Source organism: Flavobacterium sp., from assembly GCF_041392085.1.
Classification (GTDB): Bacteria; Bacteroidota; Bacteroidia; order Flavobacteriales; family Flavobacteriaceae; genus Flavobacterium.
This window is the reverse complement of record NZ_JAWKMW010000013.1, coordinates 57,672-103,132: the sequence shown is the minus strand read 5'-3', so window position 1 is coordinate 103,132 and position 45,461 is coordinate 57,672. Positions and strand designations below refer to the sequence as shown.

Here is a 45,461-nt window from a genome sequence, read left to right as displayed (position 1 = left end):
CTCTGGAAATTTGCAATCGTTGTTCTTGTAATTTATTTTGGGTTTCAATTTTTACGAGAGCTTCTTTGAGTTCGACTTCTTTTTTAAGTTGTCTATTTTTTGTTTTTTGTTGGTTATACAAAAGAAAACCCACAATAATAGCTGTAAAAACAGAACCAATTGACAGATAAAGCTGTGTGTTTTTTTGCTTGATTTGTAATTCTCTTTGAGTTACTTTAACTTTCTCCTGAGCTAAGTCTTTTTCTTTTTTTTCTGTTTCGTAAAGCGTTTCTAATTCAAAAATTGCTTTTGTTTTTTCATTTTCAAAAAGTATATCTTTTAGTTGATTGTACTTTTCATAAAACAAAAATGCCTTGGCAAATTCTCCCAATCCTGCGTTTGCTTTTGCTAAATTTTTAAGTTGATTCAATTTCAGTTTTTCAGCATCTATTTTATTGATATAAGATGATGATTCGTTTGATACAGAAATACTTTCTTTGAACTTATTTTGCTTGTTTAAACAAGTTGCTAAAGCATTTAGAACATTAGCTGTTTCATAATTATTGCCATATTTTTTGTGAAGAAAAATTGCTTTAGAATAATTCCTTTCTGCCTCTACATATCTTTTTAAACTATCTTGTGCAATTGCCACATTAGTAATAGAATAAGGAACATATCGATCATATTTCAACTTTTCATATCCTTTGGCTGATTTTTCAGAATAAACAATTGATTCTGAATAACGGTGAAGATCGTTTAACACAGAACCAATATTTCCGTTGGTCACTACAATTCCAAATTCATCTTGAAGTTGAAGATAAATTTCATTTGCTTTTTTATAATAGTAAAGTGCTTTTTCAAATGATTTTTGTTGTTTATAAACGATTCCTATATTGCCAAAAACCATTGCTTTTTTGGAAGAATGATTTTCATTTTCATACAGACGTAAAGCCATGAAATAATATTGTAATGATTCTTTAAATTTTCCAGATTGATCGTAGGCAACGCCAAGATTATTATAGGAATCAGCAATTAAAATTTGATTTTTTAGCTTTTGTCTTTTTTTTAATGCCAAGTAATGAAAAGTGATGGAAGAATCAACTTGCCCTTTATACTCATAAGCGTTTGCCGTTGTGTTATATACTTCGGATAGCAAAGAATCGTTTTTAATTAATTTGCTTTCTTTTAAAGCTTTTTTGGCATAAAACAAAGCGGAATCTAAGTTTGTAGTACTAAAAAAGTCAGAACGACTAAGAAGTTGTTTGATGTTTTTTTCATTTACATTTAAGGATGTGGTACTTTTGATATTATCTTTCTTTTTTATTGACTGAGCAATAAAAAAATGATGTGTAAGAAGAGTAAAGAATACAAGAAAAAATTTCATATAAAGTTATTTTCACATCATAAAATTTTAAAAATTGTAATTAAAAAAAGCACGAAATTCGTGCTTTTTAAATTTTGATTAAGGTGTAGTAACTCCTTGTTTGTCCCTAAAACTTATTTTTCCAACTGGTCCGCTACTATCAGTAGTTACTTCGTAACTATTTAATTCACTAGCATAATCTCTATTCTCATCAAAATTTCCATCTGGTGAGAGAAATAACATAAACAAATAAAGTATAATATCCATAATATAATATTTTTAATTATCACAAATATATTAATATTCTATTAAATTCAAAATTATTTACCATAAAACAACAATTAAATTGAGCAATAAAACTAGAAATATCATAAAATAAAGTAGTAGCACGATTCGTAATGTTTTGATTGTTTTCATCTTTTTGAATGTTGGGATAGGACAAAATTCGGGTAATGAGTCTTGCCAAACAATACGACAAATGCCGTATAAAAAAACTTCCCAACCAAAAATTCATTTTGATTGGGAAGTACAACATAACTTAACATCTCATTATTTTAAATCAAAAGCTTTGATAGATTTTCCATCTGATTGATAATATAAAAACCCTCCTATTTCATCTACTTCATATTCTGGTTTTTTATCTTCAATAATAATTTCTTTTTCCACTTTCCCACTGTCTTTACTCACTTTTACTAAAGCAATTCCACCGTCAACTTTGGTTAAGATAAACTGGTAGTTTTGTGTTGCGGAGGTTGCTTTAAATCGTTTCCCCATTTCGGCAAAAGAGGCGGAAGCTGCTTCAGCAAAACCTCTTGAATTTTCCATCAACGATTCACCACGACTTGTGTAACTCCCTAAGCTATTTCTATGCTGCTGTGCTTCTGCGGCAGTAGCGGCAGACATTGCCACTGAGGCTACTCCCATTACTCCGGCAAAAATTGCTCCGGCAGCACTTTTTCCGGGAGCTTTATAAAATTCATGGAACTTCTGAGTTCCGTCAAAACCAAGCATCATCATGTTTTGTTCTGAAGAAAGTAAAATCCCTTCTTTTCTTGTCATCACTTTAAATGGCGATTCTTTTCCTTCAAATTTATAAGAAGCCAACGTAGAAATATCGCCTGAATTTTCATCAATGGCTAGTAATTCTTCTCCTGTACTAATCAAATAACGTTGATGCTCTTTGTCATACGTACTGGCAACAGATCTTGCTTTTTTATATTTAATCGGCTTGCTCCAAATAGACTCTCCGGATTTCAAATTAATAATATCTGCATCTGTATCTGTAATGTAAATCATCCCTTTTGGAGTTAATGCCATTGTATGAATATTTTCACCTGTTTTTAATGGTTTTTTAAACAATGGATTACCATCAAACGATACCTTGTTAATCCCTCCTTCAAAGAGTCCAAACAAAATTCCGTCTTCAACTATGTAAAAATGTTGAATATAGCCTTTTGTTTTAGGTGCTTTTTCCCATAAATCTGAACCATCTGCCGAATTTAGGAATGCTATTTTGGATTCTGATGCCGCTGATGCCAGTTTTACTAAACCACTTTTACCAGAATTATCTACATCACTCACAACAGCCAACCCTTGTGGTAAAATTTCAAATCGTGATACTTTTCCTTTAATTTTTCTTTCTTTCTCCCAAAGATTAGTACCTGAACTACTCACTTTATGAATACGGGTATCGCCGTTTTGTCTTTCTTCAAAAGTATAAATCTCTTTTCCTGTTGCATCGGCAGTAATCCATGTAATATCGTCAACATCTTTGTTTGTCCATAAAACCTTTCCATTTGACACATCAACACGCATCAAACTTTTTGTTGTTGGAATTAACAAACCATCGCCTACAATTACAGGTCTTCCTGAAAATTGAGGAATAGAAGATGCAACTGCCACTTTTTTAGGATCATTTAGCTCAACTAACCCTTCTTCTTTTCCGGTAGCCAGGTCGTATATTCCTGCTGCCATTGCTCCACCTTTTCGCATTCCCAAGACTACTAATTTATTTTGAGGCAACATTACATCACATCGATTGGTTACTTTCCAACCATTTTCTTCTGTTCCAAACATTTTTTTTCCAGAAATAAAATCAATAACTGATTTCTTTGAAGTCATAAAACCTCCCTGACTCACAACTAAGTAAGGTGACATCGGGACAAATTCCAGCTCTTCCGGCTTCACTTTTCCGTAATCGGTAAAATTGAAATGCGGTGCACTTGCGTTTGGTTTGATTCCTACCAATCCGTCTCCATTGGCAACCACCAACACACCGGCATCCGTGAGCTTCATTAAATTAATTTTTCCTCCTAAATTATAGGTATGATTTGCTTCTGTTTTCTGAGCAGATAAAACATTGACATTTAGAGCAAGTATTGCAATGCTTAGTACCTTAAGAGCAATTATTGCAAAATTTTTCATAATAAATACGATTAAAAGTTATATAGCTCAAAGTTCAATTAAACTTTGAACTGACGCAATAAGGCATTTGCCGTAAAAAAACTTCCCAACCGAAGCAGATTTCGATTGGGAAGTATAAAAAAACCACTAAAATTTTAGTCTAGTTCTACATTAAAAGAACCCTCTGTAATTTCTTTTGTACTACCATCAGCCGGATTTTTAGCTGTAAAACTAAAAGTTCCCTTAATGTGTGTGTCTGTCACTTCTGAAACTCTAATTTCACCTACTTTATCTCCACCATCAAAAGGAGCACTCCATGTTTTAACATCAGGAGCCGTCGGGTTTGACAAGTCAACTTCAGTTTCAACATAACTCACATTTGCATGTCCTAAGCCAAATTCACCACCACCAATATCGTAAGTTCCAACTCCATCAAATGTGGTAATATTAAATGAAAAAGCTTGACTTGAAGTTCCGCCAGTATTTCCTTGGATATGCATCATGGTACCTACTTGATATGCAAAAGTTACCATATCCAAAGTAGTTACAGAAGCACCATTCACTTTTGCAGTAATTGTTCCAGCTGCAGCACTTCCTCCACCTCCACCATCATCATCACTACTACATGATGTTACGAATAGAGAAGATGTTACTAAAAAGCACGCACAGATAAATTTAATTGTTTTCATAATTGTTAAAAATTTAAATTGGTTATTGTATGATGCAAAGTTGTGCCAAAAACCAAAGGTCATCAATAAGGCAAATGCCGTATTTTAAAAATTAAATAACAAAAATGAATGAATTGTTAACTATGTCAACTGTAAAAAAGGGTATTTTTCCTGAAGCTGCTCAATACGTTCGTGCAATTTTTGAACAAATAACTGGTGTTGCTCCGTATTCGGATTAAACGGACGATGTAATAATCCCTTTTGAATGCTTTCTATTTCTGACATGATGGAAAAAACATGGTAGGAAATATGCGATTCCACAAAATGCTTCCAAATATAATCTATTGCCGTTTGATTAGGATGAAGCATGTCTTCAGCATAAAAACGATAGTCACGAAGGTCGTCCATCATAATTTCATAGCTTGGGAAATAGTTGGAAGTTGGAAGATGGGAGATGGAAGAATGTAATGCAGAAAATAGATGCGACTTGCTCTGTTGATTTTCTACAAAACCATCTTTTATATGACGTACCGGTGAAACGGTAAAAATAAATTTTACATTTGGATTGAATTCGATTAATCTGGCTTGAAGGTTTGTTAAGGATGATTCTATTTCTTCAACCGATAATAATTCTTTGGTAAAATTACTTTGCGGTATCTTATGACAATTAGCCACTCTTTTTTGCGTATGCAAAAAACGATAGGTCCAAGCTGTTCCTAATGTAATAATGAGGTGTGTACAGGTTTGAAGTTGTCCGTTCAAATAGGTCAAAATACCATTTAAATTGACGAGCATATCGTCTTTGTCGGTATTATTCAATTCCGAATGCACTTCAAAACAATGCCATAACTCATTATCAAAAAACAAATCGGCTTCGGTAAACAACCTTAATTCGATGGCTCTAAGCAAGATGTTTTCAATAGCATCCGGTTGAAAAAGTATCCCAAACGGGTTGTTGTAATGCTGGAATTTGTACTGCTCGAATTTCGCACTGATATTTTCTGAAAAACAGGAACCAATCGTCACCACCTTCGAATAATAATCGATGGGATGATTGCTTTTTGGAATGGTGATTGGGGTGCGGAAGTTCATATCTCAAGAATCTAAAATCGAAACAATATCAAATTTGGTTTAACAATTTAGTTTCTTATAAAAGTTGATCGATACACTACAATACCTTCAGGTTCATTAACCGTCTGTTTCAATATCAACTCATCATTAGTTAAACTTTCAACAACATAAATGTATTCATAAATCATTGGATCAAAGGGTGGACTTGATACAGTTAATATATCTCCATTCAAATCCCAGATTGATGTTTGCGTATCGCTTAATGCACATTCAGCATTGTATCCGTTGAAGGTAAGTTCTGCATTTTCAAAAAACTCTTGAAAATCTTTACTCGTTTCACAATCGTGGTTATAATTTTGAAATTCTCCACCATTTGAAGATCCACCTTTAATGTACCATTTTCCCAAAATAGTTGGTTCAGAAATTGTTGATCCTTCGTCGTCATTCGTATCACAAGAAAGTGTTAATCCTATAAAAACTAAAAAAAATATAATTTTTTTCATCTCTTAAATTCGTAATTTTTTATTTAATAAATTCAACCGCTTTCTCCAACGCCTCTTTAATCCCCTCCACATTTTTACCACCGGCAGTAGCAAAAAACGATTGTCCGCCGCCGCCGCCTTGGATATATTTTCCTAATTCACGAACCACTTGTCCGGCATTTAAATTATGTGAAGCAACCAGTTCTTTTGAAATATAACACGTTAACATTGGTTTATTTTCATCGGCTGTAGCTAACACTAAAAACAAATTATCCCCTAAGTTACCTAATTCATACGCCAAATCTTTTGCTCCTTCGGGATTCAAATCGACTTGTTTGGCTAAGAATTTTATGCCATTAATTTCTTGTAATTCTGATGCTAATTCGCCTTTTAAATTCTTAGCTTTCTCACGTAATAATTGCTCAATTTGTTTTTTCAATTTGGCATTATCATCTTGCAACGAAACCACTGATTTTAAAATATCTTGTGGATTTTTTAAGGTTTCTTTTAGGTCCGCTAGGGTATTTTCTTGATTTTTATAAAAGTCTTTCACTGCATCTCCGGTAATTGCTTCAATTCTTCGAATTCCGGCCGCTACGGCACCTTCTGAAATAATTTTGAAATGCCAAATGTCTGCTGTGTTTTTCACATGAATGCCACCACATAATTCTTTGCTGTCGCCAAATTCAATCATTCGAACCGTATCACCATATTTTTCGCCAAACAAAGCCATGGCTCCTTGTGCCATCGCCAGCTGAATCGGAATATTTCTATGTTCAACCAGTTGTAATTGCTCTTCAATTCTGGCATTTACAAATGCTTCTACTTGCTTAATTTCGTCATCCGAAACTTTCGAAAAATGCGAAAAGTCAAAACGCAAATAATTCGGATTGACCAATGAACCTTTTTGCTCCACATGTGTTCCTAAAATAGTTCTTAAAGCCAAATGCATCAAATGTGTCGCCGTATGATTTTTAGAAGTTGACGTTCTTAAATCGGTATTCACTTTCGCTACAAAATTAGCTTCTACAGCTTCGGGAAGTTGTTTCGCAAAGTGCAAAATCAAGTTGTTTTCTTTTTTGGTGTCGAAGATTTCAATGGATTCATTGGCTGAAAACAATGTTCCCTTATCACCAACTTGTCCACCGCCTTCCGGATAAAAAGGCGTATTATCTAAAACAATTTGATATAAAATACCGTCTTTCTTAGAATCTACTTTACGAATGCGAGTGATTTTCACTTCGTTTTCCGTTTGGTCATAACCGACGAATGTTTCTACATTTCCATCGATTAAGATTTTCCAATCATCGGTGGTTACTTCCGAAGCGGCACGCGAACGGGCTTTTTGTTTTTGTAATTCCGTTTCAAAATCGGCTTCGTTAAATGTAAATCCTTTTTCTTTTAAAATCAATGCCGTCAAATCTTTTGGAAAACCAAACGTATCATACAATTCGAATACTTTTGCTCCTGAAACTTCATTCCCTTTGGTTTCCGAAACCACATTTTCCAACAACTGTAAGCCTTGTTCCAACGTTCTCAAGAACGATGCTTCTTCTTCGCGAATCACATTCGTAACCAACTGTTGTTGCGACTTAATTTCAGGAAAAAACTCGCCCATTTGATTTGCTAAAACAGCCACCAATTCATAAATAAAAGGTTCTTTGGTATTCAAAAATGTAAATCCGTAACGAATCGCTCTTCTTAAAATTCTGCGAATTACATAACCCGCTCCGGTATTGGAAGGCAATTGACCATCGGCAATCGCAAAGGCTACTGCACGAACGTGGTCAACAATTACACGAATAGCAATATTGATTTTATTTTGAGATTCTTCGTTATCACTCAGAATGACATCATTAGTTGTATATTTTAACCCTGTAATTTGTTCCACTTTTTCAATCAATGGCGTAAAAACATCGGTATCATAATTGGATGTTTTTCCTTGCAACGCCATACACAAACGTTCAAAACCCATTCCGGTATCTACGTGTTGAGCAGGTAATTTTTCAAGCGAACCATCGGCTTTACGGTTGAATTCCATGAATACGTTGTTCCAAATTTCAACGACTTGTGGATGGTCTGCATTCACTAAGCTATATCCTGAAACTTTTGCACGTTCTTCGTCGGAACGCAAATCGATATGAATTTCAGAACAAGGTCCGCAGGGTCCTTGGTCACCCATTTCCCAGAAGTTATCTTTTTTATTTCCTTTTATAATCCTGTCTTCGCTAACAAATTGCTTCCATAAATCCCAAGCCTCTTGGTCAAACGGCACATTCTCCGTAGGATTTCCTTCAAACACAGAAACATACAAACGGTCTTTCTCCAGTTTTAAAACTTCCGTTAAAAATTCCCACGCCCAAGCAATGGCCTCTTTTTTAAAATAATCGCCAAACGACCAGTTTCCGAGCATTTCAAACATCGTGTGATGATAGGTATCAAAACCTACATCTTCCAAATCATTATGTTTTCCGGAAACGCGTAAACACTTTTGTGTATCAGCAATTCGCTTACTTTTGGGTTCGGCATTTCCTAAAAAATATTCTTTAAACTGAGCCATACCTGAGTTGTTGAACATCAGGGTTGGATCATCTTTCAAAACAATAGGTGCAGAAGGAACAATTAAATGTCCTTTACTTTCAAAGAATTGGAGAAACTGTTTGCGGATATCTTGTGATTTCATTTGTTCAATTTGTTCAATTTACTTCTCAAAACGTTAGAAATTTGAAATGATTGAAATGCCTTTCGATGAAAAATTAAATTAGCATTAGAATGAAACATTTCTTAAATTTGTTCGACTAATCGGTTTTGAAAGCACAAAAATAGTATAATTTAAGAAATGTCGAAGAAAGTAAAGTATTATTACGATACCGAAAGTTTAGCCTACAAAAAAATCAAACCTAAAAAGGGGAGAAAGTTTGGCTATGTTGCTTTGTTTTTACTTTCATCTGCACTTTTTGGTTTTTTGTGTTTTGTCATTTTATTAAATACGCCTTACTTCGAAACACCGAAAGACCGATTACAAGCCCGTGAAATTGAAAACATGAAACTGCGTTATGAAATTTTGAACAAAAAAATGGATCAATTGAATGACGTTTTGGCAAGCATAGAAGAACGTGACAACAATTTGTATCGTATTTATTTCAATTCCTCTCCTATTCCATCTGAACAAAGAAAAGCAGGATTTGGCGGTGTCAACCGATACAAAGAATTGGAAGGATATGATAATTCGGAGTTAGTAATTAACACAACGAAACGGGTGGATATGATTTCGAAACAATTGGCTATTCAATCCAAATCATTAGATGAAATATTAGTACTAGCAAAAGGTAAAGAAAAGCTTTTGGCGGCTATCCCAGCAATTCAACCGGTTAAAAATGAAGATTTAAAACGAATGGCTTCCGGTTTTGGTTATCGAAATGACCCGTTTACCAAAATTAGAAAGTTTCATTACGGAATGGATTTTACCGCAAAAACAGGAACACCGGTATATGCATCGGGAGATGGAGTTGTGCATCGGGCAGACAATTCGATGTCGGGTTTTGGAAACTTAATTATCCTCAAACACGGTTTTGGTTATGAAACCTACTATGCTCACCTAAGTAAATACAAAGTTAGAGCCGGACAAAAAGTTAAAAGAGGTGATATTATTGGCTATGTTGGAAGTACCGGAAGAAGTGAAGCTCCTCATTTACATTATGAAGTACACAAAGACGGTGAGCCCATTAACCCCATTAATTTTTATTATGGCAGTATTTCTGCCGAAGAATATATTGCCATTTCAAAAGTGGCTAACCAAGAAAACCAAGCACTTGACTAATGCAATTAAATTTACCTGATAAACGATATTACAGCATTGGCGAATTGGCCAAAGCATTTGATGTTAATGCTTCTTTAATCCGATTTTGGGACAAAGAGTTTGATGTTCTGAAACCCAAAAAGAATGCCAAAGGCAACCGAATGTTTACACCCGAAGACGTAAAGAACCTTCAATTGATTTATCATTTGGTAAAAGAACGTGGCTTTACCTTGGAAGGTGCGAAAACGCACTTAAAAGAAGGTCAGAAAAAAACCCTAGACAAATTTGAAATCATCAACAAATTAGAAGGAATCAAAGCCCAATTGACGCAAATTAAAGAAGGCTTGTAGAGAAAATCAGAATTTAGAATTTAAAAGAATAAATAATCAGTTACTCAGTAACTCAGAACCTCAGCAACTTAGAACCTTAAAAAACAAATAAAATGAAAAAATGGTTATTACCTATCGGAATTATTGTATTACTTATTGTAATTGCGGCTTCTTCTTACAATGGATTAGTTAGTGTGCAAGCAGATGCAAAAACAGCATGGTCTAACGTAGAAAGCAGCTACCAAAGAAGAAATGATTTAATCGGAAATTTAGTAAAAACTGTTCAAGGTGCAGCAGATTTCGAAAAAGGAACATTAACTGCCGTTATTGAAGCAAGAGCAAAAGCAACTTCTATTACTATTGACCCAACCAATATTACACCTGAACAAATGGCTCAATTTCAACAAACACAAGATGGCTTGGCCGGAGCTTTAAAAAGTTTATTGGTTACTGTTGAGCGTTATCCTGATTTAAAAGCCAATCAAAATTTCTTAGAATTGCAAGCACAATTGGAAGGCACAGAAAACCGAATTAATGTTGTAAGAGATCGTTATAACGAAACGGTTAATATTTACGATAAAAAAATTAAATCGTTCCCTAATGTATTGTTTGCCGGAATCATGGGATTTACAGAAATGGAGCGATTCAAAGCTGCTGCTGGTGCTGAAAATGCCCCTGATGTAAACTTTGATTTTAAATAAAAATGTCTAAAGTTGAAGATTTTTTAACATACGAAGAAGAACAGGAAATTGTTAAAGCAATTGCTTTGGCAGAGTTAAATACTTCCGGCGAAATTCGTGTACACATTGAAAATCATACCGATTTAAAACCGCTTGAAAGAGCAAAAGAGGTTTTTAATCAATTAAAGATGAACGAAACAGAGCAACGGAATGGTGTTTTATTCTACGTTGGCGTGTCCGATCATACGTTTGCTATTATTGGCGACAAAGGCATCAATGATAAAGTTGAAAATGATTTTTGGGATTGTACCAAAGATGTTGTCATTGCATCGTTTAAAAACAAACAATACAAAGAAGGTTTAATTAAAGGTGTTTTAAGAGCCGGTGAACGATTAAAGAAATATTTCCCATTGCTTAGTAATGATGAGAACGAACTCCCCAACGAAATTTCTAAAGGATAATGACTAAATTAAACAACCTGATTAAAATATTTCTTTTCACCATGAGCTTGTTGTACTTAATTTCAACAAATGCTCAAAGTTATAAAATTCCAGATAGACCCTCTTTTATTCCACCAATTGTTGATAGTACCAAAACATTAACTGATGCGGAATATAAATTTTTGTATAATAAGTTAAAAACCTATTACGACTCTACCTCTACCGAGCTGTTTGTTATGATAATCGGAAGCACAAAAGGCGAACAAATTGCACGTTATGCCACCGATTTAGGTCACAAATGGGAAATTGGACAAAAAGGAAAAGACAATGGAATTGTATTTTTAATTGCTAAAGATGACCGTAAAATGACCATTCAAGCGGGTTACGGTACTGAACATTTATTAACAGATGCATTATCCAAAAGAGTAATCGAGAAAATCGTTAAGCCCGAATTTAAAAGCGGAAATTATTACGGTGGCATCGACAAAGGTACTACTGCCATCATTCAAATCATGAATGGCGAATTTAAAAATGATAATACATCTAAAAATCCGGGTGGTTTTCCTTTCATTTTCATCATCATTTTCCTCATCATTTTGTTCATCATTTTATCGAACAAAAAAAATAAAGGTGGTGGCAACTCCGGTCGTTTCTCCGGTCCTGATTTAATGGATGTTATTATCCTTAGCCGAATGGGTCGAGGCGGTGGCAACTTCGGTGGCGGATTTGGTGGTGGTTCTTCCGGCGGTTTTGGCGGTTTTGGCGGTGGCGGTGGTTTTGGCGGCGGCGGTGCCAGCGGAAGTTGGTAAGTAAAATCAATAACAAACAAAAAGCGACTTCAACAGAAGTCGCTTTTTGTTTAGTCTAAGAAAAACATTCCGCCCTCTTTTTCCTTCTTACCGCCAAATTTATCCAATTTATAGGTCAGCGAAAACATGACATATTGCTGTAAAACAATGTTTTCCGTATCTGTAATGGCTGTAGGCGTTATTGTTCTTCTTACCCCTACATTTTGATTTAACACATCATACACTTTGACTTTGGCGAGTAGTCTGTCTTTATAAAAATTATAGCCTAAACTCGTATTCCATAAATAAAAATCTTTCTGAAAACCATCGGCAATATTGGAATTGTAAGTATAACCAAAATCATTTCCAAATACTACTTTTTTAGGCCAATAACTGGTAAACTCCATTTTAAAACGGTGTACAAAATTGTTTGCGTTTTCAATAACATAGTTCTTAAATTCAGTAGAATTAAACGTATAGTTATAGGATGGAGCAATCGTAATCAAATCTTCAATAGACCAATTCACACTTACTCTAGGTTCAATTCTCCAACCTCTTGCCTCATACAATTCCGCATTTGTAAGACCTTGATTAAGGTTATAACCTCCATCAATACCTAAACTCAAACGCAAACTTCTTTTCTCTTTTTTAAACGTTTTACTCCAAGACGCTCCTAAATAACTATTAAACCCTTTATCCACATTCTCATACGTAGTTTGGGCACGAAAACTTTCATCATAAACAGTGGAAGAAACAATTTGGTCTTTATACAGACTCAAACTACTGTAAAAGAAAAATCCACTTCTTGACTGCCAATCATAATTATTGAAATTCATATACATATTGTGTTGTTGAATCGGATTCAGAGTACCGTTTCCAACGATAGTGTTCAATGGATTCGACAAATTAACAACTGGGAGAATTTGATTGGCCAAAGGCAATTCCATTCTAAAGCTATAATTCATATAAATGGATTTACCATTACTGATAGTATAATTTAAGTTAGCCGAAGCTTTTGGAAAAATATACTGCTTATTGAGTCGCGTGTTGGTGGCTAAATAATCTGATTCGTTTTTAAACGTTACAAACTCCGGTCCGGCATTAAAACGAGCTCGAATTTTCTTTTTAGTAATATTTAAACCGGCAGAAGGATAAATTTTTAATACACTCGAATTGATTTCGTTAGACAAAGGTGCGTTAAAATCATTATAACTGCCCGAAACTTCATCAAAATCAAAGGTTGAGTCTTTGTCTTCAGAAGCATAATACGTCACTTCAGAAGCTATGCTCAACTTCAAGGAATCGGTAATAGGCTCACCGTATCTAACTTCTGCTTCAACCTTGTTAAAGTCTTTATTTGTAAATACATTCTGATTCCGAATATCATCCGGTTCACCGGTTAAATAGTAAAAAGTAGACGAATTTAAATTTGAAAAATTTGTTGACTTTTTGTGCTCATTCGTTAAAGAAGCAGAAAACCCGCGTTCTTTCTTTTTAAATGATTTGTAGTAATAAATACTGTTTTCAAAAGCGGAATCGTCAACATCAGAAAACGAAGTAGAATTACTCTCGTTAGAAAGTTCATTCCCTTGATTTTGCGTTTGCTGATTTCTGACCATTCGATCTTTATTAAATGCTTTTACAAATTTTGGTTCTATGTAAATAGTTGCTGTAGAATCTACTTTTATCTCAAAATCAAAGCTTAGATTATGTGAATTTCCAATCTTATTAGAAGTTGCATTAGACTCGGTAAAGGTGGTTTCAGTAGGCAATAAATTTGTTCTGGAAGTACGGTTTACATTTTCTGTTTCCGCATTGGTAAAAAAATAATTACTGCTTACATCTACTTTTTTAAACCATTTATCTGCAAAATTAACACCTATCAGATTAGATGTTGTTAAACCACTACTCCCACCAAAATTCATTCCGTTGATTCCAAATGAGCCATCGTCTCCCACATAGATAGAGGTGTTTCTTCCTCCACCCATATTATCAAAAATCTCATTCATCGAAAATCCTACCGAATTAATATTATTGGCCGAAGCCAACACACTTAATTTTTGTTCGCCTTTAAACCAATTGAGTAAAAGACTCGATTCGTACCGTTCATCTGTGCCGTAACCACCCATGATTTTCCCAAAGAAACCTTTGTTTTTATCTTCTTGAATGGTTAAATTAATTGTTTTTTCTTCCGAAGAAGCTGCTTCACCCGAAAGTTCTTCTGCTTTTGTTTTAGTGTCGACCACTTGAATTTTTTCGATGATTTCTGCCGGTAGATTCTGCGTAGCAATTTTACCGTCTTTACCAAAAAATGGTTTACCGTTTACCAAAATTTGATTAACCTCTTTCCCGTTCACCGTAATTTTTCCTTCCGGTGAAATTTCCACACCCGGTAATTGGCTCAGAAGTTTTTCTACATTCGCGTCTTGCCCTACTTTAAACGAAGCAGCATCAAACTCTAACGTATCATTTTTGATGCGAATGGGCGGTGCTTCACCTTTCAAGACAACTTCGTCCAAAGCGGCACCACTTTCAATTAATGCAAGGTTGCCCAATTCTATATTAGACTGTAAATTATTAATTGTTTTCTTAAAATTCTGATAGCCTAAAAACGATACTTTTAAATCAACTGCTTCCTCTTTTTTTCTCGTTCTGATTTCAAAATTTCCGTTTTTTTCTGAAATGGTATAATCAATAACCGATGAATCTTTTTGGGAAGTTAAAAAAACAGTAGCTGATTCAAGTGGAGTTTTTGTGTTTTCATCAATAATTTTGCCTTTCACTGTGACAAATTGCTGGCTGTTAGCACAAAAAACAACTAATAATAAAACTGCAGATAGAAACTGTTTGAGCATAGAAAAAATTTAAATTAACTGTGAAAAAATAATAACAGCGAATTAACACTTTTAGTATGGAAAGTTAAAATTTCTTACAAAATATTTAACATTTAAAAGACCTTTTTAAACCACAAACAAATGAAAAACCCTCTGATTATAGAGGGTTAAAAAAATATTCATTTTATTTTTATTTCTCCCGAATGTAAATATCCATCGGCACACCCGAAAAATCCCAATTTTCACGTATTTTATTTTCCAAGAAACGTTTGTAAGGCTCTTTAACATACTGTGGCAAATTGGCAAAAAACACAAATTGAGGTGTGGGTGTGGGCAACTGCATACAATATTTAATTTTCACATATTTTCCTTTCAAAGCCGGCGGTGGATAGGCTTCAATCAATTTCAACATGTGTTCGTTGAATTTGGATGTGGCAATACGTTGCTTTCTGTTTTCGTAAACTTTTACCGTTTCTTCCAATGCTTTTAGTAAACGTTGTTTAGTTAATGCTGAAACAAACAAAATTTTTACATCTGTAAAGGGCTCTATTTCCTTTCTGATTTTAGCTTCATAATCACGTGTGGACATGGTGTCCTTTTCAACCAAATCCCATTTATTGACCAAAATAATAATTCCTTTTCGGTTTTTGGCCGCTAACCAGAAAATGCTTTGGTCTTGTCCTTCAAATCCTCGAGTAGCATCAATCATCAAAATACAAACATCAGCATGCTCAATGGCCCGAACGGAACGCATTACAGAATAGAATTCCAAATCTTCTTTTACTTTGGCTTTTCGTCTAATTCCGGCCGTATCAACCAGATTAAATTCAAACCCGAAACGATTGTATTTCGTATCAATTGAATCACGTGTTGTTCCGGCTATATCCGTTACAATGTAACGATCCTCGCCAATCAAAGCATTAATAAAACTTGACTTTCCGGCATTAGGACGACCCACAACGGCAAAACGAGGCAGTTCTAACTCTTCCTGCGTAGGTTCCGGTTTATCCGGAAAAACCTCAATTAATTCGTCCAATAACTCTCCTGTTCCACTCCCGGATGTACTGGAAATAGTAATATAATCGCCTAAGCCAAGGTTGTAGAATTCGTAAGCATCTTTTTCACGCATCGCATTATCTACTTTATTTACCACCACAAGAACCGGTTTCGTAATTTTACGCAATAATTTGGCTACTTCATCATCCATAGGTGTGATGCCTTCTTCTACATCAACCACAAACATGATTACGTCGGCTTCATCAATAGCTAACTCTACTTGTTTACGAATTTCCGCTTCAAAAATATCATCGGATCCTTTAATGTATCCTCCCGTGTCTATCACCGAAAATTCTTTTCCATTCCATTCACTCTTGCCATAATTACGGTCACGAGTTACGCCACTTACCGAATCAACAATGGCTTCTCTTCGCTTAATTAAGCGATTAAAAAGTGTTGATTTCCCAACATTTGGTCTTCCCACAATGGCTACAATAGTACTCATACAATAATTTTCAAAATATTTTGCAAAGGTAATCTTTTTTGTTTGAAGTTTTAAGGGTAGAATTTAGAAGGTAGAATTTAGAGGCCACGCTTCGGAATTTCTAAATTCTGATTTCTAAATTCTAAATTAAATAAGGCTTGTAAAAATAAACCGCTCTGTTTTACGTTTACCAATTTAATTTTGTAAATTAGTAGTTGAATTTATTCTCATTTTTTATGAATTTAGATGACCAATTACCGTTACGGTATCGATTTGACAAGGTAGTGACCAAGTCGTATGAATCGATTTTGGCCAGTTGCGAAAAATTAAAAGAAACCGTTGAACCGGATTATAAGATTAAGATTTCCGGTCATCATATTTGGTTGCATATCGGGTTATTGCAGCGGGAAAAACATTCCCCTCATTTGCATTTAGAAATTGAGAAAATGGAAGATGGTAATACATCTGTACGCGGATTATTTGGTCCTGACCCGGTTTTATGGACGCTTTTTATGTTTCTACACTTTGTGGTGGGCGGTATTTTTGTGATTTTTACGGTGATTGCCTTTTCCAAATGGTCGCTGAACCAGCCGTTTAAATTTGATTTAGTGGTCATGTTTGCCATGGTAAACGCATGGTTTTTACTTTATTTTATTGCTCGTTTAAATCGGAAAAAAGGGTTGAAACAAGCAAGGGAATTGGAAATCTTGATGGAGAAAATTTTGGAGTGATTTTTTTTAACCACGAAGAACACTAGGAACACAAGGTCGCTTCATTCTATTTTAATTGCTCACGGATTTAACGGATTGAATCGATTTTCGCGGATTTATTATAAGATTCCTCCTTCATCGGAAGGACAAGATTACGAAGAAAAATCTACAAACTCCAATCTACAAACTCCAAACTATCAACTCCCAACTAAAAACTACTTCTGATTATACCCCAATCTTCTCAGCTGAAACGCATTACTACGCCAGTCTTTACTGACTTTCACAAAAAGTTCAATATGGATTTGTTTGCCAAAAAACTTCTCTAACTCTTCGCGGGCTTGCATCCCTACTTTTTTTAAGGCTGCTCCTTTATGACCGATGATGATTCCTTTTTGGGTATCGCGTTCCACCATAATTAAAGAACGAATGCGAATAATGTTATCGTCTTCGATGAATTCTTCGGTTTCCACTTCCACCGCGTAGGGAATTTCTTTTTCGTAATTCAATAAAATTTTTTCACGAACGATTTCATTGACAAAAAAACGTTCCGGTTTGTCTGTTAAAGCATCTTTTGGATAATAAGGGGGACATTCCGGCAGCAAGGCAATGATGCGGTCAAAAACTTCCTTTACGTTAAAATTCTCTAAGGCAGAAATAGCAAAAATCTCTGCATTAGGGACTTTTTCCTTCCATAATGCTACTTGCTCTTCTAACTGCTCCTGATTAGATTTATCAATTTTGTTCAATAAAAGTAAAACCGGAATATCACTATGAATTATACGTTTAAAAAAAGCTTCGTCTTTTAACTCTTTTTCGCCTATTTCAACCATATACAGCAACACATCTGCATCCTCAAAAGCTGATTTAACAAACTGCATCATCGATTCCTGCATCTCATACGCCGGCTTGATGATTCCGGGAGTGTCCGAAAAAACCACTTGAAAGTCTTCACTGTTCACAATACCCAAGATGCGGTGACGCGTTGTTTGGGCTTTCGACGTAATAATCGACAACCGTTCTCCCACCATTGCATTCATCAATGTAGATTTTCCTACATTGGGGTTACCGATGATGTTCACGAAACCTGCTTTGTGTGCCATGTGTTTATTTTTGGCAAAGGTAGCTATTTTTATGGGACAACTTACTTTTAGATGAAAGTCAAAAAAAAATGATTAAACCGTTAGAAAGTTTAATCATTTTTTTCAAGTCATCTTATTTTCCATTATACAGAAATGGAGCCCAAAACTGAGGATGTTTATATCTTTCCCCAAAATCTCCATTGATGAATGATCGTTTTATTTGATTTAAGGTAGTTGAAGCTTGTGCATTTTCTTGCACAATTTTCTTAAATAGGTTTTGCATCGTTAAAGCTGTACCGGCATCATCCACCGGCCATAGGGAAAGTAAGGTGGCGTTGGAACCCGCTACCAAAAAGGAGGAATTTAATCCGTTTATTCCTTCACCACCATAAAGTTTACCTACACCGGTATCGCAAGCACTAAGCACTACTAAATCTGCGTTCAAGTTTAATTTTGCAATTTCAGGTGCTAATAAAAAAGTGTCTTCATTGCCATCGCCGGCATTGGGTTGCGAAAACATGACTCCGCTAAATTCCGGAATAACATCACCGGTAAAACCGTGGGTTGAAATCAATAGATTTTTGTATTGTTTGAGTTCGCCCGTTGCGTTCAGTTTTTTAAAATTACTTTCGCTCATGTTTAAACCTGTCAATACTTTGATATCGTTTGATAGTGTCCCAACAAACTGTACTTCCCGTAAAGTTCCGGCTAAATAATTGGCTCCACCAAAACCAATTGCCTCAAGTTCTGGTTTAAAATTGTAAATCCCTTTGTTGATTTTTTGACTAACTGCATCAGCAACTTTGTAAAAATCTTCAATACCACGAACAGTAGGTTTCACATTTCCTGAAGGTTGGTACAAGGCACCACCAAAAGCAATGACCGATTTTCTATTTTCAGCATATTTTCTGTTAGCAATGATTTTCCAAATAGTTGTATTTGGAATGTATTTTACATCGTGTGTACTAACAAAATATTGATTTTTAGGTGATAAAAAAGCTTCGAAAGGCAAATAGTTTAATTCATCTGCAGCACTAATAATTACTTTTGGATGACTTATTAAAATATCTTGAATAGGCTGTAGGGTTAAATTATACCAAAAATGCAGAAAGTCGTTTTGCACATTTTGAAGTTGCGGATTAGCTTCTTTTAAAAGTTGTCTGGTCCATTCAATTAACATTACGAAATCTTCTTTTTTATAAGCGGCTTGTTTGGTAGCATAGCGAACTAATTCACCATCTTTGTAATCTACTTGTAAATCAATCAAATAAGGATTGATATTAGATGGAATTTTTTTAGCTTTATTGGTATATGTTTTTTTCAAGCGAAGCAATTCATCTATAGGATAACTGTATCTGATTTCGGCTTTATCTTTTGTAATCACACTCATAATGATTTCTCCAGGTTGACCAATCGAATAAGTAATCAATACTTCATCATTTTGCAAGAGTTGTTGTGCATCACTTATAGTAGCTAAAGGAATATTTTTATTCAATTGCTCTTTTAAATAGCCACTTCGACTTTGTTCTTGAGTGGAAAATAGTTTGGCAACATCTTTAGTGTATTGACAACTCATGATCATACCTGCATATACACCTTCAATAGTATTCATATATTCTAACTTTTGTTTGGATGTAAGATTTTCTTTTACTTTATCAGCTAAGACAATACTTTTTTCAAATTGAGTAATCGCATTTTTATAATCTTTTTGGTTGTAATAGAGAAATCCTAAATTATTATATAAGTTTTGAGCTCCTGCAAAATCGTTTTCTTTTAAACTGTATGCAACCGTTTCTTCTGTTAATTTTTTAGCTTCATCATGTAAGCCTTGTTTTGCTTTTATCACCACTAAATTTCCACTAACCTCATTGATTAAACTTTTATCATTGATTGCTTTAGCCAAATTATAAGCTTTTGTTAAATAGGTTCCTGCTTTAGCTCTTTCAGCTTGTGGACCATCAAAAACATGATATACACCTATAGAATTGAACGCTTCTGCCTTAAAATAATCATTATTAATTTTGGTTGCTGTTTGTTCTAATTGGTAGGCCGTTTGTAATTTTTCCTCTTGTTTGTTTTCCATTTTAGCTAGCACTTGAATTTTATGCAATTGCATATTCGCTAAAGCTAATGTCGGATAAGGCAATTTGAGTTTTTCACTTAATCCATCATTAATAGTAACCAATGCTCCTGGTTTATTAAAGGAATTATTTTTGATTACTGATAAAAAGTATAAAGCGTATGCTCTTTTACTAATCAGTGAAGAATTGTTTTTACTAATTTCTAAAAAATACTCAAATTGATTAATACCTTCGCTGGTATTGCCACCATAATAAAACATTACTGCTTTGAGCAAAGGCAACATTTTTTGGAACAAAGGATTGGCATTTCTTTGGCTGGAATAATAAGCAAACAGAGTATCTAAATTGGCACATTTTTTACCTTGCAAAAGAATACCATTCACACAATTGTCTAATTCTACCGCTTTGTTGATGTTTAGAGTTTTATTTTGATAATAAGAAAGCCATTTGTTTTTTAAGGGAGACAAATCTTTTTTAGTAAACGACTCGATTTTTACCATATCATCAATGGTTTCTTGAGCATTTTGAGACGTTGTCAATTGCATGGCCCATTCTAAATTTTGAAGTGCTTTTTCGGTATTTCCTCCCAAAAAACTGATGTATGATTCTGTAAAATAAGGAAATGGCATCAAGGGCTGAATATTTAAAGCTTGTGAAGAAGCCAACTGTGCAGCATTTAAGTCACCCTTCAGAATTTGATAATATGAATGAAGATAATATCCTGCAAATTCATCTGAAAAGTTAATCATTAAGCCTTCGCTTCCTTCTTTCATTTTAGAAAGATCATTTGTTTTATAACCTTCAATATAGTGATTGTAATAATCATTAAAACTTTTGGGTTGTGCAAAAGAGAAAACGCTAACCAATACAAAAAGTAATGCCAAAAGATTTTTCATACTCTTACAATGCTGTTTTTAATACATTATCTTCGTAGTACCCTTTTTCGGTAATGGTTCCGTTTTTATCAATTTTAAATCCTAAACCTTCTCTGTAGTTTTTATGCCAACTGCCTACGTATTTTGAGCCATCATCATAAAAATAGACTCCAAACTCTTTTCTCAAACCTTGAATACATTGCCCCATGTACTGTGATCCTGTTTTCCAAACATGAATAATAGGGAAAGATTTTTTTGAAAATAAAAAGTAACCTATCGCATACGAATCATTGTCATACTTTTCCATATTGAATCCATTAAATCCATTCGGGTTTTGTCCGTATCCAAAATCAACCACATCGGCTTTGTATCCTTTTAAATCCTCTTTATCATTGTCAAACTGCTTTTGCCACTCCACTTTTCCATTAGCCATTTTAAAGGCCGGTCCGTCTTTTTTATCTTTTCTGTAGGTATATAATTCGATTGTACCTTTTTCTTTATCCATTTCAATTAATGTGCCGTCTTTTTCATGGTCTTTGTTGTAGTTCACAAAGGTTGTTTTGCCGTCTGCATGCAGTACCATATTTGGCCCAACAATCAATCCATCCATTCTGAATCCGTGTGAAACAGCACCATCGCTATTGGTAAAGGTTTCAAACGTAATCAAGCCTTTTTTAACTTCTTTTTTTCCGGCTTGATTACCAAAATTTTGTTGAGAAAAACTCATTGTAACGGTTAATAACAATAGAATTTGAGCTGCTTTTTTCATTTTTTAAAATTTTAAGATTTTTGTAAAATTAAAATGTAAGGGAGCACAAAAAAATACGGCACTTGCCGTATTTTTGATAGTTAAGCAGTTTAACACTATATTTTGTGTTAGCTGTTAAAAGCGTTATTTCTTAATTATTTTACTTCGTTGTACTACCTCTCCGTAGTTATCAATTAGTGTGATGAAATAAATACCTGTTGGATGGTTAGAAAGGTCTAATGCCTTTACATTGCTCTTCTTAGCTACCATTTGTCCTATTCCGTTAGTTACTTGCAAATTGGTTTGCTGAGAAAAATTGATTATGTCATTAGTTGGGTTTGGATAAATTATTATTTTATCATTTACGGAGTTACTGTTTGGAATACCTAGTGCACCCTCATTAAATTTCATTACAGTAGGTTTATACAACTGCGTTAAATCAACAAAGGCAACAAAAGGTATGTCGTTACTATTTAACGCTAAAGAGGTTTTGTCTGCATATCCGGCAGAAAACCCACTCATGCCAACATTAACCCAATTTGTTCCATCAAACTTCATAACCGTAGCTTTTTGTGAATTTGCCAAATCTCTGTAAGCCACATAAGGTTCGTTACTACTATTGAATGCTAGTGAAGTATGAAATACTTGTCCGGCAGAAAATCCGGTTGTTCCAACAGCAACCCAATTTGTTCCATCAAACTTCATAACCGTAGCTTTTTGTGAATTACCGGCATCTCGGTAGGCTACATAAGGTTCGTCATTGCCATTGAACGCTAATGAGAGATAATCTGCACCTGCAGCTGAAAAACCAGCTGTTCCAACAGTTACCCAATTTGTACCGTCATACTTCATAACGGAAGCTTTGTTGGCGTAGCTTCCCGCTCTAAATGCAATGTAGGGTTCGTTATTACTATTAAACGCAAGAGAAATGCTTCTTGCAAATTCAATACCTGCCGGACCTACAGTTGTCCAGTTGATGCCGTCAAACTTCATAACAGTAGCTTTATTCACAATATTTACCGCATTATATTCCGTAAAGGCGATATGTGGCTCATTATTACTATTGAATGCAATAGCGGTTGTTTCTTGCTGTACAACACCTCCTCCTCCCGAAATCCCTGGCGTGCCCACAACCACCCAATTGGTCCCGTCATACTTCATAACGGTAGCTTGATCTCCATTTGCAGCATCCCGATAAACAACATAAGGTTCATCACTGCTGTTTAAAGCAAGAGAAATGTGTCCGGCAAATCCTTCCGAAAACCCTGCTGCACCAACCGTTGTCCAATTAATACCATCAAATTTCATTACGGTCGCTTTGTTTATATTTGCCCCATCCTTAAAAGCTATATAAGGATCGTCATTGGAACTGAATACTAATGAAGGATGATCTACTCCTGCTGTTGTGAATCCTGCCGTCCCCACAATTTGCCATTGTGCATTTACGGTAAAAACTGTTAGTAAATTTATTGCTAAAAAAAGTAAAGTATTCTTCATTTTTAAAATTTTAAGATTTTTGTAAAAGTAAGTTGGTGAGGTTTTCAAAAAAATAAGGCAAGTGTCGTATTTTTATGTTTCAACAATTCATTTAGTTCAAACAATAAATTTTATACTCTTTACTTTTTTCTTCGCCCATGTAGTTTTCTTTTACTTTAATGACGGAATTGTTGTTTGAATTAGTTGAAATTGAAAATTCATCCATTTGAAGGTAACCCACATGATTACGAATAGCTCGTGCGATGATTTGGTATTGGAGACGATTACCATAATGATCTGTTTTTAAAATCGCATACACCGATTCTGTCCCTTCTGCTTGCGGACCGCGAAGCATGACCAGAAATACTTTTGATTCTTGGCATTCAAAAACTTTTCCAACCGAAAAAACAGTGGTGTTGGGTGTCAGAAATAATTTTCTCGACAATTTTAAGTTGGTTATATCTCGCCCTCTTGCGTTTTTATAATCATAGGTAAAGGTTTTGGGTAAGGGTTCAAAATTGGCTTCAAATTCAACAAAATCTGGTTTTTGAGAAGCATACTTTTTGTCTAAATCTCCTTTGATTTTATTTTGTCTTATTTCTTTTAAAGTAGCGATTCTTGCTTTAATTAAATCTGCTTTTTCTTTATCTGTTGTTGTAATGGTTACTTTTTTAGTTGCTTTGGAAAGTTTATCGGTAATTACTAAATCAATATCGGTATTGTTTTGTTCAAACTTCACGTGATAATTCACCATTTCACCCCAGTAATAATCTAGGTTATTGTGTGTTGGTGCTTTTTTAAACGAACCTAAAGTTAATTTGTTGATATCAAACAATGCCACCTTATCAATTCCTTTATCATATTTAGCGGCATAAGTAATTCCATCTGCATAATTAGAAACAACTACATCAAAAGTAGTGGTTGTTTGTGCTAAAAATTGAGTGGTTTTTAAATCAAAATATTTCATTTTATTGCCGTCTTCAAACAATAATAAACTTCGGGAAGTTAAGTTTTCTTTAAACTCATAAGGCTGTTTAAATTCTCGCCATTTTTTAGTTTTCCAATTATAAAATTGAACAAAACTGTGTGATGGTTTTTTTAAGTTCAAACGTCCTTTGCCGTCTTTTTGATAAATGGTAAACGCATAAACAAGCTCATCGCCTATGATATCTTGAATTTTTCCGTGTTGGGAAGGCAACTCTTTCCCTGTATAAAATTTATTGGATGCTTCGTCCCAAATAAAATAATGCTCCGGTTTAAGGTCTTCGTTGTCCCAACCAACTAAAATCACATTGTCCTCTTTATAATCAAAAACATGGGGTTCAAAACTACTATTTGTTGTATAACCGGCTAAAATAATTTCCTTGACTTGTTCACCGGTTTGCAAATCATATACTAATCCATAATAACTTGACTGATAATACCAGACTAAACCATGTGTTTCTGATTTATTTAAATAAATTTTATAATTTCTTGGGTAACTGGAATTAGTAAAATAGCCATTTTGTGCAAAAACAGCACTTGAAAAAAGCAAAAGGAGAAGTGAAATGATTCGCATGGTTTAATTTTTTTGATTTTCCAAAACAAGAAATTTTAATCACTTTAAAAAATAAGGCAAGTGCCGTATTTTACAACAGACTGCTTCGTTGAAAAAAATAGCGAAGAAGAATGAATGGCAAAATAATTACTATGGAACTCCAATTGTTATCCGGTGTAAAAAAGTTCGAAAAACTTGGCACAACCATCATCATCATAATGGCTCCCAAAATGATGGAAATGTGTAAAATAACAGCTCTTGCACTAAAAGGATGGATGGTGGATTTTTCAATTAAATCCGGATTGTTGTAGTAAAGCCAAATCAGTTCTCCGCCAAAAAAAAGTAAATTAAGATTGAAAAACAGATTCTTAAAAAAGATAACTTCAAAGTTTAGAGCTACTAAATTGTAGTTTTGATGAGGAGCAATAAAACCAAAAAACAATACGATAAAAAACCAATATATACCCAGCAGAAATAGTTTTGAACCCAAACCTATGACAAAACCACTTCGTTTTTTATAGTAAAACGTCACTGCTGTGTAGATGACTTCATTCCACCAAAAAAGATATAAAATATAAAAGATAGTGACTTGATTATTATAAATCGCTAACAATGTGAGTAGCGAAGTTGCAGTAATATCCAGGTTATTAAAATGCTTAAATAGGTGGAGCTTCATGTATTAATTTTTATTTTTTAGAACTTGAATACAAATATTTCTTTAAAATTGGCTACAAAAAATAAGGCAAGTGTCGTATTTTGGCAAAATGCCAAAATAATAAACAAACGATCGCTCTATTAATTTTTTAATTTTGTGTTTATGAAAATGGAAAAATTATTATCTGCAGAGCAGAAAAAGGAGTTACTACATACTCTGCAGCTGCGTTTTGAAAAAAACACGAGTCGCCATCACAACATAAATTGGAATGCTGTTCTAACAAAACTAGAAGCAAATCCTGAAAAATTATGGTCTCTTAATGCAATGGAAAATACCGGTGGGGAACCCGATGTTGTAGGTGTAGATAATAAAACCGGTGAATTTATTTTTGTGGATTGTTCAGTGGAAAGTCCGAATGGCAGAAGAAGTGTTTGTTATGATCGCGAAGGACTTGATTCGAGAAAAGAACATAAACCCGAGAACAATGCTATTGACATGGCTACCGGAATGGGAATTGAACTTCTGTCGGAAGAACACTACCGCGAACTACAGCAATATGGAAAATTTGACACCAAAACATCGAGTTGGATTAAAACACCAAATGAAATTAGAAAATTGGGTGGTGCTTTATTTGCCGATTTTAGGTACAATCATGTTTTTGTGTACCACAACGGAGCTCAATCGTATTATGCCGTAAGAGGTTTCAGAGGAATGTTGAAAGTGTAGGTAAAAAAACCAACCGGAGTTCGGCCCCGAATGGTGAACTCCGGATGGAGGCAAGGTTGGAGTGCCTTGCACTTTTATTTTTTTGGTAAGTTCCAAATATCCGGTTCTTCCAAATCGTTCGCTTTAAGTATTTCTTTATGACTCATCGTAATTGATTTTTTCTTAGTTTGTTTTTTTTCATCATTTACGTTAGTATTTTTATTTTCCCTGTTTTTAAATTTATCTCGCATAACTCAGTAATTTAAAGTGAAACGTCTGTTGATGTAGTACAAAGGTGCAACCATTACTTGTTTTCGGTGTTACATCATTTTTCAAAAAAATTACATTTTAACCACTACCTGTAACTACCAAAAAGAGATAAACAAAAAAAGTGCCGAAAATTCGGCACTCTACATTTTTATATCCTTCAAAGTATTATTCTGCAGCAACTAATTTGCTGGCACTGCGGTATAAAAACTCATGATAAACATGTCTACGGGCAAAACGAGCAGGAGATTCGGCATTTACCATTTTAATGTAAGTAACCTTCGGCACGCCAAAATATTCAAATTTATTTCCGTCTAAAAAATGAATATTTAACACCCCATCTTCATAATAAAATTCTAAAATTCCGGAAGTAGTGGTCGTTTTTAAATACTCTTCTTTTACTTTTTCTTGCGTTTCCGGTGCAATGCTTACCAAAAAATGATAGGCTTCAATAATGGCTTTGCTTCGCTCTTCTGCAACTAAACGTTCCGCCGCATCGGCAATCGTATCAGGGTGATCTTCTTTCATGCTGTTGCGGTAAACCGTTTTTAATTCTTTTAGCGTTGCCATTTTGGTCACATTCAATAGTTTTCGGTATTCCGCAATTTTTTTTGAGTTCATAAGTGCTTTTTATAAACGTGTGCACACGTTCTAATTTTCGGCAAAAGTAGTCTATTTTTTTATCAATACAACTTCCGTCTTGTTTTAATAAAAAATTAACTTATCCTATCGCTTTATGAATTAATAACTTATAGGTTTAAAATCCCTTTATTAGTCGGCTTTTTAATTTTACTATTGAGCCAATTGATTAGTTTACCGGCGGTTAAAAAAGTACTACTCGTTTTGTTTTTCAAAGTTTTGCTAAACCAAAAAATAAAAACAATTGCCGTTTACAATCAAAATAAAAATGTATTTTTATAAATCTGTTTGGCTTTATAAAGAAGTAATTATTAGTTTATTTTTTACTTTCTTTCATTGAATCGATTCGGGTATGAAAATTTAAAAAACAAGCGTATAAAACCATGAAACATTTTTTTCTTTTTCTATTTCTTTTTGGAGTGAGTGTAAGCCACGCACAACAAAAAATACGGCAAGGGAATTTTAAAAACTTAAAAGGGATTACTGCGTATACGGTAACTTTTGATTACTCCGGTTTACAGGTGCACGGTTTTGATTCAGAAGAAGATTACCTCGAAGAAAAAATGGAAAAAAGAGCCCATAAAGAGGGAGAAGCAGAAAAATTCAAATTGGATTGGTATGCCGATCGTTCCACTAAATACGAACCCCAATTTATCGAATACCTTAACAAGCGATTTGAGAATGGAGAAATCACCTTTGGGAAAGACATTCAGGCAAAACATACCCTGCATGTAAAAACCACTTGGATTTATCCGGGATACAATGTAGTAGCCGGCACTGAACCCGCAAAAATCAGTGCGATCCTCACCATCATGGAAACGGATAATCCATCACAAATTTTGCTACAGGTTGAATTTAATAAATCAATTGGCTTAGAGGTGGGTACTTTTGATTTTGATCAAGGCGACCGGATAGCCAAAGCCTATGAAAAACTAGCCAAAAATATGGCCATGCAATTAAAACGTGTACTGTAAAGGAATAAAAAAGCATCAAAAATAACTTCCTATGAAAAAAATAACGCTCCTTTTTATTTTAACTCTTCCGCTTTTTGCTATCGCTCAAAAAAGTAAAAGCGAACGTTTCGACAGTTTATTTACCGCTCTTCACCAAAAAAAAGCGTTTAACGGAAATGTTTTAATCGCAGAACAAGGGAATGTGCTCTTCGAAAAAAGCTATGGTCTGGCCAACGAAATCACTCAACAAAAGCTGAATACTCAAACTGTTTTTGAATTAGCCTCGGTTTCCAAACAATTTACAGCCATGGGCATTGTGTTATTGGCCAAACAAGGAAAATTGAACTACGACGATAAAATGTCAAAATTTATTCCGGAATTGAGTTTTTATGGCGATATTACCATACGCCAATTACTACACCATACATCAGGATTACCTGATTACATGGAATTATTTGAAAAAAATTGGGACAAGACTAAATTTGCCGTAAATCAAGATATTGTTAATCTGATGGCAATGCACAAACCGGCAGTACTTTTTCAACCCAATGAAAAATACGAATACAGCAATACAGGCTATGCACTATTGGGACTAATTATTGAAAAAGCATCCAAAAAATCCTTTCCCAACTATTTAAAAGACAACATTTTTACTCCTTTAAAAATGAAAAACACCTTGGTGTACAGAAGTCGTTTTGCTCCTCAAAAAATAGATAATTATGCCTTGGGATATGTGACAGACAGTTTGGGAAGAAAAGTGTTGACGGATAGTTTCGGCAAAACCTTTTATACGTATTACCTTGATGGAATTGTGGGTGATGGAATGGTGAATTCTACTTTGGGTGACTTACTCTTATGGGACAGAGCCTTGTATACAGACCAATTAGTTACGGCTGCAGATAAAGAACTTCTTTTCAACTCCATTAAAACTACCAACGAAGCAGAAACCAATTATGGTTTTGGTTGGGCTGTTACCCAACATGAAAAGTATGGCAAAATTGTAAATCATTCCGGAGGATGGGCGGGTTATATTACATTTATCGAAAGACATTTGGATCAGGATAAAACGATAATTCTTTTGCAAAATAATAAAACCGTCTTAACAGTTATACCTGTGCGTGATGTGCGAAAAATTCTTTACAATGAAAAAATCGAAAACAATACCTTGAAAGTAATAACGTTGCAATCCGAAGACTTAGACGCTTATTTGGGTGTGTATGCCAGTGAAGGTTTTCCTTTAAAACTGTCTATCTTTAAAAACGAAAACACCTTAATGACACAAGCCACCGGCCAATCAGCAATTCCTATGACGGCTCATGAAAACGATACATTTACGTTTGAACCCGCCAACATCAAACTTAAATTCAATAAAAAAGAGAAGTCCGTTCTTTTACAACAAGGAAAAATGGAAGTAGTTTTTCAACGCGAGGAGTAAGTAAAGTTGTAATCGCCTCTTTATGATTCACTTTATAAGATTGAAGACGTCCTTTTCATCGGTAACTTGTTGCATTTTTTAAAAGAGTTGTATTCAAATAGCCTATAATAAGGCGTCAAACATAGTGTAAATAGATTATTTCAAACCGCACGATAAAATTACATCCGGATTTTTTGACTACTTTGGAAATTGATACAAAATTCCTAAACCTTTTGCCGTCTATTTTAATACCTAAACCTATGGCATATTGCAATAGAATCCTTATTTTTCGGCATATTTCGCTATACATTCCAAAATAGTTTAATTCACTTGCCATTCTACTTTAGACGGAATTGGGATTTTGAATTTTGTTACATTTGTCGTAACTTCCTACTGTTTAATTAACTACATTGAGCACAAATTTTTCTACTATGAAAAAACACCTACTTGTTTTTTTTATTCCTTTTTTCCTATTTGCTCAAAAAAATAGCAAACAAGTTGATTTACTGGTAATGCAATCTGATTCTTGTTTCAAGGAAATGAATTATAAATGTGCTTTAGAAAAAGTTGAAAAAGCGGAAAAAATAGTTCCTAACAATATAAATCAACGCCACTTGCTTGCCACTAAAAAAGCAGCTTGTTACACCAAACTAAGACAATTTGATTTGGCAATACAAACGCTTGAACAAATCAAACTAACGAATCCGCAAGACAAAGCTGCACTGGAAAACTATTTACGAGCCTTGAATATCAGAGCAAACATTCATTATTCTAATTACGAAGACGAGTTTGCCATTAAAAAATACTTACAAATTGATTCTATTTGTTCTACATACAACCATATCAGTGAAACACAAATCAAAGCATTGCAAAATATTGGTCTAATGTTTTTGAGAGGCTATGAAGACGGGAAAAAACCCAAACACCTGAGAGCAAGAGACTTTTTTACTGCCGCTTATGAGAAAGCCGACAAGGCTAACTTTATGGTAGAAAAGCACATGGCCGGTTTGAACTTAGGGTCAACGTTTTTAAGCGATTCAATCCCATCCGTTTCAAAAGCTCTGACATTCTATAAAGAGGCTGAAGTATATTTTGAAAAAAACCAACTCATAGATGATCTTAACCAAGTGTATTGGGCTTATGCCTCCTTGTATACCCAAACCAAAGCCTATGATAAAGCAGCATTTTATCATCAAAAAAAAATAAACAATATGCTTAAGAGTGGTAATCAGCACGCCATTGGCACATCGTATTGGAGTTTTGCCGGTTTTTTTATGGACCGCCAACTTTATCGTGATGCCATTGAAAATTACCAAAAAGCAATTGAAAGCCTAAACAAAGTAAAAGACAAAGATTATGGTATTTTGGCTTCCTGTTATTATTATTGTGCGGAAGCTCATGCCAAACTCAACGAAGACAAAAAAGCCTATCACTACCTAATAGACTATTTGGTTTATAAAGACAGTGTAGACATTAAGCAAAACCAAATTGCATTTAATGACTTGGAAACCAAATACCAAACCCAAAAAAAGGAACAAGAAATTGCACTGCTCACGGCTCAAAACCAAATAGCCGAAAAACAAAAATACATTTATATCGCCCTTGCCGGTCTTTTGCTTTTAGCGGGTTTATCCCTGTTTTTCGGGTACCGTAACAAAATTAAAACAGCACAAAAACTCAATGAATTAAACGAACTGAAATCGCGTTTTTTTGCCAATATCTCCCACGAATTCAGAACACCGTTAACCCTGATTAAAAGTCCGGTTCAACAGTTACAAAATACGCTTTCAGACGAAAATCAAAAGAAACAACTCCGTTTGATTGACAATAATGCCAATCGAATGTTGGAATTGGTAGACCAATTATTGGAATTATCTAAAATTGACAGCGGTCAACTGAAAATCATTTTGAAAAAAGGCAATCTGCACCATTTCTTTCAAGCGATATTGGAACCTTTTTCATTTAAAGCAAAAGAAGACCATCAACGCTTAACTTTTTCAACCGAAAACTTAGATTTTGAAACGTATTTTGACCGGGATATTGTCACCAAAATCACCTCTAATCTAGTAGATAATGCCTTGAAATACAACGAGGCAGGAAAACCAATTGAATTTATTGCTACACAGCAAAATCAACATTTACTACTAAAGGTGAGTAATTATAACAACCAACTCAGCGAAACCGATTATCAAAAACTATTTGACCGTTTTTACCAAAAAAACAATGCTGTTTCAGGTTTCGGCATTGGTTTGGCGTTAGTGAAAGACTTGGTCGAATTGTATGAAGGAACGATTACAACCGATTTTAACCAAGGGAAAATTAGTTTTACCGTTGAGCTTCCACTCCAAAAAGAACTCACTCATGCCTTGGTTATTACTGAGGATGCTGAGATTAAAAAGGAAACTTTAACTGAGATTAGTAGTGCTGTCGAATTACCCTTGCTTTTGGTAGTTGATGATAACGCTTCGATTCGCGAAGTGTATCAAGATCTATTTAAAGACCATTTTCAAATTCTGGAAGCTTCTACCGGAAAAGAAGCTTTACTGTTGGCACAAAAAGAAATTCCGGATTGTATTATTTCGGATGTGATGATGCCGGAAATGGATGGTTTTACGTTTACTAACCAAATCAAAACAAATGAACTTACCTCCTTTATTCCGGTTATTTTGGTCACGGCAAAATCATCGGATGATGCTCATTTAAACGCCTTACAAAACACAGCCGATGCCTTTTTGACCAAACCCTTCAATCATGACGTGTTAAAAGCAACGGTGTGGCAACAAATTCAGGAACGCAAAAAATTGCAAGAACGCTACAGTCAGGAATTAGTTTTAAAACCAACGGAAATTATTATCAATACGGTCGATGAAAAATTTATTGCCAAACTGGAGAAAGTTTTAGATGGTGCTATTTCTAATTCAGAATTTAATGCCGAAACATTTGCAAACCAAATGCACATGAGCCGTATGCAATTGCACCGAAAATTAAAATCCCTCTTTGGGGTTTCGGCAACCGAATTTATTCGGAATGAACGTTTGAAAATGGCTGCCGATTTGCTGCAAAACAACCAACTCAGCATCTCTGAAATTGCCTATCATGTGGGGTTTAATGACCTGGGGTATTTTTCTAAATGCTTCAAAGAAATGTATCATGTTTCGCCTTCTGACTATCAAAAAAAGTAACCTGTCGTTTTTTTAAACCCTTGTAAAGCCTCTATTTTAGGGGCTTTTTTTGTGATGTTACATAATTCCAAGTAATGGTTACAATACTCCTATGCCCTTTTTTTACTTGGTTCTAATTTTGTTTATCCAAAACAATCAACTATGCCTGCAAAAAAGAAATTTCACTATGAAACCTATTTGGAGCATCCTCCATCACAAAAAATTTTACTCAACATCAATCACTTAGAAAAGGGCGACTATGAATTAAATATTATACACAAAAACAAAATCATTAAAAAAACAACCTTTAATAAAAAATAAACATGAAACAATTCATTCAACACAGCATCTGCCTCTTGATTCTACTTTGTGTTACTTCCTCTTTTGCCTTGCAAGGGGATGGGATGATGATAACCAAAATCATTGTGGTTAAATTCCCCACCGAAAAAAACGGAAAAAAAATAGACAAAGACGGTTTTCCTGATTTGTATTTTAAGTTCTACCAAGACAACAAGGTTATCGGAAAAAGCGAAGTGAAAGACAATTGCAAGAAAAACAATCCGTATACCTTTTCCGGAAAAGACATGCCGTTTCGGATAGAACAAAATGAATCCTACTATTTGGAACTCTTAGACCATGATAAAGACGGAGCCGTTCGAAATAACAAAGACGAAGTAATTTCTGTACGCATACCCATCAGTTGGCAAATCGTACTCCAAAACGGGAAAAAATCGGGTTATTTACTTAAAGATGAAAACAACGGAGTGGAATTTACCATCCTGGTGGAACACCTTGACGGAGTGGCGGCTGCCGGAGAAAAAGCCTATATTAAATTCATTAAACCTATCGACCAAGAATTGGTTCCTCCTAAAAAGAAAGTGTTAGAAGGATGCGGTCCCGTTGCTGCGGCAATGCTCATGGGGTATTGGCATACCGAACAGGGTTATAAAATCATGCATCCAAGCGATAACTTTAACGGGACTAAGCACCCTTGGAAGACCATTGAGGATTTTAGAGATAAAGCCGATACTAAGGCTTGGGGTGACCAAGAACAAAGTGCCACCCGCAAAATGAAAATGGAAGACGCTTTAGCACACTTTGTTAAAAAAGCAAACGAAGCTTCTCCGGGTAAACCGAAACTGAAAGTGGATATGCTGTGGAGCATCAGAAGATGGGAAGAACGAAAAGACAAAATCAAATCGGAACTCAGACAAGGTAGTCCTTTGATTTTATTGATCAAAAAAATGCCGCCCTGTTTAAAAGGAAAATGGGTGAATGCCACCAAAGTTTTTGGTGACCATTATATCATTGTGAATGGATTTGACGACCGTAAAAAGGTGTATTATGTGATGCCGGGATGGGAAGAAGCAAATAAATCAACAACATCCGGCCCTGAAGCTCATTCCATGGAAAACCTATCGCATTGTGTGTGCAGTTACAGTGAAATCAAAGAAAGTGACCCTAGTTTAATTTGGATAAAACGATAAAATAAACGCATATGAAAAATTTTAAAATACTACTTGTTTTGACATTGGTGCTAAACGCTATACCAAATCATGCACAGTTTATAGAAAAACTGGGTAAAAAAGCGAAAGCTTCTGCCGAACGAACGCTCGAACGAAAAGTGGAAGAAAAAACCGAACAACAAACCGAAAAAGCGGTTGACAGTATTTTTGACGCTCCAAAAAAAGTGAAGAACCAACGGAAAAAGAATAAAAAGGAGAAAGAATCTGAAGCAGAAACTGTTTCTTCCTCTCAGGAATCAACAGAAGGCATGCCTATTCAAACGGCCAGTGCGTTCTTTCCTAATGGGCAAACTCTTTTTACGGAGGATTTTTCTGCCGATGCTCTCGGTGACTTTCCTGCCAATTGGGAAACCAATTCCGGTGGTGAAATCATCCGTATCAACGGTACGAAAGCTTTACAACTGAATCCGAATGGCAACTATGTAGCCAAACACGGAAAACTTCCGGAAAATTATGCCTTAGAATTTGATTTAATCACTGAAAACTTAGACTATAAAGGGCTTGCGGGTTCAAACTTTGGCTTGGTTTTTTCCGGAGAATCAACGCTAAATAAGCCTAAAAATGGGGGTAAATTTGGTTTTTCGTTATGGAAAGGCTCCAACGTTTGTAACCAAATCAACGTACAAAACTGGGGAAAAAACAATGGGAAAATAGACAATACGATTCCTTTTAATCTTCAAGAAAAGTTAAACGGAAAAATACATTTTACCATCGTGGTCAACAAAAACAGATTACGTGTATTTATCGACGATGAAAAAGCGATAGACTTACCCTCCTTTTTGAGCAACTCCTTTGGCAATTACATCCAATTCTATCTCAAAGGAACAGACCCCAAACAAAACCACCTTGTGGCACTTTCCAATATTGTCATTACTGAGGAAGGCGAAGACATTCGTTCAAAAATCGTAAAAGGCGGATTCAGTACCAACCAAATTCTATTTGATTCCGGTTCCGATCAATTGAAAACAGCATCCTTTGAAATGCTGCAGAAAATTGGAAAAGTATTGCAAGACGATGCGTCGCTTCGCATCATGATTATTGGTCATACCGATAGTGATGGAGATGAAGTGAAAAACATGACTTTATCTAAAGCACGTGCCTTTGCGGTGATGAACTATTTTATTGATGAAATGGGCATCGATAAAAAACGATTACAATCGCAAGGAAGAGGTGAAAACGAACCGATTGCTTCCAATGCCACTGCAGATGGAAAAGCACAAAACCGACGTGTCGAATTCAAACCCTTGTAAACATGAAAACCTCTGTTAAAATCATCATCGGATTGGCCACCGCCACCGCAGCCGGAATGGCGTTTGGGGTAATTCCAAATCCTTTTCCGGACCAACACGAAGCAGCAGCTATCCATCGGGTTCATGAAATGAAAGTACGTTGGAATCACGATGGAAAAGTAGAAACACTGCCTATTATTGAGCAAGGCATTCCTTTTGATGATGCGAAATACTTTTCATTGCAACCCACGATTACTCCCAATCCGATTGAAACAGACGGGGTTTTTCAATTTGACTATGAAATCGAACAGTATTTTTCCATCGATGGAAAATCCGGCAACCTGCGGTATAAAGTGAACAGCAACGATAATTCCATGTATATCCACGGTACGGATATTACCGAAAATCCACTCTTTCGCCCCTTACAATCGAATCCTCATTTACGGAAATACCAATTTGAATTTCTCATTCGAAATGCCCGAAACGATTGGATGTGTTTCATGACCCATGCCGAAGAAGGAAAATTATGCATCAAAATGCCTTCCGGATTTAGTTTTTCCGGTGTAGTGGCAGACCATCACTTGAAAAACTTAGAAGTATTAAACTCCGCCAAAGCCAATGCCCCCGAAGGAATTAACAATGCTCCATTGGAAGCCTACAAAGGTCAGTTTACGGACGACAACGGTCAAAAAAAAGACATTACTTTTTGGATGGCAAAAGAAGAAGCCCAAATTGCAACGGGTGTGCCGCTCATGGGGTTTGGCGTAGGCATCTTTAAAAATGTACCGGAACAAAGACAACAATTTTTGGCCGTTACGGAAACCCAAGCAGGCGTGATGAAATTATTGCATCTCGAAAAAATAGATACCTGGGGAATCAACACCAAAAATTACCGTTCCCTTGTGTTTGATTATCATTTACCGAGTGGGAAAGCCAAAGTGGATGAAATCATGACGTGGTATCAAGACAAACAAAATGAAATTTTGGCACTGCGAGCCCAACGTAAAAACTGTCCAAAATACCAAGCCGGTAGAGCCTGTCGGGCAGAAATCGACCAACGCATTAAACAACTCAAAGAGGAAATCGCTAGCCAAGCAACCGAGTTGGGCAAACGCTATATGGCTCCGGTTTATACTAACTAATCAACCTCCTTCATTATGAAAAAAATACTTTTATTCCTGCTTTTATCCCCTTTTGCCACCCTTTCGCAAGTTGGTGTAAACACCACGAACCCCAATGCCATGCTGGAGATCACTTCTACCGACAACGGTATATTGATTCCGCGTGTTGAGTTACTTTCTGCCACCGACATCACTACCGTAGTAAACCCGCAAGGGGGAGCCTTGGTTACCTCTACTTTGGTCTATAACACCACCCCGGCAGGGGTTAGTCCGGATGATGTAGTGGCCGGTTATTATTATTGGAATGGTACACGTTGGGTAGCGGTAGGTTCTGACGGTCGTGATTGGAGTATTACGGGAAACAACGGAACCAATCCTGCCAACCATTTTATTGGTACGTTGAGTAATGTTGATTTTCGTGTACGTACCAACAATGCCGAACGGTTTAACTTTTCCAGTAACGGTAGGCTCCGTGCTTACGACAACGGTTTAGTTACACAGCCCACTTTTTCTTGGATGGGCGACGAAGACACGGGCATTTGGCGTCCGGCAGCAAACGTATTGGATTTAACTACCGCCGGTGCATCACGGGTACGTATTTTTGACACCGGTAACGTAGGGCTAAGTACCACGGCTGCACCGGCCAGGCTCACGGTTCAAGGTATTCGGAATGCTCCTGCTTTTCCCGGCACAGCGAGTAACGGTATATTGCGTTTAGGAGTAAGTGGCACCGAAGGTTTAGACATTGGTAAAGCCTTTGCGGCGGATAGTTATGCGGCTTGGATTCAATCCGGCTTTAGTGGTTCGGCTGATCCGTTGAGCTTGCAACCGCTAGGCGGTAATGTGGGTATACGCACCACCAACCCTACGCAACCCTTGCATGTCAATGGTACGGTACGCATTGTAGACGGTACGCAAGCCAATGGACGAGTACTTACCTCAGATGCCACGGGAATTGCCAGTTGGCAACCCATTTCCATCAACAATGTAGTGGGGGTATTGCCAACCAGTGGCATCAATATTCCCTCATCAACGGCAAATTTTTTACAAACAGGCTCCTACATTGTCTTACCACCAGGCAGGTGGGCGGTGAACGTTACGATGTTGATGCGAAGAACGGGTGGAACGGGTGTCTTTACCCCCAATAACTCGTCGTATTGGCTCAGAACTTCTTTTTCTACTTCTGCCTTTGCTAACCCGCTTATCACGGGTGATATTGTGGGGAGTTACTACGTGAGTGGCAATTACCCGGGTTCTTCGCTGTATTCGTTAGTGCAAGGAACGGTAGTCATCAACAACACCACCGCCGGAAACCGAACCTATTACTATATTGCCGGTGCGGTAGAGGTGATTAATTCGACCAACACACTTGAGAATTTTGGCGGGAATTGGTGGCAAGAAAATACTATAATTGCTTATCGGATTAATTAACTTAATCCCTCGAAGGGTTTGTAACCTTTTTCGAGGTATTGCATCCTTTTTTGCCTCCTCTTAGAAAAGAGCAACTTTTTTTCAACCCTCAAAAGGTTTAAGTCCTTTTGAGGGTTGCATATTTGTGTTCAATGATGGTCAAGAACAACAAAAAATCGCCTTGTTAAGCGTATAGTAAAAATAACACTTTTCCATTCTGACGTCAATAAATTTACATTTAAAACACTGATTTTCTGTTGTTTAATTCTATTTTTTTTAAGTAGGAAAAACACTATTCGATGTTAAAAACTAGCCTCGATTGTGAATAAGTTTGACTTTGATTTACCAATTTGATTTGTAAAATTTGTATTATTAATACGTTAAGTAAAATAATTTAATTTAAAACTAAACCCTTATGGAAATGCTCACTAATCCATTACGTAAAAAGAATTATTATGATCAAAGAAGATGTAAACACCGGACCGTCGGAGACTAGTGCTTCCTCCAATGTCCGACAGAAAAAAAAAGCGACTAAAATGAAAAAGAAAGTGAAATACAAAAGCCGCAAAATCAATAAGGACATGTGGTTAGACAATGTTGATGTCATGGAATTATTAAATATTAGTGCAAGTACTTTGGCTCGGCGACGAAAATCAGGACAAATCCCCTATGTTGAATTAGGTGGAAAAAATTATTATCCTCGCGAGTTTTTTGAAAAAAGTATGGTCGCTAAAATGAAAAATAAGCATTTGATTGAAAAAAAATAGGGCCCCACACCTACTGAATCTGCTCTTTTTCAACTTGAGTAAACCTCTTTTGTTAGGAATGTCTTCCTGACCCTACTCGTTATCTTCTAATTTTACTATAGCAATTGTTTTTCGATGCTCCTCGCGTTCGAAGTATATTTTATTTCGTTCCTAATTGGCTTTAAAATCGCCTTCTTTTAGGGTTTTCTTCCATATTAATGGCACATTTGTTCGGAAAACACCCCCCTTTTCCGAAGTCGGTTCGAACAAATACCGAACAAATATCGAACAAAACCCCTGTAAAAATGAAGAAATCCGTCATTTCGCTTCAACGGTAGACAAATGCTGTCAAAAGTCGTCATTGAACATCATTTGACGTCAAATCCAGTCAAATGTCGTCAAATCCCATCAAAACTCTTCAACCATTGTCAAAGGATAGCAACAATATTCACACCTTGTCAAAGGGATATATTTCTTTTCAATTTGGTCAATTTACCCTCATTCAAATGCAAGTAGGTACAAAGTCCGTCAACGGTTTTCAAAAGCTATTAATTTCAGTCAAACCATTATAAATCAAGTCACTACGTCAGCTTTTTGTCGAACGAATGTTTTCCTTTTCTATCTTTGAACCGTTGAATGAGCAGTGCACGGCAAAGCAACAAAGTCAATTATTAATTAACCCTAAAAAAATTTAATTATGGGTACTTACAACAAGGGCATATTGGGTGCCTTTTACGGAAAGGTTGGAACTGTAGTCGGTTCAACCTGGCGTGGAAAAGACGTGATGCGTAGTTTACCTCGTCGATCAAATCGAGCAGCGTCGTTGCTCCAACAACAACAGCGTGACAAGTTCACGTTAGTCACTAATTTCCTTTTACCGATTTCGACCATACCGGGGCGGTACTTTGGAACAAAAGGCGGGTTAAAGACCCAGCGGAACCAGGCGATGTCTTACTTGATGAAGCAAGCCGCCTTACACAACGGCACAGAAGCCTATTGGGATTTTCCGAAGATTCTGTTGACCCGTGGCGATTTATTGGGTTTAGCTACCCTTACGGCTACACCGGACACCAACCAAGCGGTAACGGTGAACTGGGTGAACAATAGCGGACAAGGCAATGCCGATGCTACGGATACCGTTTTGGCGGTTGCGTATGAGGAAACCTCCGGATTGATTTGGTCAGCTGAGCTAATTGCCACCCGTGACACGGAAACGGTGACCTTACCACTTCCCACCTACTGGAGTGGTTTGGCGGTACATGTTTGGATTGCAGTGGTTGCCGCAGACGGCAAGAAATATGCCACCAGCCAGTACCTCAACACCGTAACGTTGGATTAATGGGTTGGGGTACGAACCCTTTCTCCTCAAATCACTGTGTATGGTACCTACATAGATAAAAACAATATTCTAGATTGGTTGTTTTTTTTCCCTTGCTATGGCAGGGGATTTTTTTTTGGTTGTCTGTTTTCGATTGGGATTTTTACTTTTTTCCCTTGATGAAAAAAAGTAACAAAAAAGATCAAGCCTCAACAGCCCTGTCTTGAAAACTACCTCGTCAGTCGTTCCGCAACCCAAGTCGCTCGTTGTGCCTCCTCGTCTATGAGGGTTGCTGCCTCTCCTTCCTTCGTTGTTTTCTACGTCAGTTCTCTTAGGGCGGATGAAATTAGCGGTTATTTTGTTTTCAGTTGTCTATTGGGGGTTGTTGGTTGAGAGGTGATGGATTTGTTTATTTTTATTATGTTTGGGGACTTATTGGTAAATTAACGAAATACTTGTTGTATGACAGAGGCACAAATTTTGGTTTGTAAAACGTGTTTGAATCGGAAAAAGGGGGATTTTGCACCCAATGACATTTGTAATATTAGAGGGCATATGTTGGAGCCTGATACTTCTTGCAAGTATTATGACAAAGACACTACGGTAGTGTTGGATGTTAGTGAGCAAAAGTTGTTATTGAGACCCAATGCTCAACGGGCAAAGCTGGCGATGATTATGCTAGGGGTTATCTTGTTATTGGACGTAGTCTCGGGGTTTTCGTCGTATTTGCAATTGGAATTATTGAATGATTTTAAAGATGGTTTTTACGTTCCGGAAGACGATATTGCTGCCAACGATACCCGTGAGCAGTTGATTGGTGTGGTGTATTTGATTGCTATTGTTGTGAGTGCGGTGTTTTTTATTCAGTGGTTTCGCCGGGCATATTATAATTTACAGGTACGTACAGGGTCTTGTGTGCATACTAACGGATGGGCTGCAGGGGGTTGGTTTGTGCCGATTATTTCTTTGTTTCGTCCTTTTCAAATTATGAAGGAAATGGATAACAAAACAAGTCAGATGATTGCCAAACTTTCCGGGAAGGAAGTTACTACCAACGGTGTTTTGATTGGTTTTTGGTGGACGTTGTGGATTATTAGCAATTACATTGGCAATTATGTTCTTAAAATGGCCTTTAAAGAGGAAACACTAGACAACTACATCACCTCTACCAGCATAGAAATGCTTAATTCTTTTTTAGGCGTGCCGTTGGCTGTATTGGCTTATTTGGTGGTACACAATTATGCTGAAAAAGAGGCTGAATTGGTTGAGCTTGAAGCTAGATAAATTGGTTGTTGGTTGTCTGTTTTCGGTTGTCTGTTTTCGGTTGGCGGTTGGCGGAAGTTTGGAAGGCAGTTGGAGACAATTAGGACTTAGGGCTGATCTTTGGGGTTCTTTTTAAAGAAGGAAAACTAAGGACTGTGGACTATGGACTATGGACTATTCACTAAGGACTATCCACTAAGGACTATCCACTAAGGACTAATTTCCCCTCCTCTATTTTCTTTTCTCGACTTTTTTTCTATCTTAGCGATTCCAAAAACAAAAACCTGCCGGGTGGTGGGTGAACTCCTTTGAATTTTTTTTTAGAGAATACGGGAATCCGTAAAAAAGTTAAAATGCTTTGTCGTTATTTTGATTTTTAGCCCTATAAAAATGAATTAACTGTTCATTTTTGTCAGATATTATAACTATTTTTGGAAAACTAACTGTTTTTACATAATGGATAAAAAGTCACTATCCGAACGAGATATATGTTCCAAGTTTATATCGCCTGCTCTCAAAAATGCAGGATGGGATTTGATTACACAAGTGTTGGAAGAAGTTTCCTTTACGGATGGAAAGATTTATGTTCGAGGAAAAATGACCGCTCGTGGTGAACGCAAACGAGCTGACTATCTTTTGTACTACCAAGATAATCCGATTGCGATTATCGAAGCGAAAGACAATAAACACAGTGTACGAGCAGGTATTCAACAGGCATTGAATTATGCCCGAATATTAGATATTCCCAATGTGTTTAGTAGCAATGGCGATGGTTTTGTGTATCATGACCGAACTGCCACAGATGAAGATATTGAACAAGAATTATCTTTAGAAGATTTTCCAAGTCCTACCCAATTATGGGAAAAATACAAACAATACAAAGGCATTGTTACGCCACAAGGAGAAAAAATTTCTACTCAAAAATACTTTTCTGATGGTTCCGGTCGGAAACCGAGATATTACCAACAAATTGCCATTAACCGAACGGTAGAAGCTATTGCGAACGGTCAAAATCGGATATTATTGGTGATGGCTACCGGAACCGGTAAAACCTATACTGCTTTTCAAATTATTTACCGACTTTGGAAAAGCGGCACAAAAAAAAGAATCTTATTTCTTGCTGACCGAAATGCGTTGATTGACCAAACAAAAAGAGGCGACTTTAAGCATTTTAAGGATAAAATGACGGTCGTAAAAAACCGTATGATTGATAAAAGCTATGAAATTTATTTGGCTTTGTATCAAGGATTGTCCGGTGCTGATGAAGAAGCTAATGCCTATAAACAATTTTCTCCTGACTTTTTTGATTTAATTATCATTGATGAGTGTCATCGTGGAAGTGCGAAAGAGGACAGTGCATGGCGTGAAATATTAACCTATTTTGGCAATGCGACACACATTGGTTTGACCGCTACACCAAAAGAAACCAAAGAAACCAGCAATACCGAATATTTTGGAGAACCTATTTACACCTATTCGCTCAAACAAGGAATTGATGATGGATTCTTAGCTCCCTATAAAGTGATTCGGGTTGCTTTGAATGTGGATGCAGAAGGTTATCGACCTGAACACGGAAAAACCGATAAAGAAGGAAATGAAATTGAAGACCGCATCTACAATCGTAAAGATTTTGATAGAAACTTGGTGATTGACGAACGTACCGATGTAGTGGCAAAAAAATTAACTGAATATTTAACAGGATTTGACCGTTTTGCAAAAACCATCATTTTTTGTGTCGATATTGATCATGCCGAACGCATGCGAAATGCTATTGCCCGACACAATGCTGATTTGGTCAGCGAAAATTATAAATACGTCATGCAAATTACGGGCGATAATGACGAAGGTAAGCGGGAGTTAGATAATTTCATTAACCCTGAAGAGAAATATCCTGTTATTGCTACTACTTCTGAATTGATGACTACCGGTGTGGATGCACAAACATGTAAGGTGATAGTGTTAGATGCAAACATTAACTCCATGACCAAATTCAAGCAAATTGTTGGTAGAGGAACTCGAATTAATGAGGAATTTGGTAAACTTTATTTTACCATTCTTGATTTTAGAAATGCCACCGATAATTTTGCCGACCCTGATTTTGATGGTGAACCACTTCGCGTAAAACCGTTAACCGAAGACATTAATCTCAGTGCTGTTTTAGCGGAAGAGGAAATGGATGAAACACCACTTTTGGATGACCTCAGTGGAGAAGAAATTGTTATTGCTCCACCAAAAGTAAGAACGGTACATGAACCGATTGAGCCTTACGTTAAACGACCCAAACAATACATTAATGGAGTTGATGTTTCTGTCTTAGTCAGCCGAGAATTGTATTTTGATAACCAAGGCAAACCCATCACCATCAGTTTAAAAGATTATACCAAAAACATTATTCAGCAAACGTTTGCTTCTTTGGATGATTTCTTATTGAAGTGGAATGAAGCCGATAAAAAAGAAGCCCTCATCAAAGAATTGCAAGAGCAAGGCGTGATGGTGGAAGCTTTGTATGAGGCGGTGGATAAACAAGTAGATTTGTTTGACTTGATTTGCCATGTGGCGTATGACCAACCTCCTCTTTCAAGAAAGGAACGAGCCAACAACGTAAAAAAACGTAACTACTTTACCAAATATGGTGACCAAGCTCGAAAAGTATTGGAAACCTTGTTAGATAAGTATGCCGACGAGGGCGTTGAAAACATTGAAAGTATTGAAGTATTACGGGTAAAACCTTTTGACGAATATGGCTCTCCTATTGAGATTATAAGTCATTTTGGAAACAAACAAAGCTATTTAGAAGCAGTTAAAGAATTAGAAAACGAATTATATAGAAAAGTTTAAAATGAATGATTATTTAGAAGATTTATATCAAGCCTTCCAAAATGTTAACCAAAGATATTATTTTGCTGAAGTATTCAGAGATTTAAATAATTATCATCATAACCAAGAAGCAGTTATTCAATCAACAGAAAACTCATTTTCTGCTGAAATGTTCAGACATTGGAGAAATATTATGGATTTAGAATCAAAAACAGAACAGTATACAGAATTATCACTTGATTTTGACATTAGAAAAGATTGGTTTGATGAAAATATAATTACTAATCAAAATCAATCATTTAGACCTGATTTAACATTGCATAATTCTCAAGTTAATTGGGATCCAAGATTTCAAAAAGTTTATGTTGAAGTAAAAACAAATTCTAATCCATATGTTAAAGATGATATTCAAAAATTAGCTAACGCCATTTACAGATTAAGTTTTGAAAAAGGAGTTTTTGTTAGCGTAAACTCAAATTATGAGAAATTAATTAATTTATTAAAACCTATTTTAATTTCAGAAAATAGAAGACTTTATAGATTAAATGTTCATATAGAATGGGATAGAATTTATCTTTTCCATTCAATACTGAATGAAAATAATAAAATAATTTCAACCCCCATTTCATTTCAACAAATAATAAATTTATAATGTCCAACATCTCCTCCATCCTAAAATCCATACAAACCATCATGTGGCAAGACACCGGCTTGAACGGTGATGCCCAACGCATTGAACAACTCGGTTGGATGCTGTTTTTAAAAATATTTTCTGATAAAGACAAAGAACTTGAATTGTTAGACGACAACTATGTTTCTCCGATTCCCGATCAATTTCATTGGGTGAAAACCAAAGGCAATTGGGCTGGCGATGACGAAGGCATGACCGGTGATGAATTATTAGAGTTTGTAGACCGCCAATTGTTTCCTGCGTTGCGAAACATTGATGTGAGTACCGGAAACCGCCGTGCTTTGATTGTACGTGAGGTTTTTGAAGGGAACAACAACTACATGAAAAGCGGTATCAACATTCGTAAGGTGTTGAACAAATTGAATGAAATTGACTTTAACATTGCCAAAGACCGTCATGCTTTTGGGGAATTGTACGAAACCATTTTAAAAGGTTTGCAAAGTGCAGGTAAAAGTGGGGAGTTTTACACGCCTCGTGCCATTACCAGTTTTATTACTGAAATGATTAATCCACAATTGGGCGAAAAAATACTAGACCCAGCTTGTGGAACAGGTGGTTATTTAACTTGTGCTATTGAGCATTTAAAAGAACAGGCCAACAGCGTTGAAGACCGCAAAAGCATTGCTGAAAACGTAATGGGTTGGGAATACAAACCGCTACCGTATTTGTTAGCTACGACCAACTTGATTTTGCATGATATGGAAGTGCCTAACATTCGTTTTGG

Annotated in this window: 38 protein-coding genes (1 of these 38 only partly in view); 21 read left to right on the top strand and 17 right to left on the bottom strand. The window is 35.9% G+C overall.

Going from position 1 to position 45,461, the window contains the following annotated elements:
- The 7 genes from R2782_RS11850 to alaS form a co-directional block, all read right to left on the bottom strand.
- Positions 1–1,363 (bottom strand): tetratricopeptide repeat protein (locus R2782_RS11850; RefSeq protein WP_371268472.1); only part of this gene is annotated, 1,363 nt, incomplete at its 3' end.
- 78 nt (positions 1,364–1,441) lie between these two features.
- Positions 1,442–1,609 carry a hypothetical protein gene (locus R2782_RS11845; protein WP_371268471.1) on the bottom strand — a complete coding sequence of 56 codons (168 nt, stop codon included), beginning with the start codon at positions 1,607–1,609 and terminating at the stop codon, positions 1,442–1,444.
- A gap of 282 nt (positions 1,610–1,891) precedes the next feature.
- Complete coding sequence (locus tag R2782_RS11840; protein ID WP_371268470.1) at positions 1,892–3,766, bottom strand: hypothetical protein; 1,875 nt, start codon at positions 3,764–3,766, stop codon at positions 1,892–1,894.
- Between the two features lie 134 nt (positions 3,767–3,900).
- Positions 3,901–4,434, bottom strand: coding sequence for a DUF6252 family protein (locus tag R2782_RS11835; protein WP_371268469.1), 534 nt, complete (start codon positions 4,432–4,434; stop codon positions 3,901–3,903).
- Positions 4,435–4,554: 120 nt separating this feature from the next.
- On the bottom strand, positions 4,555–5,505 hold the full coding sequence (locus R2782_RS11830) for a GSCFA domain-containing protein (RefSeq protein WP_371268468.1): 951 nt from the start codon (positions 5,503–5,505) through the stop codon (positions 4,555–4,557).
- Positions 5,506–5,552: 47 nt separating this feature from the next.
- Positions 5,553–5,987, bottom strand: coding sequence for a lipocalin family protein (locus R2782_RS11825; RefSeq protein WP_371268467.1), 435 nt, complete (start codon positions 5,985–5,987; stop codon positions 5,553–5,555).
- Between the two features lie 19 nt (positions 5,988–6,006).
- Entirely contained in the window at positions 6,007–8,649 is a 2,643-nt protein-coding gene (gene alaS, locus R2782_RS11820) for an alanine--tRNA ligase (protein ID WP_371268466.1), read from the bottom strand.
- Positions 8,650–8,805: 156 nt separating this feature from the next.
- Here alaS and R2782_RS11815 point away from each other — a divergent pair, with 156 nt between their 5' ends.
- From R2782_RS11815 to R2782_RS11795, 5 genes are all read left to right on the top strand, one after another.
- Positions 8,806–9,786 (top strand): M23 family metallopeptidase, encoded by a 981-nt coding sequence (locus R2782_RS11815; protein WP_371268465.1) that lies wholly within the window; start codon positions 8,806–8,808, stop codon positions 9,784–9,786.
- Positions 9,786–10,115: a MerR family transcriptional regulator gene (locus R2782_RS11810; protein WP_371268464.1), complete on the top strand. Its 330-nt coding sequence runs from the start codon at positions 9,786–9,788 to the stop codon at positions 10,113–10,115. The genes R2782_RS11815 and R2782_RS11810 overlap by 1 nt, the downstream gene beginning before the upstream one ends.
- 92 nt (positions 10,116–10,207) lie before the next feature.
- Positions 10,208–10,795 carry a LemA family protein gene (locus R2782_RS11805; protein WP_371268463.1) on the top strand — a complete coding sequence of 196 codons (588 nt, stop codon included), beginning with the start codon at positions 10,208–10,210 and terminating at the stop codon, positions 10,793–10,795.
- A gap of 2 nt (positions 10,796–10,797) precedes the next feature.
- On the top strand, positions 10,798–11,235 hold the full coding sequence (locus tag R2782_RS11800) for a TPM domain-containing protein (RefSeq protein WP_371268462.1): 438 nt from the start codon (positions 10,798–10,800) through the stop codon (positions 11,233–11,235).
- Entirely contained in the window at positions 11,235–12,023 is a 789-nt protein-coding gene (locus R2782_RS11795) for a YgcG family protein (RefSeq protein ID WP_371268461.1), read from the top strand. Before R2782_RS11800 ends, R2782_RS11795 begins: the two co-directional genes overlap by 1 nt.
- A gap of 50 nt (positions 12,024–12,073) precedes the next feature.
- On the opposite strand, the gene R2782_RS11790 is transcribed toward R2782_RS11795, so the two are convergent.
- Positions 12,074–14,857: an outer membrane beta-barrel protein gene (locus tag R2782_RS11790; RefSeq protein ID WP_371268460.1), complete on the bottom strand. Its 2,784-nt coding sequence runs from the start codon at positions 14,855–14,857 to the stop codon at positions 12,074–12,076.
- Positions 14,858–15,026: 169 nt separating this feature from the next.
- On the bottom strand, positions 15,027–16,337 hold the full coding sequence (der, locus tag R2782_RS11785; RefSeq protein WP_371268459.1) for a ribosome biogenesis GTPase Der: 1,311 nt from the start codon (positions 16,335–16,337) through the stop codon (positions 15,027–15,029).
- A 215-nt stretch (positions 16,338–16,552) separates the two neighbouring features.
- Here der and R2782_RS11780 point away from each other — a divergent pair, with 215 nt between their 5' ends.
- Positions 16,553–17,047 carry a hypothetical protein gene (locus R2782_RS11780; protein WP_371268457.1) on the top strand — a complete coding sequence of 165 codons (495 nt, stop codon included), beginning with the start codon at positions 16,553–16,555 and terminating at the stop codon, positions 17,045–17,047.
- Between the two features lie 194 nt (positions 17,048–17,241).
- Here R2782_RS11780 and era read toward each other — a convergent pair whose 3' ends face one another.
- The 6 genes from era to R2782_RS11750 all read right to left on the bottom strand — a co-directional run bounded on the left by era (position 17,242) and on the right by R2782_RS11750 (position 25,498).
- Positions 17,242–18,126: a GTPase Era gene (gene era / locus R2782_RS11775; protein ID WP_371268456.1), complete on the bottom strand. Its 885-nt coding sequence runs from the start codon at positions 18,124–18,126 to the stop codon at positions 17,242–17,244.
- A 112-nt stretch (positions 18,127–18,238) separates the two neighbouring features.
- Entirely contained in the window at positions 18,239–21,082 is a 2,844-nt protein-coding gene (locus R2782_RS11770) for a CHAT domain-containing protein (protein WP_371268455.1), read from the bottom strand.
- Positions 21,083–21,086: 4 nt separating this feature from the next.
- Positions 21,087–21,830, bottom strand: coding sequence for a hypothetical protein (locus R2782_RS11765; RefSeq protein WP_371268454.1), 744 nt, complete (start codon positions 21,828–21,830; stop codon positions 21,087–21,089).
- 123 nt (positions 21,831–21,953) lie between these two features.
- Entirely contained in the window at positions 21,954–23,306 is a 1,353-nt protein-coding gene (locus R2782_RS11760) for a T9SS type A sorting domain-containing protein (RefSeq protein WP_371268453.1), read from the bottom strand.
- Between the two features lie 91 nt (positions 23,307–23,397).
- On the bottom strand, positions 23,398–24,843 hold the full coding sequence (locus R2782_RS11755; protein ID WP_371268452.1) for a hypothetical protein: 1,446 nt from the start codon (positions 24,841–24,843) through the stop codon (positions 23,398–23,400).
- A 70-nt stretch (positions 24,844–24,913) separates the two neighbouring features.
- The gene (locus R2782_RS11750; RefSeq protein WP_371268451.1) at positions 24,914–25,498 is read right to left on the bottom strand and encodes a hypothetical protein; all 585 of its coding nucleotides are present in this window, start codon (positions 25,496–25,498) and stop codon (positions 24,914–24,916) included.
- 141 nt (positions 25,499–25,639) lie between these two features.
- Here R2782_RS11750 and R2782_RS11745 point away from each other — a divergent pair, with 141 nt between their 5' ends.
- Positions 25,640–26,203, top strand: coding sequence for a DUF4256 domain-containing protein (locus R2782_RS11745; RefSeq protein ID WP_371268450.1), 564 nt, complete (start codon positions 25,640–25,642; stop codon positions 26,201–26,203).
- 74 nt (positions 26,204–26,277) lie between these two features.
- Here the strand turns inward: R2782_RS11745 and R2782_RS11740 are convergent, their stop codons facing one another.
- Entirely contained in the window at positions 26,278–26,433 is a 156-nt protein-coding gene (locus R2782_RS11740; protein ID WP_371268448.1) for a hypothetical protein, read from the bottom strand.
- A gap of 184 nt (positions 26,434–26,617) precedes the next feature.
- Positions 26,618–27,070: a KTSC domain-containing protein gene (locus R2782_RS11735; protein ID WP_371268447.1), complete on the bottom strand. Its 453-nt coding sequence runs from the start codon at positions 27,068–27,070 to the stop codon at positions 26,618–26,620.
- A 401-nt stretch (positions 27,071–27,471) separates the two neighbouring features.
- Between R2782_RS11735 and R2782_RS11730 the strand changes: the two genes are divergently transcribed.
- From R2782_RS11730 to R2782_RS11665, 14 genes are all read left to right on the top strand, one after another.
- On the top strand, positions 27,472–28,062 hold the full coding sequence (locus tag R2782_RS11730) for a hypothetical protein (RefSeq protein ID WP_371268446.1): 591 nt from the start codon (positions 27,472–27,474) through the stop codon (positions 28,060–28,062).
- A gap of 31 nt (positions 28,063–28,093) precedes the next feature.
- Entirely contained in the window at positions 28,094–29,476 is a 1,383-nt protein-coding gene (locus R2782_RS11725; protein WP_371268445.1) for a serine hydrolase domain-containing protein, read from the top strand.
- Positions 29,477–29,886: 410 nt separating this feature from the next.
- On the top strand, positions 29,887–32,637 hold the full coding sequence (locus tag R2782_RS11720) for a response regulator (protein WP_371268444.1): 2,751 nt from the start codon (positions 29,887–29,889) through the stop codon (positions 32,635–32,637).
- Positions 32,638–32,778: 141 nt separating this feature from the next.
- Positions 32,779–32,937, top strand: a complete 159-nt coding sequence (locus tag R2782_RS11715) for a hypothetical protein (RefSeq protein ID WP_164975425.1) — start codon at positions 32,779–32,781, stop codon at positions 32,935–32,937.
- A gap of 2 nt (positions 32,938–32,939) precedes the next feature.
- Complete coding sequence (locus tag R2782_RS11710; RefSeq protein WP_371268443.1) at positions 32,940–34,103, top strand: C39 family peptidase; 1,164 nt, start codon at positions 32,940–32,942, stop codon at positions 34,101–34,103.
- Positions 34,104–34,114: 11 nt separating this feature from the next.
- Positions 34,115–35,392, top strand: a complete 1,278-nt coding sequence (locus R2782_RS11705; RefSeq protein ID WP_371268442.1) for an OmpA family protein — start codon at positions 34,115–34,117, stop codon at positions 35,390–35,392.
- Between the two features lie 2 nt (positions 35,393–35,394).
- Positions 35,395–36,513 (top strand): hypothetical protein, encoded by a 1,119-nt coding sequence (locus tag R2782_RS11700; protein ID WP_371268440.1) that lies wholly within the window; start codon positions 35,395–35,397, stop codon positions 36,511–36,513.
- A 15-nt stretch (positions 36,514–36,528) separates the two neighbouring features.
- Positions 36,529–37,923, top strand: a complete 1,395-nt coding sequence (locus R2782_RS11695; RefSeq protein WP_371268439.1) for a hypothetical protein — start codon at positions 36,529–36,531, stop codon at positions 37,921–37,923.
- A gap of 434 nt (positions 37,924–38,357) precedes the next feature.
- Positions 38,358–38,669 (top strand): helix-turn-helix domain-containing protein, encoded by a 312-nt coding sequence (locus R2782_RS11690; protein WP_371268438.1) that lies wholly within the window; start codon positions 38,358–38,360, stop codon positions 38,667–38,669.
- A gap of 676 nt (positions 38,670–39,345) precedes the next feature.
- The gene (locus R2782_RS11685) at positions 39,346–39,987 is read left to right on the top strand and encodes a DUF6266 family protein (RefSeq protein WP_371268437.1); all 642 of its coding nucleotides are present in this window, start codon (positions 39,346–39,348) and stop codon (positions 39,985–39,987) included.
- 441 nt (positions 39,988–40,428) lie between these two features.
- Entirely contained in the window at positions 40,429–41,250 is an 822-nt protein-coding gene (locus R2782_RS11680; RefSeq protein ID WP_371268436.1) for a DUF4328 domain-containing protein, read from the top strand.
- Between the two features lie 435 nt (positions 41,251–41,685).
- Positions 41,686–44,067 (top strand): EcoAI/FtnUII family type I restriction enzme subunit R, encoded by a 2,382-nt coding sequence (hsdR, locus tag R2782_RS11675; protein ID WP_371268435.1) that lies wholly within the window; start codon positions 41,686–41,688, stop codon positions 44,065–44,067.
- A 1-nt stretch (position 44,068) separates the two neighbouring features.
- Positions 44,069–44,698 carry a hypothetical protein gene (locus R2782_RS11670; protein WP_371268434.1) on the top strand — a complete coding sequence of 210 codons (630 nt, stop codon included), beginning with the start codon at positions 44,069–44,071 and terminating at the stop codon, positions 44,696–44,698.
- A protein-coding gene (locus R2782_RS11665) for an N-6 DNA methylase (RefSeq protein ID WP_371268433.1) crosses the window boundary here: on the top strand, positions 44,698–45,461 show its 5' portion. Its footprint extends 673 nt past the window's final position; the window shows 764 of its 1,437 coding nt (coding positions 1–764); it begins with the start codon at positions 44,698–44,700; its stop codon lies beyond the right edge, outside the window. The genes R2782_RS11670 and R2782_RS11665 overlap by 1 nt, the downstream gene beginning before the upstream one ends.

What these genes read in the sequence shown, in the direction of transcription:
- R2782_RS11845 (WP_371268471.1), bottom strand. Translation starts at nt 1,609, where the DNA reads ATGGATATTATACTTTATTTGTTTATGTTATTTCTCTCACCAGATGGA.
- R2782_RS11840 (WP_371268470.1), bottom strand. Translation starts at nt 3,766, where the DNA reads ATGAAAAATTTTGCAATAATTGCTCTTAAGGTACTAAGCATTGCAATA.
- R2782_RS11835 (WP_371268469.1), bottom strand. Translation starts at nt 4,434, where the DNA reads ATGAAAACAATTAAATTTATCTGTGCGTGCTTTTTAGTAACATCTTCT.
- R2782_RS11830 (WP_371268468.1), bottom strand. Translation starts at nt 5,505, where the DNA reads ATGAACTTCCGCACCCCAATCACCATTCCAAAAAGCAATCATCCCATC.
- R2782_RS11825 (WP_371268467.1), bottom strand. Translation starts at nt 5,987, where the DNA reads ATGAAAAAAATTATATTTTTTTTAGTTTTTATAGGATTAACACTTTCT.
- alaS (WP_371268466.1), bottom strand. Translation starts at nt 8,649, where the DNA reads ATGAAATCACAAGATATCCGCAAACAGTTTCTCCAATTCTTTGAAAGT.
- R2782_RS11815 (WP_371268465.1), top strand. Translation starts at nt 8,806, where the DNA reads ATGTCGAAGAAAGTAAAGTATTATTACGATACCGAAAGTTTAGCCTAC.
- R2782_RS11810 (WP_371268464.1), top strand. Translation starts at nt 9,786, where the DNA reads ATGCAATTAAATTTACCTGATAAACGATATTACAGCATTGGCGAATTG.
- R2782_RS11805 (WP_371268463.1), top strand. Translation starts at nt 10,208, where the DNA reads ATGAAAAAATGGTTATTACCTATCGGAATTATTGTATTACTTATTGTA.
- R2782_RS11800 (WP_371268462.1), top strand. Translation starts at nt 10,798, where the DNA reads ATGTCTAAAGTTGAAGATTTTTTAACATACGAAGAAGAACAGGAAATT.
- R2782_RS11795 (WP_371268461.1), top strand. Translation starts at nt 11,235, where the DNA reads ATGACTAAATTAAACAACCTGATTAAAATATTTCTTTTCACCATGAGC.
- R2782_RS11790 (WP_371268460.1), bottom strand. Translation starts at nt 14,857, where the DNA reads ATGCTCAAACAGTTTCTATCTGCAGTTTTATTATTAGTTGTTTTTTGT.
- der (WP_371268459.1), bottom strand. Translation starts at nt 16,337, where the DNA reads ATGAGTACTATTGTAGCCATTGTGGGAAGACCAAATGTTGGGAAATCA.
- R2782_RS11780 (WP_371268457.1), top strand. Translation starts at nt 16,553, where the DNA reads ATGAATTTAGATGACCAATTACCGTTACGGTATCGATTTGACAAGGTA.
- era (WP_371268456.1), bottom strand. Translation starts at nt 18,126, where the DNA reads ATGGCACACAAAGCAGGTTTCGTGAACATCATCGGTAACCCCAATGTA.
- R2782_RS11770 (WP_371268455.1), bottom strand. Translation starts at nt 21,082, where the DNA reads ATGAAAAATCTTTTGGCATTACTTTTTGTATTGGTTAGCGTTTTCTCT.
- R2782_RS11765 (WP_371268454.1), bottom strand. Translation starts at nt 21,830, where the DNA reads ATGAAAAAAGCAGCTCAAATTCTATTGTTATTAACCGTTACAATGAGT.
- R2782_RS11760 (WP_371268453.1), bottom strand. Translation starts at nt 23,306, where the DNA reads ATGAAGAATACTTTACTTTTTTTAGCAATAAATTTACTAACAGTTTTT.
- R2782_RS11755 (WP_371268452.1), bottom strand. Translation starts at nt 24,843, where the DNA reads ATGCGAATCATTTCACTTCTCCTTTTGCTTTTTTCAAGTGCTGTTTTT.
- R2782_RS11750 (WP_371268451.1), bottom strand. Translation starts at nt 25,498, where the DNA reads ATGAAGCTCCACCTATTTAAGCATTTTAATAACCTGGATATTACTGCA.
- R2782_RS11745 (WP_371268450.1), top strand. Translation starts at nt 25,640, where the DNA reads ATGAAAATGGAAAAATTATTATCTGCAGAGCAGAAAAAGGAGTTACTA.
- R2782_RS11740 (WP_371268448.1), bottom strand. Translation starts at nt 26,433, where the DNA reads ATGCGAGATAAATTTAAAAACAGGGAAAATAAAAATACTAACGTAAAT.
- R2782_RS11735 (WP_371268447.1), bottom strand. Translation starts at nt 27,070, where the DNA reads ATGAACTCAAAAAAAATTGCGGAATACCGAAAACTATTGAATGTGACC.
- R2782_RS11730 (WP_371268446.1), top strand. Translation starts at nt 27,472, where the DNA reads ATGAAACATTTTTTTCTTTTTCTATTTCTTTTTGGAGTGAGTGTAAGC.
- R2782_RS11725 (WP_371268445.1), top strand. Translation starts at nt 28,094, where the DNA reads ATGAAAAAAATAACGCTCCTTTTTATTTTAACTCTTCCGCTTTTTGCT.
- R2782_RS11720 (WP_371268444.1), top strand. Translation starts at nt 29,887, where the DNA reads ATGAAAAAACACCTACTTGTTTTTTTTATTCCTTTTTTCCTATTTGCT.
- R2782_RS11715 (WP_164975425.1), top strand. Translation starts at nt 32,779, where the DNA reads ATGCCTGCAAAAAAGAAATTTCACTATGAAACCTATTTGGAGCATCCT.
- R2782_RS11710 (WP_371268443.1), top strand. Translation starts at nt 32,940, where the DNA reads ATGAAACAATTCATTCAACACAGCATCTGCCTCTTGATTCTACTTTGT.
- R2782_RS11705 (WP_371268442.1), top strand. Translation starts at nt 34,115, where the DNA reads ATGAAAAATTTTAAAATACTACTTGTTTTGACATTGGTGCTAAACGCT.
- R2782_RS11700 (WP_371268440.1), top strand. Translation starts at nt 35,395, where the DNA reads ATGAAAACCTCTGTTAAAATCATCATCGGATTGGCCACCGCCACCGCA.
- R2782_RS11695 (WP_371268439.1), top strand. Translation starts at nt 36,529, where the DNA reads ATGAAAAAAATACTTTTATTCCTGCTTTTATCCCCTTTTGCCACCCTT.
- R2782_RS11690 (WP_371268438.1), top strand. Translation starts at nt 38,358, where the DNA reads ATGATCAAAGAAGATGTAAACACCGGACCGTCGGAGACTAGTGCTTCC.
- R2782_RS11685 (WP_371268437.1), top strand. Translation starts at nt 39,346, where the DNA reads ATGGGTACTTACAACAAGGGCATATTGGGTGCCTTTTACGGAAAGGTT.
- R2782_RS11680 (WP_371268436.1), top strand. Translation starts at nt 40,429, where the DNA reads ATGACAGAGGCACAAATTTTGGTTTGTAAAACGTGTTTGAATCGGAAA.
- hsdR (WP_371268435.1), top strand. Translation starts at nt 41,686, where the DNA reads ATGGATAAAAAGTCACTATCCGAACGAGATATATGTTCCAAGTTTATA.
- R2782_RS11670 (WP_371268434.1), top strand. Translation starts at nt 44,069, where the DNA reads ATGAATGATTATTTAGAAGATTTATATCAAGCCTTCCAAAATGTTAAC.